We start from the raw sequence: 57671 nt of genomic DNA on the forward strand, positions 1-57671 counted from the left end.
CTTTGGTGATCTCGAATGTTTCACCCCCTCCCCCCTTTTTCGAGTTGTAAGTCGCGGGGGAACAGGCCATCCAAGACGTAGTGTAACGAGAGGTGAGGTAACTAAAATTGGTGTAGAGGTGTTGAGACGCGATAATACACGGAATGAGAACCACGAATGGGATGAAGTCGTCCTCTACATCCCGAGACATCAATCGTCTAGCTGAGCTAGACGATATATTTTCTTATCCCTAGTGCGGTTATGGTAAGGTAACGTGTGATATAAACTTTCGCATATCTAATCGCAAGTTAGAAGATTAGACACTCAGCCTCTCTATCGCGTATATCCACCACAATCGGCTGTTTTGCAGTCCCTCTTGCTGTTCACCCCCTCCCCGGCGTCACGAGTTTACAACTCGAAAAAGGGGGGAGGGGGTTCGTCAGGTCCAGTCCGTGATACCGACTACATGTGTTCCGTTGAGTTCTCGTCGGATGTCGTTCCGATCCCAGTCAAGAGGTGCCAGTATGCTCTCGACCGCTCGAACTAGCTGCGTCTCGTAGTACGAGGCGTCGTAGGTCTCGATCGCTTCGTGGGCGAGGGCGACCCGGTCTCGCGAGAATTTCTCGTCGTCGACGACTACGTACTCGATGTCCTGGCCCGGGTGGACTGCCAGTTCCTGCTCGCGGGCTCGCTTCAAGGCGGCCACGTTCTGGGTATTCTGTGAGTAGCCTTCCAGGGGCTTGGAGACACGGTTCCGCTCGACGAGCCGCTCTACTGCTACGTTGCCCGCCTGCAGTTCGTCGATTGCTCGTTCGAGACGTCCGAGCACTGCGTCCGGTGACCGCGTGGCATCGAGCCGGTCGAGGCAGTCCCGCTGGACGTCCTCGATGAACGGCGGGGTCGAGCGCTGCCGCGCTTCGATGCCTCTGATCTTGAAGTCGTCGTCGCCGGCGACCTTCCCGAAGTACTTCGTCAACGCGCCGGCGTCGCTCTCGCGCTGCGGCACGAACGCCACCCAGTCGTACTGAGCTTCGTGTTCGAGCCGAATCTCGACACGTCCCGTGATCTCCGTCGCGAGCGTCTCGAGGTTCTCGCGGTCCTCGTCGTCGACGTCGGGGTCCGGCGTCACCCAGATGGAGTCGACGATGCCGTGGACGACTCGCCAGCCGCCCGCTTCAAGCCGCTGTTTCGCCGTCAGCAGAATTTCGCGAGCGAACGCGTTGATCGCCTCGTGGCACTCGATGCGGCCGAACTTCGCGTTGCTGAACCCTTGATAGCCGAAGCAGGCGACGAGGATCCACTTCAGCGCTCCCGACCGTCCCTCGAGCTCCGCCAGCCGGTCCTTGTCGGGGTCGTCCCGTTCCTTCTCGCGACGGATGGCCGCCTTGATCTCGTCGCGAGCGTCGATGATCGGCTGTAGCACGTCGACGAGGTAGCCCCGGTCGTCGCAGATCGAGTACCCGAGGCCGGGGACATCGTCGCGGTCGCTGTGGCAGTCACACCGGATGACGTCCGGTGAGATGTTTCTGGTACAGATGATGTTCGGGTACAACGAGGAGAAGTCGAGTTCGTGGACGTTCTCGTGGAGGCCGGCCTCGGGGGCGAAGATGAACCCGCCGCGGTCGGCGTCATGGAGCGTCCCCATCGGCTTGTAGAACTCGTGGCGCCAGGAGTTCCACGGGACGAGGACACCGCGGTCGTGGGCCTCGCAAATCTGGATCGCCGTCAGCACGTTCCCGATCGACGCCCACGCGAGCTCCTGGACGGGCTTGTTCGAGCGCGACACGAGGTCGAGGACGCCGTCGAGGTTCGTCTCCCCGTAGAAGAACGTGTTCGACTCGTCGATGATCGCCCGGCCGGGCACGTTGTACCGCGCCGGCGAGTGGCCGACGCGGCCGTAGCTCGAGTACGTCGACCGGCTCGCGAGCTGCTGGTAGTCGACGTCCGGCCACCGACTCAGCGAGAAGTCGTCGACGCCTGCGTCCGTCGCCATCTCGTACAGAGTCGGGATGATCTCGCTGGTTGAGCAGACCAGGACATCCGGATCGTGCGCTTCGAGTGCCCCTTGGACGGCGGTCAAGATATCCGTCGGCGAGCCGGTGACGGCGTCGCCGGCGACGGACAGTTTCTCGTAGACGTCGTTGCTCGTTTCGGTCACCGGAATACTGAGCCGGAGCGTCGACAGCTCGCTCGCTTTTATCCTCGGCGTCATCCTTTTAGTGGTAGGTACACTATTCCTCTTTACAGTATGACCGACGAAGGAAACTCCGGTGACGGCGGCTCCTCCGGCGACGGTGAAGCCCCCGACCTCGGACAATTCGGATCCCACGAGACATTCAAGGGCGGAGACAGCCCCGACAACACACGGCCCGGCGACACCTCCGACGACGAGTAAGGCCGCTGTAACCCCTCTAGTCTAGATTTTATATCACGGTTAGCAGCAGGTATTCAATACAGCAACGGCTTTGTCAGCTACTTGCTTGCTGTCAGCAGCGGTGTGACCGATATAGAGATTCCATGTAGGACGGAAGCTTTTTTCTTTCGCCTCAGATGCGTTGAAGCAACCGTTCACTGTTTATGCGCAGTGACCAGGCCACCCCGGTTACGATTACGGGTAGGAGGCACGGTCGTTTAACGGGCCTTCCCGGGTCTTACTCGATGTATCACCAACGTCAATAACCCGGCCTACTCTACCGGAACACAACATGAGCATGCCGAACAACCCTTTAGACTCGCTATTCCTGTGCGTCACACCGATCAAACTACCGGGCGGCGGTCACGCAACAGGGACACTATTCCGATACGAGCAGGAAGACGAGAAGACAGACTATCTCGTCACGAACCGGCACGTCTTCGTTGAGGAGAACGATGACGGCGAAGAAGAATTCGTAGCCGAGGAAGCCCGGATTTACCTGCGAGACAACGCGGACGCACCGATGCTCCGTATCAGCCGCCCACTAGATTTAGTGAAGGACGGCGAGCGGCAATGGATGGAACACTCCGCTGAACCGCAACCCGACCTGGCAGTGCTCGAATTGTACGACGATTTGGATGATTACATCAATCAACCGATCGGCCCGCCAAACTTCCTCCCTGATGAACGACCGATAACAGCAGGTGAGGAAGCGATGATTGTTGGGTACCCAGTGATCGAACCGAACGACTACATGCCGATAATCCGGAGTGCCCTGATCTCTAGTCATTACGGCGGCGGATTTATGGGGAATCTCGCGTTCGCAACAGACGCGAACACGCACTCCGGGATGAGCGGAAGCCCAATCTTCACAACACCGTCGATAATCGATCAGATGGATGGCGGGCCCGTCGTGTATAAGCAACCGCAGCGGTACTTCCTCGGAATTCACTCATCGACTCTGCAATCGCCCGCGCATTCGATAGAGGAAGGCCCGCTGAATGTTAATTTCGCGTTCTACCCGGAGCAGATCATTGAGATCATCGAAAACAGTGAAGAGTGAACATGTCGTCAGCCTCACGGCTTGACCTTCCCGTACCAGTTCCACACGATCCGAGCGCGTTCCGGCCGCGCCACTCGACCAGCGACAGGAGAAGTACGACGATTGTCACCAATCACGACCCGATACCGGTGCTGTCGGATCAGACATGTCCCAAGGATACCCATCAAGATAGTGAAAAGCAGGGTATGGACAGCATTGAGGACGTCGTGTGAACAAAAAACGCCTGTTTCGGGTCTGTCGTAGGACCGAGTGGGAGGAATTAGCGCAATAATCACAACCACAATTGACTCTCTGCTGTCTCGGACTACAATAATGTGAAGAGCTGCTCTGTTAAACTCGATGACCGCACGGCGATCATGATCTCTGAAGAGGCGATCAACTCACTCTTCGTCGTCGAGGAGTTGGATCGATCCACCTGGCGATTTCGATCTTCACTTTCTCTTCCAAGAATCCATTTCTGACTTTTCTCGACAGCGCTCCTAAGTCGAGTACAGAGTGACCGATCCCAACTCCTTCTGCGGATTCAACAGAGCAGATTCGAAAATGACTGGGAGAAAGTGGACTTCTGACGCCGATATTTCGGCAGCACATAAATGAATATGTTCAGGGGGAAGCGATTAAGTCCCGACCAGTCAACGTACCTGTTATCCATGCCTGGTCCGGATGAAGTCCGTTCTATCTTAGAGGATTTCGTCGACGATCTAGACGACCACCTTGGCCCTCAAAAGCTGGAAGAGACGCTACAAGGTGATTACAGTCCAAACACCGCAGAGTTAGGAAGTCAGCCCGAGCCTTGGATTCGCCGACACCTCATCCGTCCGCTTCTCGAAGAAGTCGATCTCTACTGGGAGCCAGAGATCCACGGTGGAGGAGAAGGATATCCTGACTTCGGAATTACCAACCTTGATGTCAAGGTAATTGGCGAGGACAAGAAACTCAACGGATCCGAAGACGCTGCCGAAGATATCGAGACCTACCTGAATAACCGGGCAGCAAGCCAAGGAGCCGAATACGGTATCGCCACGGACGGGATCACTTGGACAGTAATCCGCGTCGAACTCGGTGGAGACTACCTTGACTACGATCGAATCGATCCGACACCAATCGACTTCCGCCAGGAACTGCTGAAAATAGCTTCCGAACGTACCTCAATTTCGCACACCGGTGTCTCAGAGGTAGACGTAGATGAAAAAGCTGAACTGTTCTATGAAACATTCAGCCACGACAGCTTCAACCAGTTGTTAACTCAGGAAGCTCCGAAAAGAATCCGTAGAGAGAAACAGGCGGGTATCGAGGAGTTCTACGACCTGTACGTCCAGATCTTATTCGGAGAAGGTTCCAACGACTACGACTACGATACAACTCTTATCGACAATATCCAAGCCCCTGAAACTGCTTCAGAGGGCGACAAACGGAAGTTCGCTATCAAACTGGTGAATAGGCTGCTGTTCGTCAAATTCCTAGAGGACAACGAAGTTCTTCCGGAGCGATTCCTCACAGAGCGGGTGGAGAAGTACCAAGAGGCACAAGATGTTGACCAGCTTACTGGCGGCCTGTACAAGACTCAGCTTCAGCCGATTTTCTACTCCCTGTTTAATACTGAGAAGGACGACCGGATCTCGAAGCATCGCGGTGGCTGGTTTGACGACGTTGAGTACCTGAATGGGAATCTATTCGCACCGGAAGAGCAGGAACGGGAGTACGACGTCGACGACCCGATGCTAATTACCGTGGTTCGGGACCTTATCGAAGGGTCTGAGCTTGAACAGGATAACGGCAGCCTCGATCCCTCTGTTCTAGGCCAAGTGTTCGAGATGACGATTAACCACATCAACAGTGGTCAAAGCCAAAAAGACGAGGGAGCATACTACACCCCGAGCGACGTAATCCAGTTGATTAACAGGGAGACTGTTGATCCAAAGGCGTACGAGATCCTTGTTGACGCCTACAGTACTCGTCTCTCCGAGAGTTCCAATGTGGATGAGGAGACAGCTCAAGAGCTTGTTAGGGACTATGAGCTCGGGGAAATGCTACGGGAAATCGAAGAACGAGAGGGGTACTTCAGCGATCCTAATGCATTAAACGAGGCTTATCAGAGGTTGGGTGAATTGAAAGTTGTTGACCCTGCTTGTGGTTCCGGTCACTTTTTGACAGGTGTAATGGACGAGATACACCGGATTCGGATGTCGCTTCTCCGCGGCCTGTACGGGGATGATCTATCTGATGCCGAGGTCTACCAGTCTAAGAAAGAGCTAGTATTGAACTCGATTTATGGCGTCGACATCAATCCGATCGCTATCGAAATTGCAAAACTCCGAGTATGGCTGAAAATGGTGGAAGAGGGCTGGGAACAGGACTACGGCGAACTGCCAAACATCGACATTAACATCGTTCCGGGTAACTCGCTGATCGGGCTTCCACCTCGCAGCGAAGGACAGACTGCGTTAACTTCATTCGAACTGGATCTTTCCAGCTTCCGTGATATCCGGAATCAGTACCGGCAAGGAAATATCTCTCGTAGAGAACTTGACCGTCGTATCGAGGAGATGAGACCCGAACTAAACGACTACTTCCTCGATCAGATGAACCACTACATCGAAGAAGTGGTGGAGTCTGAATCTGATTGGGAAGATCTAATCGATGGATTAGACAGCCTGTATCCGTCTATTCAGAAGGTCACTCTCCGACGGAGCGACAATCAAGAACTATCTGACGATACAAAACAGGGGCTTGAAGATGCTGGATTCAACGTCGAACCTCGATATGGGAAGAGTGCGAAATTAGAAGAAGGCGATCTGAATACAGCTGATTCAATCTCCAGATTTGTTGGAGATGAGTTCTTTTTTGAGGTAGAGAGGCAGCCGCTCCAAAGCGACATAGATAAACTGGAATCGTTTGCTTCTCAACCTGATAACCCGAATCTGTCGTACGAACCGTTCCACTGGCCTGTCCGGTTCCCAGAGGCAGCACGAGAAAAAGAGAGCGGCAATGGTTACGCTGTCGAGTTTGATCTAGTTGTCGGTAATCCTCCGTACGGTGACGTTCAAAGTGATTTAGAGAAGCGGTTCACTGCCGGATACAAGACTGAGAATGTGAACGACGTTGTTGGTCCGTTCATTGAACGGCAGATCCAGATTATGAATGAAGGCGGCTACTTTGGCAATATTGTGGCCCTGATGTTTGCCTACCAGGGTAATGCTTCCACCATACGTGAAGTAATCAGGGGGAACCTCGCTGAAGGAAAAGTAGCTTGCTTTACTCGACGGCCCTCACAAGTTTTCGCGGGTTCACAAGCCCGTACAGGAATAATTACCGCTGAGAAAACTGATGGAGGAGACGATAAGTCGATCAAAACCAGCAAATTCCTCAGATTTACTGAGGACAACCGGAAGGAAGTTTTCGATAACATCGAGTACGAACCAATTGAGGGTCTTGTGCTAGGCGATAAGATAGGCGGCGGTGGGGACTCCAGTCTACCCAAGATCGGCGACGATGATGTCAAGAATATCCTTACAAAACTGAAAAATAGTTCTGACACCGTTTTCCGGGACAAGATGACTCGGAACGATTCAAACAGCACCTCTCATGTCGTTTGGAGAAGCTACCACCCAGCCTACTTTATCAACCCATTCCTTGAAGATCTCTACCCATCAGGTGAACAATCAAGAGACTTCAAGCCGATGTACTTCAACTCGGCACTTGAACAAAAAACAGCATTCCTCCTCCTCCAATCCTCTCTGTTCTACATGTACTGGATGGTCTATGAGAACGAGCGTGATGTGAACTGGAAGTCTATCGACGCATTCCCATTCCCAGATGATAGTGACTTAGAGGAAGAAAGCGAGAAAATTCACGACATTGCCGACGAACTTTGGGAGGAGATGGAACACCGATTCCTCGGGAACATTCGAGAGACATTCGACACTATCTCGGCTGTTAAACCGATTGCTGACAAGGCTGACGAGCTTCTCGGTCCGATGTACGGACTAGATGAAGACGAAGTTGAGTACGTCAAAGAGTACGACGAGCAGTACCGGCTTAGTGACGTCGATCAAACCCAGCTAGCTGATATCTCGTTCGACTGGGAAGGCGACGAAGAAGGGGACTAACTTGTAGCCATGTTCACCGGCCAGTTGGAATACGCAGGTCAAGTCCATGCTGGTCCATGAGGCGGACTCCAAGACATAGTTTAATTCCGAACTGTGAGCACCGCAGCCTCAAACAGTAGCGTGTTCTCAGCTTACCGGAGATTCCTGTGCGACCTGTCGGTAGACATCTGGATTTGACTGAACGTACTCGCCGTCTTTCTGGATGACTTCCGTTTCTGCCAGCTCGTTGAGCTTGTCGTTGACCACGAAGGGGTCAATGTCCTCACCGTACTGGCGCTGGTAGTTCCGCGTGACCGCGTCTACGTCTAGATGTAGGCTCGGGTCTTGGCGCTGAAGAGCATCGTAATAGTATGAATTACAGAATTTCGGGTAGTGCCGCAGCATCCGCAGTTCCAAGCGATCCTGTAGGACATTATACCCCTCCTTGACGACGTTCCCGATCACCGTCTTGACGTACTGATCGTTATCAAGTTCGAGCAACTGGGTTTCCTGCATCTTCTCGCCTTCAGCTACCATCTCACCATCAAAAGTCAAGAACCCGAGATCGGACAAGACCTGAACGTACTCCTCACTGTTCCCGGAGCCCTGTGCATCCTTGAGCCGAGACAGCGGGATCGATTCCTCTTCATGTACCCACCGCACCAGCTGGATGATCGCGTTCAACTGGTTCTCCACCGGTGTGAGTTCGAAGACGTGTTCGTAGATTGCCTTTGCCATCGACCAGTCAAGCCGGTCGATGATCTGCTGGCGGCGCTGTACGAACCCTTCATGAACATCATCGCGGTCCGGGAGGTTAACGATATACGCACCCTCACCGGTGGCTTCTCCGCGTAGCGTGTAGATATCTCGGATATTGATGAACTGCAGGACGCGGTCCTGCTCAAGTGAATCGGAGACATCCTTCGGGACGGTGTTGCCCAGCGAGATGACCAGATCGTCGTTGGATGTCTCGTGGATCTCGTTGACGTAGATGCCGCGGCCGTACCGGTGCTTTAGCTCGGTCTCCGCCCGGCCGTGCCGGATCTCTTCGAAGCTGTGGAATTTCAGGCGGTTTCCGGGCCCTGCGTTTGTACTGGCCATTACTCCTCGTCCTCCTGTCTAAACTGGGGGTTTGTAAGGACTTGTTGGTCGCTTCGCTGTAGCCACATCGTCCAACGGGAGGATGCTGCTGTCCACCATTCGTAGAACTGGGTTTTGGATCTTTGGGTGGGTGGGGAATCGATACGGGTAGAGCGCTGGAAGATCTCCTCGAACGGATCGTAGAACAACACGGTCTCGTCGTTGACGGTGAACGGGATGACGACGTGGTCCCACTGATACCCGTCGACGCCGCCACGGGGGTCATAGCCGTCGACGCTCTCAAAGTATGTAGAGTCCAGCTCGATGATGGGGAGTGAGCGGTCGTTGTCATCGATGATGGCTTCGAGATCCTCGAATGTCGCGTTGAACATGATCTTGGTTTCGATGCCGTAGTCTTCGATCTCTGGATCGAGTTTCGCGGGGACGTTGCGGGAGGTGGAGGCACCGCCAGCCCGGTAGTCACAGATGTCGTTGATGTCGCTGAGGCTGAGCGGGCTATCGGAATTGTGGCGGTCGGCAAATTCGTCGAGGACGTTTTTCAGTGCTGTGGGAAGGCACATGTCCTCAGTAATTTGCGGGCGGAATTCCTCGACGGTGGTCTGGAAGGTTTCCCGGTCCGCGTCCGTGATCGTCACGTATGTAGCCTCTGTCTGTCGAGTTATAGCCGAGAACAAGGTATAACTTTCGGTCATCTGACCAATTAGAGCAGTAGTCTCAGATGTCGATAAATAAAAAGGGATTTGTTGAAATCCTCATGAGCGATAGATTTCAGCAACTGTGCTGAATTTATCCTCCAAGTCTTGCACTGGTCGACCTACCAACACCTGAGTATTCCTACTGTTTCACTACCTCTCTGTACAGGACACTGATCTCAACTGCGTCGAGAAGGTAGTGGTATAGATAGAACCGCAAAAACACCCACTTGTTTAAGACAGTGGCACGTCCTCGAAAACATGAGCGAAAACGGACCCACGACCGCGGCGATCTACGCCCGGGTCTCGACATCGGATCAGGACGTGTCTCGGCAGCTCGACGAGGCGCGCGAACATCTGGAGCGTCTCGGTGTCAAAGACGTCGAGGAGTATCCGGAGATCGTCTCCGGCGCCGCCGACACCGACACTCGCGAGGTCTACAACCAACTCCTCGACGACGTCGAGAGTGGAGAGTTCGATCTCGTGGTCGTTCACGAGATCAGCCGGCTCTCTCGCCTCGGCTCGACTGAGATTCACGAGTTCATCCAACACTGCTTGGAACACGACACTGGCGTCGAGGCCCTCGACGTTGGCCTGAAGATTCACGTCGACGACGGCGAACTCCAGCAGACGATATACAGCATGGTCGCTCGGTTGATGGGTGACCTCGCCCAGATAGAACACCAGCAAAAACTCCAGCGAATCCGGTCGGGCGTCCGCGCCGCACAGTCCGCCGGAAAGTGGACCGGGAGGCCGCCGGCAGGGTTCGTCGTCGAGGACGGCTACCTCCGCGTGGATCCCACCGAGTTCCTACACGTCCGTGAGGCTCTCGCCCGCGTCGACCGCGGTGATTCGTTCGCGACCGTCGCCGACGACACCGGCATCGCCGAGTCGACGCTCCGGAGCCTCCACCAAGATCGGCGCGACCTCTACCTCGCCGGCGAGGCCGAGAACGAGCGCGTCGACGACGCGCTCACCGATATCCGCCCGCTGGAGGACGCCCGAACCGAGGATCCTGACCTCGAAGAGTTGCGCGAGCGTGTTGAGCGGCTGGAGGAGGCCACCGATATTGACCTCCACTGACACACCCTACCTCCTCAATCCTGAGTCGTGCGTACGTGTCGAATTGGCTCTGTTAAAATCCTCAACCGGTGATATGTCCTCAACGATTTGCTGAATACAGCGCGTAAATTTCACACAGATTTATCCCCAGATACGATCAGACCGGATCGGTCAACACAGGCAAACACTGTAACACACAAGTTGTCTTAATAAGAATCCCCTAGGCAGAGCCTCCATCAGTCAGTAAAACCGGCATTTGTTCGGTTCGGTGATAGGCAACTCAGTGTGTCTAAATTCTCGTAATTTTCGGCTTTGATGAATTGTCGTACAAGAATCCGGCGGAACAACCACAAGGTCGCCTCATAGTCAAGATTCAATTCCTGCGAATCAACCTTTTCATCTCCGTGAAGAACAAAATTTCTTGACTTAGAGTAAAAATACTCGGATATCCTATTCGGATCCGAACCATCCAAAGCATCGTCTGTAAACGTTCCTGAGAACTCCGCCAAATCCTCGAACTCAACCCCCAATTTGTCAATAAGATTTTTTATTTTATGCGCTGTTTTCCCACTCTCCTTATCCCGAGCTCGATGACCTTCAGCCAACTGTTCAATCCCAGATGCAAGTGACGCCATTCGGGCATCTACCGTTCGTCCGTAGATCAACGCATCGATATACCAACTAATCGCACGATTAAATGTCTCCTCATCAAGTTCGTCTAAATACGTTTCATACCCGTCGTTAAACAATACACGAGCTTCACTCCGATTCGGAAATGGATGCCCGGTATGCGCGCAACCGACACTTTGGCGATAATCTGTAATCCATGACTCACATCGCCACGATGGGGATCTCCCATCGATTGTTGTGATGCTCGCACGTATAGGTGCGGGGAGAACGCCTTGTAAAACCGCGAACAACCGTATCAGTGGCTCTATCCGTTCTAACGCGCGCTGTAGATGGATCCTCGGCGGGCAATTATCATGCTGCTCAACGATTAGCTTCGACGTTCGCACCGGTTGCTTGCGTTCTTGAATAAGATCAATACGATTCCTGTGATTATTCACTGGTTCAATATTGACCTGCCAAGAGTCACGTTCTAACATCGGTCGGTCTCGCGGTTCTGATCGAGGTTGAGGAAGATATTCAGCGTTCAACAAATCGATTTCAACCGTGACACTGCTACCAATGAGAGGTTCGTTATTGTGAGAGTCAATTTGTAGGCGTCGGGGATGAAGTTGTGTGATTTGGGTATTTTTCCACTGGAATCCCTGACGTTTCATGCCAATCCGAGCATCAAGAAGAGTTATCTCACCCCCCTCGGCCATTTCTGCGTGAAAATCTTCCTTGGGTATTGGTTTATTATCTTCTACATTCTTCTTGAAATGTTCTCCTGCTTCTGGTGCTTCAAAGGTACCTACTGATTCGCCACCAACGGTGCCGTTTTCATACAAAGTGAACTCCACCTCCCCGCGTGAGTTGTAGGCATCTACAGTAGCAGTGACGCTATCAATACTGTCATCGAACATTTGTTAGTGGCAAATCAACAGGCTAGGTTATATTTCTGAGGTAAACCTAGCTCGAATACCAATAAGGTTGCGTTGAAAAGCAAAGAACCGGTTGCGACATTCGCATTCTTCAGCGACCAGACGTTTCAGTCGATAATGTGTCTGAAGAATAGGATTTCAACAGAGACTCATATGAAGTTATCCGATTAGATCACCTTTCAAATCATAAGGCGTAGAACAACAGAGCAATCAAGATTGAAAACACCAGAATAGTAATTTTCACTTTGTGCCTGTTGAGTACCCGTTTACCTACATTATAACGGCTGTCATCAACCGCATCCCACTCCATCTGTTGAATATTCAGAAGGTAATCGATTTTATATACTATCCAGACAGTCCACGAAAGTATAATAAAAACGAGAACAAGGATTGTCAGCAATGGCGGGGCGTCTACTCCTCTGAGAACAAAGTAGAGTCCAGTAAAGAGTAGCAGACCTGCATATGTCAGACTGTCCTCCTGAATCTTGAAGAGGAATACGTTTAGACCTCCGATAACTTCGAGTACAAATGCCAGCATTAGGAAGCCAGCCGAGATCAGCGTAGTTACTAATGCGAGAGATTCTACGTTGATTATCTCAGAAGTGGGGTCAATAATAAAATTCACAACCACAAGAACAACCGCAAAGATACCAATCGCGCGGGAACCGCGCTGAGCAACCATTTGATTTGCGTTTGGACTTGTCGGTTCCTGAATTGGGGAATATGGGTTAACAAATAGATGTACCGTCGCCTGAAATACAAAGAGGCCTATTGCAGCAGAAGTTATCAAAGACCCGGATAGCATTAACGATGATCAGGACAATACCTGTGTTCTGTTCCGATTCGAGTCTTACAACCCGCTTCTTTACAATGCCTTTCGCCTTTTTGTAATTCTGCCCTCGCCTTGTCGTCATCGGACATATTCACTCACAGTTTTGGGTGTTGGTTAAGTGTTCTGTACATACTCTGTACTGAGCGATTGGGTGAAAAACTATCAGCTGCTGAGGATTTCAACAGAGCCAATTAGGTCACAATTGAGTTGAATAAGATGGGGTGTGGTGCTCTAACTGCAACAGAGCACGCATTCGTAGAACAGTACGTCGAAAAGCGGATGACTTCTCGGCGGATTGGATTTGCAACCTCCTCGAAGCGAATATCGACGAGTTCGACGACCAGCCCGACCCGCAAACAATAGTGCCGGCGATCCGGGAACAGTTGTAGATCGGTTATACTCCCCCGTTTTCCGGCTTCAAGGAGTTAAAAAACCGTTTATGCATGGTGTGGAGGTTCATTCAAGTAGTGTTGAAATCGCTGATTATGCTGATCTGGCAACTTTGTAGAACAAACTCTACCTAGTATCTCGGGGGTTGTGGGTCCCTAACCCCTCTATTTTGGCATGCCTAAAAAATTGTATAAGAATTTTTATCTGCGAAATATTTAAATACACCAACCGCCTTTCTGCAAGTGGAAAGAAAGCAACTAAAGATGATACACAACTGGAAAAGTCAGATGGGTTCGAACCTGTGGCAGCAGGTCCGAACGATCCCTCTTCGGAGCAAGCACTTCGTTGGTGACGACAGTGAGGTGCTATCTCTGTCGATTTATAAATCTTACTGCGGAGAGGCGAAGAAACCCTTCGTCACCTAACAGACATTGAGTTTGCAAGACCTCATCAGCGATCTGCAGAATCGACACCACAATCACCCCAGCCTTGAGGATCAAATCAAGGCACTCACAGCCCATTACTGGGTTGGAACTCGACCCCAAGGGCTCGATCTCTCCAAGTCGGAACTAGAAGAAACCTTGGAGGAGATGGATCTGGCCCTTGACCATAATACCGGTACGGTGGTCAGCAATCTAGAGGATGCCAAAATTATTCACGGCTCCACTGACCCTACCAATCCGGATTGGTGGGTCATCCGTGAACGTGACGGCGAGTTCCCTATGGGCGACGACATGCCGCCGGCTGTCAATGAAGAAATCACCCGGGCAAAAAACCATATCCAGAGCATGGATCCTCCGACGACGGACGGAGGCACACCCGTTCCCCGCACGGAGGAGCCTGAGAAGTTCAACGAGAATGGGGAAACACTCCGGGACGAAGTAGCCGACTACGTCGGAACGGGCCCTGATGACCTCGAAAACTACCTCGATATTGGAACACCCCGAAGTCGGAGACAGAAACTCAACGAGGTAGTGGAAGCAACCGAGGAGTCGGACCACTTCGAGATGCCCGACACATTTGACAAAATCAGCCTAATTCCAGATCCGGTGCGGTATCACCTCACCTCTACAACCGTTCGAAACTACCATCTGGACTAGTGAAGTAGTCCCGGATTGAAGCTAGTGGGGAAACTCCTACTGGCTTATTTTCTAGATGCTTTGGTACTAGTAACTACATTGTGGAAAGATATATCTGTAGCAATTTACATCCAGAGATCATGAATAATGAGACTGACAATCTGGACTACGCAAAAACGCAAGTTAACGAAGCAAGGCGGCGGCTAGACTCGGTCGTTGATAGAGTGACAAACAAGAATGTCGGCCCAGATTTTCTACCAATGGACACCAGAACCGATGAAATTGTAGCAGGTGAGGATTTGGATGAGATCCCCGATGAGCATCTGATTTGGTTGGCAAGTAGAGATGGGGACAAAACGAGAGATATTGGCGGACACATACAAAATATAATTATTGATTGTCAGTTATCTATTGAGATCGCCGTTAAGTCGATGTATAAAGCCGTAGATGAAGAGTTCAAACCAACTCATGACATCTCCTTTAGTTCTCACGAGACAGATAGATTCAATAATTCAGTACCTGTCGATTTTGAGCGGAAAGATGAGATAATCAGGGCAATTTTCCTAACTCAGTTTTGGGAACGGTTCTATGAACTAGCGAAATATGGAGCACCCGCACTTGACGTTGGGCCATCATTCATATTTGACACACCAGATGGTGAGAGAGCGATAAGTGATGCTCAATTCTGCGTGGGTCTCGCTGAGGATTTCATCGATCACGTTGGAGATTGACCCTCCGCTGGTAGACTATCCACATTATGGGGATGAACACGAATGGAACCCGGACCAAGGGATGGGTGGAGCATTCGGACAGGGATGGTTCTCATGTCCAGAATATGGTGAAATACCGGTTGGTGACCCACGAGAGGAGTGATGAATCCCTTAGCTCTAAACAGAGCCAGATCAGTAGTATTTCAAAACTCGAACGAGTAAATTGTGACATGTACGATCTCACTGGCTTTCAGCGCGATCTGCTGTACGTAGTTGCCGGACTTGATGACCCCCACGGACTCGCGATCAAAGACGAGCTCGAGGACTACTACGAAAAGGAAATCCATCATGGTCGGCTCTATCCCAACCTTGACACGCTCGTTGAGAAGGGACTCATCGAAAAAAGTCAGCGCGACCGGCGGACCAACGAGTACAACACTACTCGCCGGGGCACTAGAGAGATCGAAGCTCGGACTGAATGGGAAGCCGGGTATATTGACCACGACGGGTGATCGAACCGCTGTGTCCGAGGACTGTTTGACTCTAGTTTTTCGCGCTCTCAGCATTGAACGCTGAGACAGCGTACTCGCCGACGAGAACGTACTCGTGGCCTTCTTGGATGAGCTCTTCGAGCAGTTCGATGAGCGCGTCACTTCGGTTGTTGAAGCTCATGGCTGGGCCCGTTCGGTCTCTCGATACGTGACGCCGAGGTCGAGGTCCTCGTACATCTGGTCGAGCATCGCCAGCGCCGACTGGAACTGGGCGTAGTTCTCGCGCATGTACTCGATCGCCTCTGCTCTCGGTATCACCGGGTACCCCTCGACGTATTCGATGTCGAGTGATGGGCGGGGCTCGAGGACCATCTGTAGCGGTTCGTTAAGCTCGTCTTGGGGCTGTCGTTCGAATGCGGTCGGGAGGTCGAAGGACTCGAAGAACCCCTCCCAGGCGTCGACGTCCTGCTCACGAACAGCGAGGAACAGTGGATAGTCGTCGGGCTCGCGACCGATCTGGTAGCCGCCCTGAGTCCACACGTAGACGGCGTCGATCCGCGTGAACGCGAACGGCCAGTCACCGAATTGAGGGACGACGTATGTTTCCTCGATGGAGGGTGGACTGACGCCGGCGCTGGCAGCGACGAGCTCGAGTGCTGCGTCGCGTACGCGCTCGTCGACGACTGAGAGGCCGTCGTCATAGGAGACGTAGCCTGCGTCTTCCAGCCGATTGACGGCCTGTCTCACTGTCTCGTACGGTGTGTGGAGGTGTTGGGCGACACGGCGGATGGAGTCACCACTCTCGATAGTGAGGATGACCTGCGCCGCGGTGTCGTCGAGCACCTCATACATCTGGTGGTTACCAATAATCCGGTAACAGTTAAAAGACTTACTAGAGGACTGGGTAGAACGGCTCTGTCTGAGTTCTATCACTCAGGGCTCTCCTATTGAATGACTGAAGAATGTAGATCTCATAGCCAATCCACATAATGTGGATAATGTAGATAATGCAAATTGGGCTTCTTCAATTGGTTCGTGTGGGTGGCAAAGATTGCGATGAATACGTGTGAAATGCTGATAATCTAAATTATGTAGATTGCGTAGAGTCGACGGTGACTATGACAATTGAGATTGCGCCAACAATTTACATAATGTACAAAATGTAAATTATGTAGATAGCGTACGCAATCTGTCTGACACAGAATTAACATGGACGAGCTTCATTGACCGCGTATGACCAGTACAAAACGTACATTATCGACAAAACTCGCGCAACCTTTAACATCTACCCAATGTACATTACCTACAAAATGTACAAAATCCGCTTCTTACGGGGTGCTGAGCTATGAGTGCTGACGAGTTTGAAGGGCTCCCCGGAGCAGCTGTCTCGTTGCTCAAGGGAGGGGTAGGGAAATCCACGATCGCGCTCAACATCGCTGATCGACTCGCTGCTCGTGGCCATGAGACGGTACTATTGGATCTGGATAAGGACGGGCACATGACGACCCAGTTGGGATACGACGATACGTACGACCGAGATGCGAACCTCGGTGACGCCCTTATCGATGGTGAGGACCCCGAAGACCTGCTTATAGAGACGGACTTCGGCGTTCACCTACTCCCGTCGAGTAACGAGCTCGAGAACGTCGAGACGAGGCTGAAGGACGAACGGTTCGCAGACGTGAAGCTTCGACGGAACGTCGTCGATCCGCTCATTCAAAACGGATACGACTACGTGATAATTGATGCCGCAGGCGGCCGTGGAAAACTCTCCGACAACGCCCTCATCGCCGTCCAGCGCGTCATAATCCCGCTAATCCCGCGTGCTGGCTCGATCAACGGCCTCAATAAGATGATTGAACGCCAGATCTCCCCAATCCGGCAGAATATCGGGTTGGATATCCTCGCAGTCACTCCGAATATGATTCGCGAAACAATGGGACAACGCAACGAGCATCGGACTCTCGTTGAAAATCTCAACCGGGAGTTCGGTTCATTCGTCCCCGAGTACGCTCGTGTGGACCCGGAGATCTTCGATGCCCTCGATGATTCGGGACGCACCATCGATAGTATTCCGAAGCCAGGGATTCGCGAACGGACCGCGATTTCTCGCGCGTTCAAGCAAGGAATGCCGGTCTCGGAGTTCGACGAAGATTGCGACCAGATCACGAATTTCGACCACTTAGCGGACCTCGTGGAGGAACACAGCCATGCCTAATGAGGACGACCGTTTCGGGGACGTCGCTGAACAGCTCAAACAAACGGGGGAAGGAGCCGAATCGGATGACGACGAACGTACTGACACCCAGGATGAACCGCAACCGGATGAAGAGATAACTACTGAGGACACAGAGTCGGAGACTGAGTCCATTCCTGAGCAGGATGAGGAGGATGTGGACGAATCCACCGGTGGACCGGCCTTCTCCTTTGATGAGACCGATATGCACGGCTTCTATGTCCGGGAGGACACGTGGGATGGCGTCACCCGGATGCGATCATCGGTAACTGCTGCGTGCTCTATGTTTGATGTTCCCAAATTTGAGGGAAGAGAGTTTCAAGATGCGTGTCTCCGGGTAATTGCGGATCATGGTGATGAGGTCGCCCTCCAGATCCTCCGGGAGCGTGGTATCGAAGCCGATGCGGAACGTGTTCAGGAAGTTGTGGGGATGCTGAGCGAGCAAGCTACGAACGACTAACATTGGATTTGGGTGATTTCCCTCATCATTCAGATTTCGTGCGCATTGTACATTATGCAGATTGTGTAGCAAACCATCTGCTTGCATTCTTGCGATTATTCTCGGAACCGGGTCCGAACGCACAACCTCGGAGGATGGATCTGATGCGTGCCTTCGTTTCGTTATTAAAATATACTATTATTTATGTTTTTGAGTCCTCCTATATATTATACTATCGACAGGATGTACTGTATAGGCGTGGACATCATCGATCGACACGATATTTACTACAGAATGTGTCTGAGTAGGAGAGAGCAACAAAGACATAAACACGACCTGCGTACCGAGGTATAAGCAATTGACACTCTACCACTTAAGCACTTTGGGAAACAAAGAGTGTACCATCATCTCTATTTATATCGATCTGATATCGGACAGATAGACGGACCCACCGATACTGAGATATGACTGGCAACTGTGACTTGTGTGGCCGTGTGATTCAATCTTCCACATTCGAGACTGTTAGTGAGCGGTCATTCTGTTCAAGTGGGTGCCACGATGTGTACACGACGCTTGGAGCTCCCGATTCCCTCGATACCACCCAGACAACTGAGAACAGGATCGATCAAGAGGAAGACGCGGTTCCTACTGATCAGCATCGTTCTCGGACGTTTCTCCGGATCGACGGTATGTACTCCGCGACGTGTGAGGCGTATCTTGAATCTCTCGCCGAGAAACAAGAGGGAGTGACCAGCGCCGAGGCGAGTTACGTCACGGAGACGATCCGAGTTGAACACGATCCAGACACTGCTTCGAAGGAATCGTTGCGCGAGGCGTTGAGCACTCTGGGGTACACGGCGTATCTCCGTGAGGATGCCTCATCAGACGTGGGAGAGGCCGGTGGCACGACACGTCGATCACGGGAGATGGGTGGGATTCGAAAGCGCCGAGACGACCAGCTCTTGGGGATGCGATACTCCGTTGGATTCCTCTTCGGTGTGTTTCTGTTGGTCCCATACGTTGCGATCCTCTATCCAGCGCAGCTCGCGTCGATTTTCGACTGGCAAGTGCTCGAAATATTTGAGGGCGCATTTCGGTTAGACAGCCAAGGGGCATTCGTATTTCTCCGACTGTATTTCGTGATGACTGGTATCATTCTCGTCTTTACCGGTCTGCCAGTGTTGCGTGGCGCGTATATCAGTCTCAAAATGCGACGCCCGAACACCGATCTGTTGGTCGCGCTCACCGCCATCAGCGCGTACACGTACAGTACGGCTGCCGTTATCCTCGGGCAAAACGACATTTTCTTTGATCTCGCGATCATCGTCACGGCCGCGGTTACCGCGATGGTATTCTACGAATCGTCAATCAAACAGCGGGCACTTGATCGTCTCACCGAGCTCACCATATCACAGGTCAAGAGTGCACGAACGTACGACTCGGACGGAGAGACTGAGGAAGTTCGCGTGGAGAATCTCAATACAGGGGATGTCGTGCTCGTTCGACAGGGCGAACGTGTTCCAATAGACGGTGAACTGGTTGAAGACAGCTGTACCGTCGACGAAGCGATCGTGACAGGTGAATCGCTTCCGGTGCTCAAACGCGCCGGAGACGACGTGATCGGGGGGTCGATCGTGACGGACGGTGCAGCGTTGGTCCGTGTCGGCCCAGACGTAACGAGTAGTATCGACCGGATAACGACCGCCGTCTGGGACCTACAGAGCGCGACTCACGCCGTCCAACGCCATGCCGATCAACTCGCGTCGTACGCCGTCTCCCTCGTCGTCGGAGCCGCTGTCTCGGTCGGCGGCGTCGGTGTACTCGCATTTGGGATTGGTCTCCCAGATGCCGTCCTCCTCGCGCTGTTGATCATCCTTGCCGGCTCGCCGTGGGCTCTCGGACTTGCGACGCCCCTGTCGGTCGCGAAGAGTCTCTCCAGTGCGCTCCGGCGCGGGATCATCATCTTCGACGAAACAGTCTTCGAACGGCTCCGCGACGTCGATATCGTCGTCTTCGATAAGACGGGGACACTCACAACTGGGGAGATGGAGGTGATCGAAGCGGACGCGCCCCCCGAGCTGCTCGACGCTGTCGCCGCGCTCGAACAACGGGCGTCACACCCCGCCGCAAACGCTATCACGACGGCATTCGCGGGCAGTAACGGGGGTGACGGCACAAAGGAGCAGTCGGATTCGGTAGATGACGCTATTGGAGCGGAACGCGCCGATCGGATACGCGAGTTCACGAACCACCGGTCCGGTATCGACGGCGTGATCGGCGACACGTCGTTTCTCGTCGGGAACCTCGATCTGTTCGCGGAACAGGGGTGGACCGTCGACGACGACATCCGGTCTCGGGTCGCCGACGCTCAGGGATTCGGTCAGCTACCGGTTGTGATCGGTCGCGACGGGACGGCAGAGGGACTGATCGTCGTCGGGGACGAGCCGCGAGAGGGCTGGGACGACACCGTCTCTCGGCTCGGGGAACGAGGCACGGAGATCGTGGTCCTGACCGGCGACGACGAGGAGGCGACAGACTTCTTCAAGCGACACGACGCCGTGACGCACGTCTTTGCGACGGTTCCGCCGGAGGGGAAGACGGCGACGATCCGGCGGCTCAAATCCAACGGCCAGGTCGCGATGGTCGGTGACGGCACCAACGACGCGCCGGCGCTCGCTGCCGCCGACCTCGGTATCTCGCTGGGCGGCGGGACGGCGTTGGCCGCCGACGCCGCCGATGTTGCGATCGTCGACGACGACATCAGCTCCGTCGAAACCGCCTTCGACCTCGCGGGAGCGGCCCGCCGTCGCGTGAAACAGAACAATCTCCTCGCGTTCTCCTACAACGGCATCGCCCTCACGGCGTTGGCTGTCGGGTTCTTCAATCCGCTGACGGCAGCGGCTGCGGTCATTGCTGGCGGTGGGGTGCTCGCGGTAAACACTCGCCGGAAACTCCTCGGGTAGCGAGGTATATTTCCGAACGAACCTGATTCCGGGTCGTTCTACTGACGAAGTATGGAGAGTGGCTGTCCATCGTTCCCCCCGTCGTTGATCCGATCGTTGTAGTCGCTAACTGGATCCATATCGCTTCTGTTGGTAAAGTACTATTCCTGTCCAGACGCTACTACTACTACTATGGAATTTGATTTCGTGCGCTCAGTGATTCCGCTCGCTGTGATTGTCGCCGTCGCAACGGTCGCGTTGACCATGGTGATGACACCCTCGACCGTCTTCATGATGGTTCTTCCCTCGATGATCGTGTTCTCCGTGGTCGCGTACTTCCTCGGAATGAAACATGGTGAATTCCGCGTTAGCCCGTAGCGGTCCTAATTGGTACTTCCTCGCTAGAGCCACAGTATCCCCCGTCCGAGGCGTCCTAATCCGAGTTACTAGCCCGTTAATCGTCACTTCGCGCTCAATAGGGCTCGCTGGGACCAGTAACCGAGGATCGGCGTGGCCGGAATGTCTATTCTGTGATCCCCGTACTGATCTCAGACGACTCTTGTCGGACAGGTGCTGGGGAGTCAATCGAATACACCAGCGTGCCGGTGAACAGTGCGATGCTCCCTAACAGGAATATTGAACTGAGCGGCGACGCCGAATCGACGAAGATCCAGTATATCGGCGCCGCGATCGTCGGGCCGGCCGCGATGACGGCGACTTGGGAGACGAGTGGGCCACAGCATCCACACGTACACGCACCGACGACCGTCGCTGTCCCGGCCGTGCTCTGCGTCGCCCCCGCCTGCCGATCGAGACGCCACGAGTGAGCGACGGCGGCCGCGTTCAACCCCACGAGGACGCCGAGTAGTCCGAGCACGATGACCACTCCAGGAGAGATTGCGATGAAAAACGGGATATCGGGAAGCAATACCTCAAGGGTTGGCCATCGCACTATCTGATACAGTACGTTCAGAACCGTCACAGTCGTTTCTTGCGGGTCCCCCTCTTCATTGAAGAAAGACAGGTATCCTGTCGTCGCCATAAAGAAGAGGCTCACCATGACTCCGACGCTGAATCCGAACCGACGCGCCACCGGATCCTGAAGGATCGTCGACAGCGCCGCGCCTACGTCCTTCCAGAGAATGTATCCGACGAGCAGCGGTGTCGCGATGACGATCCCGTACCCTATTGGGTTGGTGTAGCCGCTGAAGCCGGGCAGCAGATACGGATACAGTATCCAGCCGCCAAGCAGCATTCCCAGAGCCATATACCGGGGACGTGTCGTCCATCGCACGAGTCCGGTGATGAAACTCGCAACCACGACTAACAGGCCAGTTCCTATCGCGAGCGGCTGATACCACGACCGCGGAAACGGCATTGAATCCGCCTGATACGTCGGATCCGGAGCCAGTCCCTCGAAGAGGATAGCGCCGACGATAGCAACTCCGATGCCGACCGCAATTCCGTACAGTGCGGTTCTCGGTGAGATCTTCCCCCTTCGCTTGAGGAGGACGAGCGCACCGACTGCGAAGGCGCCGATACCTGCGATCGCCAGTCCGTGCGACTGTGAGAGACCCGACGACTCAGCGCCACCGTGGGCCGAAACTGTTGGGATCAGCGAAAGGAGGCTAACCCCGACAGAAATCAGGATGAGCAGTCGGATCGACCTCCGCCGAGGCCCCGGTCCGTCGCCATCTGCATTCTCTCCACGGCCTCTCAGAGCCATTACGAGTGATTTGTGATCCGCACACAATTATCTGTCTCTTCCTCGCTCCTCCGAGACGCATTGCGTGACCTCCCCGGGAGTCTGTATACGCGTGGGACCATTCTGTAGAGTCCCGTTCGGGATGGTTCAGAAAGGTGTCTCTGATCGTGTCAGTTCGGTTCGTAGCCGGCGTACTCCATGAGCTGGCTGAAGATGTCCGAGTCCATGACGGAGCGGTACACCACCCCGGTAAGCATGCCGCCGGGGTAGAACGACCCGTTCATCACGTGGTTGACTTTGTGGCAGTGCATGAGGTAGATCCCGGGATCCGCGTCAGCCGTGAACTCGATCGTGTGCCGTTCCGCGGGGGCGATATTCGTGACGTCGATGTCGTGTCGGGCGGCTTCCGGGACGATCCCGCCGTCCTTTTCAACGCGCTGGAAGCGGTGGTTGTGTATGTGCATTGGGTGGGACATGTACCCACCGTTGACGAGGTGAATGCGGACTAAATCGCCCTTATCGACGATGATCGGAGAGCCCTGTTCGGGGTGGAGCGTCCGGGGCGCGCTCTTCCCGTTAACGGTGAAGACGTCTGGATTGCGTGAGGCCGTGTTGTACGTGAAGTCCGCTTCACCAGCCCACTTCTTCGGGATCCGCGAGTCCCAATCTTTGATCGTCATGAAGTACTCCCGGTCCGCCGGTTCGTAGCCCTCGGGATCGACCCGGAAGATCCCGTACATCCCCATATCGATGTGGCGGTGGGTCTGGAGGTGGCAGTGATACAGGTGCGTCCCCGGAACGTTCGCCGGAATCTCATAGGTGTGCTTCTCGCCCGCGGGAACTTTGATCCCGGTCGACGTCGGGACGCCGTCGTTTTTCCACGTCTTCGTGACACCGTGGAAGTGGATCGTGTGCGGTCTACGCCCGTTCGTGTTGTCGAGCGTCACTTCCATGTCGTTACCTTCGGTCGTACGGAGGATCGGGCCTGGAACGCTCGGATCGTTGTCGTCGGCCTGCCACGCCCAGACACGCGGCAACTCAACTGGACCACCCATTGAATCGAGCGGGTGGACGGCGTGTCGTGCCGGCTGCGTCCCCATCGTCACAGAGCCTCCCTGCTCGTCGACGTTGACCACCGTCGGAGGACTGGTGTAGGGAAGGTCAGACGATGTCGTCTGGGCTTCACTCGGTGTGCCTGTAGCTGCTGTCGGGGCGTTAATTGTTTTTGATGAACAGCCCGCCAACGCCGATACGCCCGTCACGCCGGTCGCAGCAAGAAATTCTCGCCGGGACAGTCCGGTTCCGGGGGCGCCGAAAGGTGTCGTCATGGTTCATTCGACACATTGGGCTGTCGCGACAAACGAGGACTGCAAAATTCCTGTTTTTGAGAAGGCAAGCGAATATGTTCGGCAACAGTCGGACGGGCTTCACAAGCAAACTGAGGGTTTGCTGTCGAAAGAACTGAGATCTGAGACCCACAGATAGCAGACAGTTACATTCCACTTGTTGCCGTCAGATACGCGCTCGTGAATTGAATCGCATTGTACGCACCGTGAATCAGAGCCGGAACAACGAGGTTATCGGTGTACTCGTAGGTCGTACCGAGTACCAGAGCTAGAACGAATGCGATACCGACGTACACGAGCTTCCCTTCTCCACTCAACGAGAAGAGATGGATCGATGCGAAGAGGGCGCTCGCAAGAACGATTGCACGGGTTGGATGTAGCGTTTCTCGGAGTGTCCCCTGAACCAGTCCTCGGTATAACAGCTCTTCGCCCGGACCGACTAGCAGAAATGATAGAGGAATGAGAATTAGAAAAGCTGTCGGATTTTGCTGACCAACTGTTACTACTTGGTTTTCTGCTGATTCCAGTCCGAGCGAGGAGATAACGCGTGATGAGACAATGAGCAATCCGAGAAGTGTACCTATCCCCCCGATGATTACAGCAACATCTCGCCTGTCCGGAATCGAAAGCGAAACGAATTCGAAGTCGAGATCTCGGAATCTGAGATAGAGGATTGAGAGCCCTCCGAATGTCACCCCCTGTAACAAGATCGTGCTCATTACGAGGCGCAACGATGGACGAGCGGTTACATCGACCCCGAATGCGCCCAGCAGTGCGGCAACGATGGTGACAATTATCGACCCAATAACCGTTGAGCCGTACGTGAGCCCAACTGCACTCCCGACAGACTGAATCCGTGTCGTTATTTCTGTCATTTGAAAATTAGTGGTTGTGACTCGTGTTGTCGGCAATCTCCGGGTCCATCTCAATCTCACCCACTAGTTCGACGGTTGCGTGATCGATTTCATGGTCGGAAAGAAGCTGATGGACGCGAGAGCGGATCGCCTGATGTTGGTCTAGTGATGTGGGCTCATACTGAAGACGCACTGTTGCTACGGTCAACTGACTACATACTTGCCAGACGTGTATGTCGTCGACGTCTTCAACGCCATCGACAGTTGTCAGTTTATTTCGAAGTTTATCCGGTGAGATAGGGCTCCGTTCTAAGAGAATTGAGGTGCTTCCGCGGAGTACCTTTCCTGCCGAAACGAGCACTAACACGCCGATGAAGATGGCAGCCACCGGGTCGGCGACAGGTAAATCGAACGTGACGACGGCGAGTGTCGAAATGATCACCGCGACTGATCCACCGGCATCGCCGAGAAGGTGATAGAATGCGCCGCGCTCGTTGAGGCTCATCTCGCCCCCTTGTACGATATAGACCGATCCCAAGTTGACAAGCAAGCCGCCGCCGGCGATGATCAGCGTCATTGTCGGATCGATCTCAACCGGGTCCAGGAACCGTTGATATGATTCCCACAGGATGTACCCGACCATCGGAACGAGCAGTATCCCGTTGAGAAACGCAGCAACCGGCTCCAGTCGATGGAGTCCGTACGACCACTCAGCACCGCCTTCGAATCGTTCCGCGGTGTAGCTCGCGCCGAACGCCATCGCGTATGCAAGCATGTCGAATAGCATGTGGAGTGCATCGCTGATGAGAGCAACCGAACCGAAGAGGAGTCCACCAGCCAATTCGGCAAGAAAGCCAAGGAAATTGACGACCGCTACGAGGGCAAGTCGGCGCGTACTGCTGCCTGTTTCGGTTGTTAGTTCATATTCTTCCGTCTCTTCGTGAGCATGCCCGTGTTGACTCATACGTTTTGATCTGATAAATTCGTAATGTCCGGTATTACGACTCTCAAGCGTCAGTTGTTCTCTGTCTCCGGTTCGACGTGAGAGAGTCGCATCGCGTTCCCGGTCACGGCCATCGTCATTCCCGCGTCGCCGGCGAGGACGGCGAGCCAGATGGGAACGTACCCGAACGGGACCGCAAGTGCGAGTCCGGCCTTGACACCGAGGCTGGCCCAGATGTTTTGCCGGATGACGCCGTTTGCGTCGTTCGCAAGCTCGTAGAGGTACGGGAGCTTCGCGAGGTCGTCACCCATTAGTGCGATGTCGGCCGTCTCCAACGCGGTGTCCGTTCCGGCTGCGCCCATCGCAATACCCACCGTTGCCGTCGCGAGCGCTGGAGCGTCGTTGATGCCATCACCGACCATCGCGACGCCCTCGTGTTCCTCAATGAGCTCCTTGACGGCAGCCACTTTCTCGTCTGGGAGCAGTTCTGCCCGGTACTCGTCGACTCCGACTTGATCAGCGATCGCGCGAGCAGTTCGCTCGTTGTCGCCGGTCAGCATGACCGTCCGTGAGACGCCGAGATCCCTGAGCCGAGCGATCGTTCGCGCTGCTTCGGGACGGATCTCGTCGGCCACGGCGACGATACCCTCAAGTTCGTCTTCTGTGCCGACGAGGACGACCGTCTTCCCTTCCGACTGAAGCTTCGGAACTGTCTCTTCGAGCAGATCGAGGCAGTTGTTCCGATCACAGATCTGCCGGGCAGTCTGCCTGACGACACCCCCGTCGGTCGTCGCATGGACGTGTGAGAGATCGAAGCCTAACTCCTCGAACAGACCCGGCTTCCCGGCGAAGTGCGGCGTGCCGCCGAGATCGGCACGCACTCCCTTTCCGGTGATGCTTTCGAAGTCATCGATATTGCGCTTTTCGACCCCCATACTACCGGCTTCAGCGACGATTGCCTCGCCGATGGGATGTTCGCTCCGCTGTTCGAGCCCACGCGCACATCGGAGGACATCTTCTTCGGAATTTTCGTTCAGTGGAACGACGTCAGTGACAGTTAGTTCACCTTTCGTGAGCGTCCCCGTCTTGTCGAAGGCGACGACGTCGACGGCGCCCATCGCTTCGAGATGGTTACCGCCCTTGATCAGGACCCCATTCTTCGCGGCGCTCGTGATACCAGATACCACAGAGACGGGCGTTGAGATGACAAACGCACACGGACAGGCCAGTACCAGTAACGTCAGCCCGTAGACGACGGCCGTGGGCCACGTGGTTCCAAGGACGTACGGGCTCCCCACTGTCGTCAGGATGGCGAAAGCGACGACGACCGGCGTGTAGTACGTCGAGAAGCGCTCGACGAACTGCTCGCGCTCGGTCTTGTTCGATTGAGCGTCTTCGACCATCTCCACGATACGCGAGAGCGTGTTATCGCCGGCTTCGGAGGTAACCTCCACTTCGAGATACCCCTCTTCGTTGATCGTGCCGGCGTACACCTCGTCTCCCATCGTCTTGTCGACGGGCACGCTTTCCCCCGTGATGGGCGCCTGATTGACCGCGCTTTCACCGTCGACGACGGTCCCGTCTAGCGGGATCTTCTCGCCCGGCTTCACGACGACGACGTCACCGACAGCGACCTCGTCGACGGGAACCGTCTCCGTACTACTGTCTCGCTTGACGGTCGCTTCGTCCGGCGAGAGGTCCATCAACTCCCGGAGCGAATTCCGGGCGCGATCCATCGAGTACCGTTCCAGCAGCTCGGCGATGCTGAACAGGAACGCGAGAGTGGCGGCTTCGAAGTAAAGCGCTTCACCGAATGCGAGGCTCGCGATCAACGCCCCGAGGATAGCTACCGACATCAGGAAGTCGATATCGAGGTTCAAATTCCGCGCTGAGTAGTATCCGTTGCGAAGGATCTCTTGGCCCCCGAAGGCGACGGCGACAAGGAACAGTCCGTCAGCAATCAAAAGCTCCGTGCCGAGAAGGCTCGCAATCTGTACGTTCTGCCCAGTGAGGAAGAATTCAAGGAGCAGACCGAGGGCAACGAATCCACCGCTGATCCACGTCTTGAGTGCCCGCGGACTCACCCAGATGCTCTCGCGTTCCTCGGTCGCGTTCTGACCTTCGGACTCGTCGCTCGAACTGTCTGTAACCTCGTATCCAGCACGTTCGATAGCACAGATTATCTCGGCTTCTCTGGTTTCCGAAGAATCGTACGTGACAACGACGGTTCCGGTCGTTGGCTGGGTCTCATATGCTGTGACTCCAGCTTTGCCGAGTGACTTTTCGATCTTCCCCGCACACGAGGGGCAGTCCATCTCGGGCACCGTGAATTTCGTCGTTATTTCGTCGACGTCTTCGACGGTGTATCCAGCTTTTTCGACCCGATCCGCTATCTCGGTAGCGCTGGTTTGCTCGCGGTCGTATGAGACTGTCAACGTTCCCGTCGTCACTTGCGGGTCGAGACTGTTGATCCCGTCCAGTTTTTCGACGCTGTTCTCAACTTTCCCTGCACACGAGGGACAGTCCATCTCCGGAACTGAGAACTGTGTAACATCCCCTTGTCCGTGTGGTGGTGGGGTGTCATCGACACCCTTTGTATGCTGAATAGACTCGTGACGATGCTGAGATCCCTCTTCGTGCGTGTGGGTTCGGTTCGGTGGTTCGCCACGTTTGTCGTGGGAATCGTCGTCAGGTGAGGTCATTACTCACCGCTTGCCGCTACAGATTTATTAACTCTACTGCGATATCTGGTCCATATTATGTTAAATATTAATAAATACTATGGATTAGATTATTAACATTCCTGTCAGATCATCTCACTCGAACTGTCCCGACCATTCCAGAACTTTCATGCGGAATACAACAGTACCCGTACGTTCCGGGTTGATCAAACGTGTGCTCGTAGTTCTCTCCCGGGGCGATGAGTCCCTCAGTAACCCGGTTCCTCGCAGCACGCTCTGACTCGAAGCCACCACTTGCGAAGTATACGGCCTCGGCAGGAATTTCGTCTTCATACGCTGTGACCGTGTGCTGGACGTCGCTCTCGTTCGTCCACGTCACTGTCCCTCCGGTTTCGATCGTCGCAGTCTTCGGCTCGAACGTGTGATCGTCGGGCATCGTGACGGTCAGGGTCGACGGTGACTGTCCGTTCAAACATCCGGCGGTGCTGAGCGTCGCCAAGGCGGCAGTACTGAGTCGCAATACCGTCCGTCGATTGTAGGATTTGAGTGCCATTGGAACAGAGATGGATGGTACCTCTCAGAGCGCCACGAAGAAGTCGGTCACGTACATCACGCCGAGGCCGAGCAGGAACGCGAGCAGGTTCGTGGCGCTAGCCACGCGACCGCCTGCATCCCGAACCATTCCCGCGATCTCCCAGTTGACCTGTAGGATCGCACCAACCCCGATCGCGAGGAAGAAGGCTCCGATCGTCGGAGAGTACGCGAGACTACCGATCCACCCGCCGAGGATGACGGGGGCACCGGCGATGACGCCGAGCGCGGCGAAGTGCTTGAACGACGGACGCTCTCCGCGGGCGACCGGTGCAACGACGGCCGGGCCTTCCGTCACGTTGTGGAGCATGAACCCGATCACGAGGAACGCGCCGAGCGACACACGCCCGAGTGCGAACGAACTCCCGATCGCCAGCCCTTCCGCGAGGTTGTGTAGGCCGATTCCGATCGCAACCAGATATGCGATCCAGAGACCGTTACTCGCCCGACTGTCACCGGCGGCGACACGGCCTTTGCGCCACGCGCTGATTGCCTGAACGAGAGTGAGCGCGCCGAGGATCCCGAAGACGACCAAAAGGTCGCCCTCGTACGCGCCCGGAACTCGTTGAGCGAGTTCGAACGCCTCGAACCCGGCGTCGAACGCCAAGAAACCGAGGACGCCGGCCGCGAACAAGAGCACGGCGTGCAGCCACCGATCGCTCATCGTCTTGATGTAGGGGAACCACAGCATTCCTAATGCGACTGGGATCACACCGACGAACAGCCCGATGACTGCAAGCGTCCAGAGCAGGCTGAGGCTGAATCCGGGTGCCTGACTCGGAGCGACGATCGTATTCTCGAATGTCGCCCCGTCAGAGAGTACGAGGGCGACGTTGAGATCCCATCCCGGATTCCAGTGATACGGGATCACGATCTGTGCGCTTTCCATCGGAGCGAGCGTTTGGTCGCCACCAGCTCCTTCGACCTGAAAATTCCAGTAGGCCTCATCGACGAGGACCTGTGCTATCGTCACGGAATCGGGCCCGTTGTTCGTTACGTGTAACACGACCGTTTCGTCGCTCGGAAGCGTCGTGTGCGTGATCGTCACGTCGGGAAGCGGTTCACCACTCTGGCTCTGAATACTCGCGAGTGGTGACGTAAACGCGAACACACCCAAGACGAGTACGAGCAACACGACCGGGAGTATCGCGCTGACCCATCGCGGTAGTCCGAGCGGCTGTGTGACCTCGTTTTCAGTAGATACACCACCGTCTGGCGTCGGGTTTTGTGTCTTATTCGCCATATTAGACCACCTCAAAGAAGCTCATCCAGCCGAGTTCGGCGAACTCGGACTGATGGGCGTGGAACATGTACAGCCCGGGTTCGTGATCTGAGTAGTCGAGTTCGATGATACCGCGTTGCGCCTGCGTCTGCATGATCGTGTCCACGGTCTTGCGCGTCGGTGTCAGCGTAGTCCCGTGGTCATAGTAATCGAAGAACTGCGAGTGCGTGTGGAACGAGTTGATGAGGTCGAACTCAGTCGCATTGGAGAGATACACGCGTTGCCGTTCGTTCTTGTCGATCTGGATGGGACGCTTCGTCTCGCCCGCCGTCCAGTTGCCGGTGCCGTCGGTACTACCGACCCCGTATGCGAACGCCCGTGTGTTCGCCGCGTAGACCTCGTTCCCGCCGTCGAAGTTGGTGTCGAACGAGTTCATCACCATGACCATCTCGTTGACGGCGCCGTTTTCGGCGTACTCGTGGTTCCGGCTCTTCGCCTCTTCGACGAACCGCGTCCGCATGTCGTCGGTAATCGGGCCGGGGTAATTGACGTAGTCGCGTGGATTCTCCCTGACCCGTTCGGGGTCTGGATCGACGATGATCGTGCCGTAGAGTCCCCGGTGGATGTGTTCTTTCAGCGGGAGCGAGTGGCAGTGATAGAAGTGCGTACCGGCGGGCTGGGCGATCCACTCGTAGGTGAATGATTCACCCGTTTCAAGGACACCAGGCCCGTTTTGGGGGATTCCGTCCATTCGCGGGTTGAGATTCTTCAGATGCGGATGAATCGTATGTGCGTGCCGACCCAGGTTCGTGAATTTAACGCGGATTAGGTCGCCCTCAACGGCACGGATCGTGGGCCCCGGAACCTGACCGTTGAACGCCCACGCTTGGAACTCGACGCCCGGAGCGATGGTGATCGTTGTGTCGACCGCGGTGAATTCGAACTCCCGTACGGTTCGACCATCCTCCTCGTAGACTTGCTGCGGCACGTTATCCTGCCCGCTGTCTCCGGTATTGAACGCGGCGAGAAACTCGTGCGGATCGAAGTCCAAATCTCGGTATTCGCCCACCGCACCGAAGTTACCGTGTGTATCATCGCCCTCGTGGTCGAGTGACGCACTTGCACGTGAACTCCCGAGTCCAACGGCAGCACTTCCCGCGACACCAAGACTGCCGAGTACCGTGCGACGACTGACGCTCGTTTCACCAGAGAGTGATTCAACCAAACGCTGTTCGAGTCGTTTGGTGACATCTGCCGCACTCTCGTAATCTATCGAGGGCATGATCTCCTCGACGGGTTGACTATTCGGATACCCATATGTGATAGTGGATTAGCCCAATATATAAATTAGATCTATCTAAACTTTGAGCAAGTCTAAACTAAAAATATACTAGCAAACTTCCGAGCTTCTCAGTGAGAACTCTGTGTGAGAGATTGGGTGGATATGGAACATGCGACTTCTTCGGGTAGCGCAACCGGATCATCTCCGCTATCAGGGTCAAGTGTGACCATTCCGAATGGCGCAATCTCGACAACATCTACGACAGTTCCGGGGAGAATCCCATGTTTGGACAGGTACCGGAGGAGATCTGGATCGGTGTCCGGAACCCGTACGATCTGAACGCTGTCACCCACTTGATGATCAACAAGACGTTCACCATCCTTTGCTCCCGATATATCCAGATCCGCGGTGGGAATTGGGTCGCCATGCGGGTCAACCGCTGGTTGTCCTAGCTGCTCTGCAATCCGGTCGGCAAACTTACTGCTGATGTGGTGTTCGAGGCGATCTGCTTCGTCGTGTACCTCTGCCCAATCATACTCGAGGTGGTCCGTCAGATATCGTTCTAACAGTCGGTGATGGCGAATAATTTCGAGAGCAATGGGAACTCCAGTATCAGTGAGCTCAACTCCCTTGTAGGGTTCGTACAGCACGAAATCACGCTCTGATAACTTTTTCATCATACTGGTAACCGTCGGTTGCTCTACATCCATATACTCAGCGAGCACCGAGGTTCGTACCCGGTCGTCCGCTTCGTTCTGGAGATAATAGATCGCTTTAAGATAGTCTTCCATGATCGCGCTCAGCATTGAGAAATAATTAGATAATGCTAACTTTATAATTTACTGCGTCCGTCTTACTTGAAGTGATAATTATTGATTGTGTCCAGCCAGCAACCACAGCCAAAATTGAGGTAGATGTCGGCGGAGTAATCGGTTGATCGCCCTATTGAATTCCGTGGTTCTGTTGAAATCCTCTTCTTCAGATAAGTTCTCGTCTGAAACAACCGATCGATAAGAGTTGCTAGTAGCACGGGCAACTTTGGGTGTCTGCTGGTGGATCAAAGTGGATTGTAGTACTGAGAGCGATTATGAGACCTGAACGCCCTCGGCCCGCTCGGCGGGATCTGTGGCGGATATCCTCGTTCCACTCGGATAGGGCCGCCGCAGATCCCGCGAGGCGCGCCTCGCCCGTTCAGCCCACCAGGTCAGACCGCCGCAGCACTACAGCCACACCCCTCCCCAACCGATTCCTTCGTTCGTTCCACTCACTCAGTCATCCCTCGCACAGTGTCGTCGCGCCACGAGGGCGCGACAGCGCGCGCCACTGCAGTTTGTTACGTAGGTGGACTGTACGTAACGTTTCTCGAAATTCCGTTCGTTCGGTTCCGGCGGGCGTTTCTTAGCGGCCGCGCTCGGGATGAACTTCCTCGTTGTTCCCGTCATCGTGTGGGGACTCACTCGGTTTCTCCCGACCGATCCGGTCGCTCTCGTCGGTGTGTTAATGGTTCTCTTGACGCCGTGTATCGACTATGTCATCACCTTCACCGATCTTGCCGGCGGCAACGCCGAGCAGGTAACGGCGGCGACGCCAGCCTTGATGCTGGTACAACTCCTGTTACTTCCGGTGTATCTCTGGCTGTTTATGGGAACAGAGGTTGCGGAGGTTATCGAAGCCGGCCCCTTCATCGAGGCGTTCCTGATAATCATCGCACTTCCACTTGCGCTCGCGTGGCTCACCGAAGTATGGGCGGAACGGTCTCCAAGCGGCGAGTCGTGGCAAGCGACGATGGGCTGGTTGCCCGTCCCGATGATGGGTGTAACGTTGTTCGTCGTCATCGCCTCGCAGCTCCCCCGCGTACAGGATTCAATCGGTCAGATTGTGGTAGCCGTTCCGATATATGTCGCGTTTCTCGTCATTATGCCGTTACTCGGGCGGCTGGCTGCCGGGCTGTTCCGGATGGACGTTGGCGAGGGTCGCGCGCTCGTTTTCACCTCAGTCACCCGGAACTCGTTGGTTGTTCTCCCTTTAGCGCTGGCGCTCCCGGCAGGCTATGAGTTGGCTCCGGCCGTTGTCGTGACGCAGACGCTTATCGAACTGACCGGAATGGTCGTTCTTACAAGAGTGGTTCCGTCTTGGCTTCTACCGGAGCGCCCTACGCCTATTGTGCTTTCTGACAGAATACAAGGCGATTAAGCCCTCATACTCTTGCCGCTACGACTGTAACATAGGAGTCTGAAACTCGCATTCGTCTGTGTAGGGAACGCTGGACGGAGCCAGATGGCAACGGAATTCGTAGAACGTGAACGAGATGAGCGAGGGATGGATGTTGAAATTGTAACGGGGGGCGTCAATCCATTCGACAGCGTCCATGACGAGGTTGTCAAAGTGATGAAAGAATCTGACATCGACATCAGCGACCGAATACCGCGAGAAATCACGCCAGCCGATATTGAGGACGCCGACTATGTTGTCACGATAGGGTGCTCTCTCGAACAGTTCCGTCCGGATGGGTGGGATGGAGAAGTGCATCAATGGGAGTCAGAGGCATCTGCTGGCGAGACTCTATCTTCCTATCGAGCATTTTGTGATAAAATCCGAGCCGTGTTGAGGCGTTCTTCGATGAGATAGAACAGACGACTCAATCGTGAGTGATACTTCACCTGTATTGACTGCTCAGAGTGATCGGTCTACATTATGAATGAGACAGGCGATGGTAAGTTCCCGGAACTGTTTCCACCAGTATCGTGAGCGGACGAACGCACCATATTTTTACTTGAGCGTAGAGTTGACCGTCTCGGATTGACCTCGCTAGCCGTAGAGTTCAGCGTCTAACCGCGCGTTCCATGCCTTATGGAGCGATGTGTACTCACGATGCTTGATCAGTGGCCGAACCTCGCGTTGACGGGCAAGTCGTCTGATTTTCTGGTCGTCGTAGCCTTTGTCACCGAGCAGAACGTCAATACTCTCGGGGTTGCGCTTGATCAACGACGGGGCGATCTGGCTATCGTGTTTCCGTGTCGTCGTCACGTGGAGATTGAGGATTGCGTTCACTTTCGTATCGACCAGCAGTGTTACTTTGAGCTGCTGAATCGTGAGTTCTGCCTCGTTTCGTGTAGTGTTTCGAAGCGTGACTGCGGTCGAATCCTGACGCATCAATTCCGATGACGCTTGCCGGAAGTAGGGTCGCTGAGAGAATCAATATGATACGCCATACGGTCATATCAAGTCGATTGAATGCCTTACAGAGCGTAGATGGAGTAGGAAGTTCGGCTACCCCGAGAACACGACGAATACGTGGCATCCCGATCAGTTCGTCAAGCAGGCCACGATAAGTTGTGTTCTTCCGAACTTTGAGACACAACAGAACAACGTGTTAAGAGGGTGTATAGCGGTGTTTGGAGAGCTTCGAGGAGTATCGAGAGACTGCTCGCCGGGCCAGATGGATCGCTTTCTCAGTAAACCGGAGAATCTGCGACTTCGGGAGAGCCTTCATTTCGTGGAATTACAGGACGAAAATGTAAATCTCAGAGGATTTCAACAGAGCCAATTCCGTTGTTCTGGCTCTCTTTGTGCTTTACCTGGGTGCTCTTCTCAGGTAACACTGTAAGGTATTGACCACAATCAAGCCAGCATATATCACTTGAATGGTATTTCAATCTAGCTGCAAATTCGTGTTCTACTCAACGTTTCCACTCAAAGCGTTGATTTGTAACCTTCCTCAGTATATTGTATGAGCACCTCTGACGATTCACCTTCTAGTGAAAATTTTTGAATGCACTCTGTGCGAAGCGTACCAGCTAGGGATCACCATCCGTGACGAGTTCAAAGAAACCGATCTCGTCACTGCGTTCGAGAACCTCGATCACTCGATAGACGCGATCGAAGACGAGTATCCAGCGTGGCATCCTGCGTCACTCTCGTTTCGCGCGATGGTGCTCTCGTTCGTGTTCATGGAGATAACGGGTGACTCATACGCCAACTTCACTCGACTACTCACCCGCCAACCGGAAGTAGCGACTATCCTCGGCTTCAGCCGAGTGCCCGACGAATCGGCGTTCTCGTGGGCATGGCGGAACCGATTCGACGACGCGATCCACGAATACGTCCACGCTGCCGCCCAATTCGTTGTCAAAGAGGTCCACGATCGTAACATCTCAGCGCCCGAGGTTCGGCCAAAGGCAGAGATCGTCGAGGATACTGAGGAAGCCGCAGAATCAGTAGAAGACGAATCCTTCTCACAGGAGAAGATCATCCAGACGACGCGCCTCGCACGTGATCACGCCTATAGACACTTCGACTCGGATCGGGCGTCGAACGCCTCGTACGAGGACACACAATTTTTCGAGCTACAGACGTTCATGGGGATGGTTCGGTGCGGAACCTCACAGGGGGCGACTCGCTTCCAATATCGTCGTGGCGAAGAGTACGGACCGCATGGCGACACCCACCTCCGCACCGTCAAGCAGTTCGAACCTGACGAGCTCATAAACGGCTTCAATGAGACAACGGACCGCTTGCTCTCCGTGATCGCCTCAGAAGCATCGTTCCGCCGGTCAGTCACTGCCGCGATCGATATCACCGCCATTCCCTACTACGGGGATACCGAGGAGATGCCGATGGTCAGCGGGACCAAAGACAGAGACAGTCGAGCCTTCAAATTCGCAACGCTCTCGATCATCGGACAGAATATCCCGCTCGTTCTCGCCGTGGAACCGGTTCGAGAGAGCTCTGAGTGGGATGAGAACCCGTCGAATCAGATCCATCGGACTGTGCGACGGCTCGTTCGACGAGCGAAAGAGTATGTTCCAATCGAGACAGTGCTGTGTGATCGGGAGTTCGACTCGATACAGGTGTTCCAGACACTCTCAAACCTCGATGTGAACTACCTCATACCCAAGCGGGTCTCCACCTCCGAACGGGATGTACTCGAACAAATGGAGGGAGACGACCAAGAGGTGGCTGTTGAGTCGGCTTCTATCCATGTGGAATCCGGATCGCATCCAATGCGGCTCCTGTACGTGCCGTCGACGAGTGGGGAGGGGACAGCCGTCTTCGCGACGAATCTCCGAGTGGGGCCCGATGAGGCCGAGGCGTTCTGTCGGCGCTACAGCCGTCGGTGGCAGATCGAGAGCGAGTACAGATCGATCAAAGGTGACTTTCTCGCGAAGACCTCCTCGAAAGACTACCGCGTTCGCTTGTTCTACTTCGTGTTCGCGGTCCTCTTGTACAATATCTGGCGGCTCACCGACTTCCTGCTGAAAGCAGGCGTCGACGGTGAGATGGACTACGCACCCGTGTTGACTGCGGGTGAGTGTGTTGAGCTCGTTGCCTCAGCATTGATTCCACACGACTAACCCGCTGAGCTCTCGCTGAGTCTGCCGTTCGGAAGTGGCAACTCTATTCAGGAGCGCTAAAATCCATACAATTTCGTACGCTTGTCCGGTAGTTCAAACTCAGAGATTCAAAAACGGCCCTTGAGTGGTGAGAATGACCATGGATAGATGGCGATTCAACCCAAAACCAGCTCATCCTCCGAGACTGTGGGTGGATGCACAGGAAAATTCTGTATAGCATAATACGGTATATGCCTGTTCTATCGTGTGAGAATCGGCTCTCTGGGGCTCGTATTCCCTGAATTCCATCGATCGATCTATTTTGCACATTGGTCTTGATTATGCCCGTAATCACGACCACTTTGAAGTACCCCGACGCCGTCGGTGAAGCACGAATGCTGCAACCGCCTCACGACGGCGCTTCCTCCGGGGTAGCGCCACTGAGACCGGGTTCGAGTTTGCTCTGGCTCTCCTCAGCTGAGGTCGAAGCGATAGGCGAAGGAGTACTTTCGGTATAGAACGAATGACCTCAACCTATATTAAGACAAAGCCCGAACGATGTTGTATGACCGAAGACGAATCGAACTCCGAGGGCCTGATGGAACGCCAGACCACGGGTGAAGACCGCGTGCGGATGACCGCCCGGCAGTTGTCGGAGCCGCGGACAGCCAACTGGATCGCTTCCGAAGCGGGCTGGTCACACGAGCCGACGAAACGCGTCCTCGAACGGCTCGTTGACGATGGCATCCTCCATCGCGACGACAGCGGTACTCACACCACGTACTACCCCGATTACCGTCGTCAGGCGATGCAAGAGGCGATGCGCCTCCGGGACAGCGGACACACTGTCGAGGAACTCACGGATCGTCTCGCCGATATGAAGACGCAGATCCGCGACTGGGAGGACGAATTCGGCGTCGAGTCACCGAACCAGCTTCGCGGGACGCTCGCTGACGAGGCTCTGGACGCTGATGAGGAAGATCGGCGCCGTGAAATCGCCCGCGAGTGGGAGCACCTTCAACGGCGTATCCAGATCGTCGGCTTCGCCATCCGCGAATGGGACTTTCTCGCGCCGACGACAGAGCCTGCTGAGGCCAGCAGCTAACGGATGTCGGTCCCGCATCCAGGTGGTGATCCGAACGCGAACCTCTACGCCCAGCTGAAGCGAGACGTCCTTGACCGTGTGCCACAGATTTCGGCGGTCGAGTTCGTACCTGACGATATCGAGGCCAAGCAGCTGCGGGCGGTTTTTGATCCAGCCCGCCTTGATCCCCCAACGGGCCCTGATTCGCCGGAACTGACCGTCAAGTGGTATCGACAGGACCCACACGATTGGTTCCGTATCAACTACACCGACCCGAACACGGGCTTTCACGCCGGCTGGCACCAGGACGAAGACCATCCCGATCTCGGACAGGCGCATTTCCAGTACTCAGCTGCTGATACGGAGGACCGCTGGGGGATCACATTTGAACACGAGACTCCTTCCCTGATCCTCTGGAAAATCGTCGAAGCACTCCTCGAGGATGCTCGTCCGACTTACCAGTACGCGAACGAGGAACCATGACACCCCGAGAACGCACCGATCAGTCACTCGCGAGTTCCTTCGAGCGCTACCTCCAGGACAAGGGGAAAGGCCGCGGTGGCGACGGCGGGAACTATCGGCGTAACGCTGCACGCGAGCTCGAGCGGTTCGCCGAGTGGGCCGCCGGCCACCGCGGCGCCGACGGCTGGACCGGGATCGTCCCCGACGACCTCGACCGCGAGCCGACCTTCGTCGATCTCGACGAACGCGTCTTCCGGGAGTACGCCCGGCATCTCGGTGGAGATCGAGGACTCAAACAGAATACGGTACAAACCTATTACCGCTATATCTCTGCGTGGTGCGGGTGGTGTGTCAACGAGGGATATCTCGAAGCGCACTACGCGCAGCGGGCGAGTGCGATGGCGCCGCTGCCGGAGGACGACGGCCGCAAGCCCGGTGACCAGCAGGCTTGGACGTCCGAGCAGCGCCACGCGCTTACCCAGAACGTCGACGAACGTGCCCGCGACGCCGTTGAGGCGTACACGACACTCCCGGAGGATACTGATCCCGTCGACAAGCAGCGAGCGCACTACGCGGCGTTGAAGGCGGCTCGTGACCGGGCTCTGGTGTTCGTCCTCGCGTACACAGCTGTCCGCGTCGGGGAACTCCTTCGGGATCCGAACGATCCGCGCCGGCGCGGCGTCCGCTGGGAGGACCTCTCGCTCGACGACGGGAGTATGGACGTTTACCGGAAGAAACAGCAGTGGGATGCCGCGAGTCTCCCTGACCCGGTGATCTCGCCGCTGCGGAGCTATCGAAGGCTGATGGACCCACCGACGGAGCGCTGGCCGGTGTTTCCGACGTTCGACCAACGGACGCTCGCAGGGCTCGTGCGGGACGAGCTGGCTGACCAAGGGGAACACCCGGATGCAATCGATGAGCGACGTGAGGAGTACGCTCGCGACCTATTGTTGGCTCTCGACGAGGACGTTCGGCCGCCGTCGATCACAACGGATGGAGCACGGTCGATTCTTCAGCGACTCTCGGAGACCGCAGAGATCGACATCGACCATCCAAAACACGAATATCTTGCCCCCCACGGTGGTCGCCGCGGGATGGGTGAGGTTCTTGTTCGTGCGTTTGGTTACACCGTCGCTGCCCGGTATTTAGACAACTCTGAGGAGATGGTGAGAGAGCGGTACTCACATATTGAAGCTGGTGAACTCGGCGACGTCGCAACTGAAGCACTAGAAGAGATTGATAGTCTTACATAATTGTAGGCGCGCTCTCAACACAATACGTTTTCAAGAAGACAGGGTAGATGACCAATTGAGGACTATTCGTTTTTGAGCATCTGCCGGATCAACGGAGTCAGAACCGCGGCAGCGTACCCTGCAGCACCCCACTTCGACGTCATCGAGTAAGCAATATACCCCGCTATCCCTCCAATAACTGCCCGCTGGTAATTTGTAGGTTGCTCATTAAACCACTCTCTGGTCTCAGAACCTGCTAAAATGAAATACGTAATCTGAGTCGGTACCTCCAACGCCAACTCAAAAGAGAAACTACCTGCATCCGGCAGAGTAGCATCCACAGTAGTCTCAGCAGGGCCCGCCTCCGGAACCACCTCGGCAGTAGCCTCCAACGGCTCGGCGTCTACACTTGTCGTCGACGTCGGATCAACAACCGACCTCTCAAACTGGGAAGACGGATAGCCACTGGCCGCAGCTGCCGCACTTACGGACGGTTGAATTGCCGCTAAATCAGCCAATACAGACTGAGGAACCCGGATATCTGCAATCACATCAGATAGCATCAAAGCAGCTGATCGAGCAATCATATTTTGCTGTTCCTCAATGACCGCAGTCAATGGAGCCAAACTCCGTGCGAGTGCCATCTCCTGCTGAGCAATAATCGGCTGGAGGGCACTTGCCACCATTTTTTCCGTTCGAAACAGATCTGAACCCACCACGCCAGCTAAAAGAGAAGTCTGATTCTGAAGAACCGTATCGTGGATGTCCGGAATATTAGCCACCGCAGCAATCGTGGAAGCCGGGATTTCAACACTCGGAACTAGCTCACTCATATCCAGATTCAATCCTTCCCAGTCAAAGGGTAGCGGCGGCGTCTCCTCCTCTGGTGGCTCACCTACTGACAAATCCTCAATATCGTGGTCCAAGTACAGCGCACCGACATACTCTCGAAGCAGATCTTCAACTGGCTCATCGTCATTCCCCTCGTCGAACTCCTCCTTCAACTCTTGTTCCAGAGAAAAGTACGCTCGTGATGGCCTCGACGCCTTCGTCGCCACATCCGAGGGATCCTCGAAGATCAATCGGTAAACCGTGAGTGCCTCCTTCGTCGTCTCCACAGACAAGTCAGTCTCCTCAGCAACCGTTTCTATATCTCCTACATTACGCCATAATTCGCCGGCCTCACGAACCGTCTCTACCCACTCAAACGATACCTGCTCCTGACGCTCCTGGCGCTCCTCCTGAATCGCCTCCATCAACTCCTCAAAATCAGCTTCACTACTCGGTTCCTCGTCTTCTTCCTCACTCATTACCAGAAGGATAAGTCGTACGGCGTAAAAAGACACTTCTCCTGATCAGCTATTTGGCTGCTCCAGCACTAGGTTTATACTGCTTGACGGACTTCTTTTCGGTATGAGCCTCGAAGAGACGGTCGACTACCTCGCTGAAGAACTTGATCTTGAGCGAAGTGAACACGTCCGTGAGGTCGGTCAGTCGGTCGCCGAGCTTCGCGACTGATCAGAACATTTCTCTGAAGTCACGTTCGACGAGTCCGTCCTCCAGATACGTGATGAACTCTTGTTTCGTGGGTCGTTGACGGTCGAGCAGATCGTCCCGTTCTGCACGTTCGAGAACTGCCTGCGCGAAGTCCGTACAGTGGGATTCATGCTGCTCAGCGTACTTCGAAAGGGCTTCTCGCCAGTGCATATCCAGCTCGAACTCGGCTAATCGGATTTGGATTCCGTCTTTCCGTTCGACGAGGTCGACGTTCAGGTCTTCGAGTTGCTTGAAACGGAGGTTGTTCCGTCGGACCGTGATGAGCCGCTTGGAATCGACGATGTAGGGATTGACCCACTCTCGCCAGGTATCGTCGTCGACGTGTGTTCGTGACATCTCAAAATCCGGATCCACACTCTCAATACAGAACTGAAGCATCGCGATGCCAGTTCGATGATTCGCATTCGGGAGGGAATGTCGGAGAATCAAATTCGACATCACCTCTCCAGCGACGGTCGGGAGTGGTGCTCCCCAGGATACGTGATCAAGTCCCTGCTGGATCTTTTGTGGTTCGAACTCCTTGTAGAGTCGAAACTCATCCTCTTCGCGAGCATCGACAGCGGCTTCGAGCAATTCCACTAATCGGAATGCGACAACTTGTCCAGCACGGGGGAGGTCACGAATACGGTCGCTCAGCCATTCCTGATCGAAGTTGATGTCTTGGGCTAATTCGATCTCTGAATCGCCTTCGTAGAGCACATAGACCGGTGTTTCGAAGGGATACCCGATGAGCTTTGTCGACTCGTCGGATCGCTCCCGCTGAGAACGAATTTCTGCTACCGATGCCGAGCTATATTTGAGTGAGAAATTCTCGGCCTGTGGGTGGTGATAGAAAACGAGCCGAGCCATCTAACTGTGTATTCGTGGGAAGTGGGTAAAGCAGTCCCGCTTTTATACTGAGTTCTACTTGCCTGGTTCTACGACGTCGTGGGTGCGTTCACGTCCTCTAAATATTGGCTTTCCCACTCACGTCGCGCCTTGATTTCCCGCACCCCGCGTTGTGTGACCGTGTACACGTTCGTTCGTTTGTCGAGTTCACCCTTCTCGAGCAGTCCTTTGTCGACGAGGTCGTCGAGGTTCGGATAGAGCCGCCCATGATTGATCTCCTGTTCGTAGTAGTCGTCGAGTTCGGCCTTGATTGCGAGCCCGTGTGGTTCCTCGAGCCCAGCAGTTACGTACAAGATGTCCCGCTGAAACCCAGTCAGATCGTGCATCCGTCTGTTTCCAATTTTTGAGGGGTGGCATATGTTCTCTCTGGTCCTCAAAGGCGGAGATTCGGACCAAGGGTATCTACGAGTATACTCGTCACCGAATAGCGTTTAATATCGAGGCATCTGTATCTCCGGTAATGTCCTTTCGGCTGAGGTCGCCGTTGAGGCTCCGTGTCTGTGATCGGCCCGCTGTCAGCAGGTGGTAATCAATTGTGTCTTCATCTCAATCACTATCTCCCCCGTGCGCGCTTTGTGGTAGGGCTGTCCCCGACGATCGAGTCGTGGCTGAGGACGACATCGTCTTCTGCTGTGATGGTTGTCGAAACGTCCATCGGGGGCTCGGTAGCGATGGGGTTCACAGTCAGATGGCCCCGACAGACGGCACTATACATGAATCCGGAATTAGAGCGGGCGAACGCGAGGCAGATCCGCGTCCAACGGGGACTGAGGAACGAGCCTTCTTCCAGGTCGACGGAATGCACTGTGCGACGTGTGAAGCGTTTCTGGAATCGGTTGCTGAAGGCTGCGAGGGCGTCACTGACGCCGCGGCGAGTTACGTCACCGAGACGATCCGTATCACATACGACCCTGACCGCGTCTCGAAGGAGACTCTCTGTGATACCCTGAGTACACTCGGCTATTCGGCAACCCTCCGTGCTGGAGGGAGCGATGACGCACCGACTATAATCGGGCAGTCGCGCCGGTCGGACGAGCAGAATGAACGAGGGATTGACGAGGTGCTGGGATTTCGTTACGCTGCTGGTGTCATTTTCGGGACGTTCATGCTCCTCCCGTATGCGGTCCTCCTCTATCCGGCGCAGCTCTCGTCGTTCTTTGGTGAGGGGACGCTCGATATGTACGCGAGTGCGTCCGGGATCGGCGGTGGAGATGGCCTGTTGATCCTGCCGCTCTTTCTCGTTCTGACGGGTGTCGTCCTCGTGTTCACCGGCCTGCCGCTGTTACAGGGTGCATATGTCAGTCTGAAGATGCGACAGCCGAACACGGACCTGCTTGTCGCACTCCCCATCGTGAGTGCCTACGTGTACAGTACGATCGCCTTTCTCCTCGGTCGGATCGACGTTTTCTACGATCTCACGATCGTGGTTGCCGCGAGTGTGGTGGCTGCCATCTTCTACGAATCACTGAGCAAGCAGCGAGCGATGGATCGCCTGACTAATCTCACTATCTCCCACGTCACCGAAGCCAGGCGGTATGGCGCCGATGGGACGACGACGATGGTCGACGTACACGGTCTTGAACCCGGGGAACGGGTTCTCGTCCGTGAGGGCGAACGCATCCCAGTCGATGGTGTTCTCGCTGAGGGTGAGTGCACGGTCGATGAAGCGATCGTGACGGGCGAGTCGCTACCGGTATCGAAACAAGCTGGGGACGAGGTCGTCGGCGGGGCGATCGTCACAAATGGGGCTGCTGTCCTCACGGTGAGCGATGAGACAACCAGTAGTATCGATCGCCTCATCACCTCTGTCTGGAATCTCCAGAGTGGGGATCACGGTGTCCAGCGGCAGGCCGATAGGCTCGCGTCAGTCATCATCCCGGTCGTTGTCGGTGGGGCGGTACTCGCTGGATTGGGGTCGCTTCTGGTGGGGGCTGGCATTCCCGTCGCCGTCCTGACGGCGCTGATAGTTCTCTTGGTGGGGTGTCCGTGGGCACTTGGCCTGGCAACCCCGCTCTCGGTGGCAACCAGTATCGAACAAGCGGTAGAGCGGGGCATCGTCATCTTCGACGAGACCGTCTTCGAGCGCCTTCGGGACGTCGACGTCGTCGTCTTCGACAAGACGGGGACGCTCACGACCGGCCAGATGGATGTCCTCGAGGCGGATGCACCGTCGGATCTGCTTGCAATCGTCGCGGCCCTCGAACAGCGAGCATCCCACCCAGCGGCCGACGCAATCGTGAATACGTTTGCACAAAGGAATCAGGAGGGCGATCGCTCAAGAGCCGATGGGGGGGTTGCCGATGGCAGTGACCACGAGTACGCAGCGGACATCACTGAATTCACGAGCCACGCGACCGGCGTCGAAGGAGTCGTCGAGGACACGCGCGTTCTCGTCGGGAATCTCGATCTCTTCGCGGAACTGGGGTGGTCGGTTAGCGAGCGGATCGAGACGCGTGCCGCAGAGGCACGAACGGCCGGTCACCTTCCGGTCGTCGTCGGTCGTGACGGTCATGCAGAGGGCGTCATCGTCGTGGGCGACGAACCACGGGTGGGTTGGGATGACACACTCACGCATCTGAATGACCGTGATATCGAGATCGTCGTTCTGACCGGTGATGACGAGGCTGCCACTGACTTTCTCGACAGTCATCCTGCCGTCGATCACGTTTTTGCGGGGGTCCCGCCGGCAGGCAAGACCGCGACGATCCGGCGGTTACAGTCCCGGGGACAGGTTACGATGGTTGGTGATGGAACGAACGATGCACCGGCTCTTGCGACCGCAGACCTGGGAATCTCGCTCGGTGGTGGAACGGCACTCGCGTCCGATGCCGCGGATATTTCTATCGTCGATGACGATCTCGCAGCGGTGGGGACGACGTTCGACCTCGCAGATGCAGCTCGTCGGCGTGTCAAACAGAACAACGGGCTAGCGCTGCTCTACAATAGGATCACGATGCCCCTTGCGGCGACGGGGTTGCTGAATCCGGTGTTTGCGATGGGAGCGGTCGTGGCGACCGGCGGTCTCCTCGCGGCGAATTCGTTTCGAGACCTGCTTACCGAGTAGCGGCTCTAACCCCGCGAAGCGGCAGATACCTGCTGTAACCGGGTGGAGTCGGTTCCTATCGCTTCAGTTGAGAAGTTCGAAGACACTGAGGCCCGCGTACCCGACCGCAAAGCCCGCGACGATGATAGCTCCAGAGAAGATCTGGTAGAACGGGGTCGACAGGAGGAAGCCGGTCGCGAGGGTACCGACAACGATCAGTACCGCTGCCAGTACCAAAAACACGTACTGACGACGTTTCCCCTTCATATATTGAGACATTTGTCCCCCTTGGTACCGTGAGATCACGGTAGATACCTTACCTCAGTCGGCCGGGATGATGGCAGCCGATTGATCGGGCTGTCGGGCTGCTTGGACCGAGTAGATCAGACTTCCGGTGAAGAGGACGAAGCTTCCAACGATGAATACTGCACTGAGCGGCGAGGCCGAATCGACGAAGACCCAGTAGAGAGGGGCGGCAATCGATGGCCCGGCAGCAAGTACCGCGATCTTCGCAACGAGTGGCCCACAGCACCCACAGGTACACGTCCCGACGATTGCAGCACTTCCGGCGGTCCCTTCGGTCATGCCGGCTCGTTCCTCGACGCGCCAGTGCCGGGCGATGAGCGCGGCGTTCAATCCGATGAGTGCGCTCAGCATCCCGACGACGATGACCTGGCCGGGTGACAGGGCTAGGAAGAACGGGATATGTATGAACGGGAGATGCGGAATCGCGATTTCGAGCGTCGGCCACGATACTAGCTGATAGATTGCGGGTAGAACGACGACCGTCACCTCTTCGGGGAAGCCCTCCTCGGGGAAAAACGAGAGGTATCCTGTTATAGAGACGAAAAAGAGTGCTAACACGACACCGACGCCGATGCCGAAGCGACGCGCAACTGGATCACGCATGACTGCGCGGATGACACTCCCTGCGTCCTTCCAGACGACATAACCGACCAGGATTGGCGTGCCGAGGACGATTGCGTACCCGAGTGGATGCGTATCGCTTGCCAGTCCTGGAAGGAGGTAGGGGTACGAGATCCACAATCCCATGAGGATGCCGAGGAACGTGTACCGTGGTCGGGATGGCCAGCGGAGCCACCCAACGACGAAGCTCGCGACCATGATGCCCAAGCCACTCAGCAGCGCCAGTGGCTGATACCACGCTCGGGGGAACGGCATCGAACTCGCAGTATATGTCGGATCTGGGGAGAGCCCTTCGAAGAGTACAGCTCCGAGTGCAGTGATAGCGATACCGGCGAACACGCCGTACAGAGCGGTTGTCTCCGTGATCCGATCTGTCCGTTTGAGAAGGATGAATCCACCGAGAATAACGGCACCAACGAAAGCAATAATTACACCGTGTCCTTGCGAGAGTCCACCGCTTCCGGTTGTACCGTGGGCGGACGCGACGGGAACCTGAGTGAGCGTAACAATCGCTGCGAGAAGTACAGAGAGTGGCCGAATAGATCCGATTCGAGAGGTCTGTCCACGGGAGGGGGCCCCACGTGGTTGACGCTCTTCTGGTGACATTATTCTGTCTTGGACAGGGAGCCACTTCTACCTGACTGATTCACCCCTGATATCCTGGGTTTGACTGTCGTTGGATCATGCTGGGTGTGGAAATATCCTCCTCCGAAAGTATGACCGGCACGGTGAATTCACTCGCTGTCCAGAAATACGAGGAACTGTATATGCTTGAGGAACCAGACCGGAAGAACGGCTCCAACCACTGCAGCGAGTAGGAGACTATTCGCTGCTGTCCACACGATTTGCCCGAGGACGGTGCTAATAATCAAGACGCCGTTGTACGCGATGGCATTCACCGCTAAATCGCCTCTCGACTCAGGCCGGGGCCACTTGACGAGACTGGGCTTGATTGCTGATGTCCGACCGGAAGCTACGGCGACAAGAAGTCCGAGTAAGCCGGATACAAACCATCCGAGAACAGCCGGTGGCCAGCTGTATACGACCGTGGCGGTGGCAAGAACAATCAGACACGGGCTGGTGATTGCACAGATCTCTACAGAGACATAACGGGTTAAAATGTGTTCCTCGGTTTCTTCTTGTGCGGTGGCCATCTGTGAGGGTTCTGAGTAGAGCAATGGAACGAATGGGGAATGCTCCGTCGAGGATTTGAACCTCGGTCCGCGACGTGAGATGCCGAGATGATTGGCCGAGCTACACTAACGGAGCATCTCGAACTTGTGGCCCCAGTACTTCAAATTCAGGCGGTGTCCTATTCACTGGGAATCCGCCGTTTCCCCTTATGCTGAGGGCTTTGATATCCCGGTATGGAACGTCGACAAGTTCTCAAGACAGCTGGAATCCTAGCAACAGGTGGCGTAACTGGTCTCGCAGGATGTAGCAGTTCGGGGAACGGGGACGGTGGCGACGAGCCGACCACGACCGCAACGCAGGAGACGGCTGGTGGGTCGGGCGACTCGAATACTGTCATGATGGTCACCGAAGGGAGCGAGTATTATTTCGATCCAATCGGGCTGTTCGTCGAATCAGGTGAGACAGTCACGTTCGAAATCCAGAGTGGGAGCCACTCAGCAACCGCTTACAAAGAGGGCACGAGTTCGGCCTCAGTAACTCGGATCCCCGAGGGAGCGGAGGCGTTCAATAGTGAAACGCTGAGCCAAAAGGGTGCGACCTACGAGCATACGTTCGAGACTACGGGGACGTACGATTATTTCTGTATCCCGCACAAGTCCCTGGAGATGGTTGGTCGGATTGTCGTTGGCGAACCCGGCGGTCCCGCGGAGGGGAGTATGCCGCCGGACGGCGACGTTCCTGAAAGCCAGACCATCGTCGATCAAGGCAGCGTCTCGTACAGCTCGTTCTCCGGGTAGGCGGTCGCGTACCCTGCGAGCTGTGCGCTCCAGAATCACTTGTACACCATATGGTCGACACTGACAGTGCTTCGGACCGTCAGTACGGAGACACACGCTGTCGATGACGCTCGCACAAGGCTCGTGGCCGACATACACGGATGCTGCCCTCGATAGTGTTCGGCGAGAACGACGCGAGGTCGAACGCGAATGTCGAGCATTCCAACGGTTTCACCAGCGTATTCAGACCGTTGACACACAGACTCCTCGGTTCGAACGGTCCGTTGTTGGAGTGGATCAGAACCTTACATCCGAAGAGAAGTCGATTCGTGATACCATCGAGCCGTGGTATCATGATACTGTGATGGCGGTCGGCCACTACAGCGACGTGTACGGTGATTCGTTCGAGGAGAGCCTCAGTGCCGAATTCGGTGTCGACGTGCTGGTTCTAATTTCGGAAGCGACTACGTTCTCACCGCTCATCAAACAACAACTCCTCGAGGCCGCACAGCAGTGTATTGACAACCGCCGGGTCTTTCTGGAGGCGCTCAAGGCTGAATTCACTACGCTCAAAGACGCACAATCTACAGGTCAAGAGATCCGAGAGGCGATAGTAGAACTTGATTCTACGGAATCACAGGGAATCTCAGATACTGAACTGACCGATCGATACGACACGCTTCACATGTTGAACGATGAATGTAAGAGTTGGATCCAGCAACGGCAGGAGGAAATCCACGCTCATCGAATCGATCAGTCGGCAGACGTGGATGCCTACACTGACCTCTGTTCGTACCTCTATGAGGGTCTGGAGGTTGACTATCCGGTATTGGCGACGTTTGTCGATATCTTGGAGATCATCTCCCAATATGAGTAGTTCTCTCTTTCACCTTCTACTCAGTCTTGATGTCCTCCCATGGCTGAACAGTAGTTGCTGATTTGGCTGCGATTAGTGCTGGCAAATTCGGCGATGGAATCGAAAGACCCCGTGGACCGGGTGCACGACTCTCAGAATCGGCGTGATTGGGCGTCAAACACATCAAATAATCCACTTCATCAACTACTGTGAAGGGGTGGGCTTCCGCTCGCCCCGTGTCAGTGCCGGTTTCCAGCAAATCTACTTTGTTAACGGTTTTGTCTATCCGGTCACAACAGTACATATGGAATTCGACTTTGTGCGCTCGGTGGCTCCCCTCGTCGTAATTGTCGCTGTCGCGGCGATTGCGCTCACGACCGTGATGACCTCCTCGACGGTCTTTATGATGGTTCTACCCTCGATGATTGTCTTCTCGGTCATCGCGTTCTTCTTGGGAATGAAACATGGCGAGTTCCGCGCCAGTCCATAATAGGCCGACTCAGTAGCCGAAGTCCGCTGGGTTGCGGTCCATGCTAGCCCCCAGCTGTGTTGATTCAGATTTATTCCGATACATGCAACAGGAATCCACCAGAGCCGGGTAACCCCTATCGTTCAGTTGGACCCAGTCCTGGTCGTCGTGTAGAGAGTCTCTACGTGGAGTAACCGGCGTACTCCATAAGCTGGTTGAAGATGTCCGTATCCATGACGGACCGATAGACCACGCCGGTAAGCATCCCGCCGGGATAGAACGTGCCGTTCATGACGTGGTTGACCTTGTGGCAGTGCATCAAATAGATACCGGGGTCTGCATCGGCAGTAAATTCGATCGTGTGTCGTTCAGCAGGGGCAATGTTCGTGACGTCCATGTCGTGGCGGGCAGCCTCCGGAATCGTCCCGCCGTCCTTTTCGACACGCTGGAAGCGGTGGTTATGGATGTGCATCGGGTGCGACATGTACCCACCGTTAACGAGGTGGATACGAACTGAGTCGCCCTCGTCGACGATGATCGGTGACCCTTCTTCGGGGTGTAGCGTCCGGGGTGCGCTCTTCCCGTTGACGGTGAATACGTCCGGATTGCGACTGGCCGAATTGTATGTGAAGTCCGCCTCACCGGCCCACTTCCGCGGAACCCGCGAATCCCAGTCCTTGATCGTCATGAAGTATTCGCGGTCCGCCGGTTCGTAGCCTTCGGGATCGACTCGGTAGATCCCGTACATGCCCATGTCGATATGTCGGTGGGTCTGGAAGTGACAATGGTAGAAATGCGTTCCAGGGACGTTAGCGGGAATCTCATAGGTGTGTGTCTCCCCTGGCGGGACCTGAATCCCGGTCGTCGTCGGGACGCCGTCGTTCTCCCACGTCTTGCGAACTCCGTGGAAGTGAATCGTGTGGGGGCGTCGGCCATCGGTGTTATCGAGTGTCACCTCCATCGCGTTACCCTCGGTCGTTCTGAGAATTGGGCCTGGGACGCTGGGGTCGTTGTCGTCGGCCTGGAACGCCCAGACGCGCGGGAATTCGACGGGCCCACCCATTGTATCGAGCGGGTGGACCGCGTGGCGGGCCTGCTGAGTCCGCATCGTCACTTCGCCACCCTGCTCGTCGACGTTGACGATTGTTGGAGGGCTGGTGTAGGGGAGATTAGGCGAGTCAGTTTGTGCCTGCGTGGGCGTATCGCTCGTTGCTGCTGGCTCGTTGGCTCCGCCCGCAGAACAGCCTGCTAACGAAGCGATGCCGGTCGCGCCAGTTGCCGCGAGAAACTCACGCCGAGACAGTCCGGTTCCGGGTGCGCCGAAACGTGTGGTCATAATACACTCGGTATTTTGGGTGGCCTAAACATAGGGCGACTGCGGTGTCCCAATTCACGGGACAGCGCGTGGATATGTTCGGCACAAGGCGAATGGAGATGGCGGCTTCTCATCTATACTTGGTCGCCGTTAGGAGTCAAAAATTGAGGCGACAAAGTGGTCAGTTTTTCAGAATCCGCCCGTCGCCGTCAGATAAGCCCCTGCGAACTGCACCGCGTTATACGTCCCGTGAATCACAGCCGGTACTGCGATATTGTCCGTGTACTCGTATGCTGCTCCCAGTACGAGGGCCAGAACGAATGCGATACCGATGTACACCAGTTTGCCTTCCCCTGACAACGAGAAGAGATGGATCGATGCGAACAGAGCGCTTGCGAGGATGATTGCCCGAGCCGGATGGAGACTTTCACGTAGGGTGCCCTGTACGAGGCCCCGGAACAACAGTTCTTCTCCCGGGCCGACCAACAGGAACTGGAGGGGGATCAGAAGAAGAAATACACTCGGATTTTGCCGCCCGACCTCGACGATCTGATTCTGAGCCGAGTTCAGACCGAGGGCTGTGATTACTGAGGACGCCACAAAGAGCAACCCCAAAATCGCTATACTCCCGCCAACAATCACCGCCCCATCACGTTTGCCAGGGAGACGAACTGGAACGAATCCCAATCCGAGATCACGGCCTTTGAGATAGAGAATGGCGATGCCCCCAAACGTCACTCCTTGAAGGAAGAACGTACTCACAACCAGTCTGAGGGCTGGGCGCGATGCGAGGTCGACTCCGAACAACCCGACGACTGTCGCGACGGCAAGGATTACGATAGCCCCCGCGACGTATGACCCATACGTGAGACCAATCGCCGAGGCGACAGACCGGAAGCGAGATATCGACGACATTAATCAGATGTGAGCGTAGGGCTCCACCCTACAAGCTGGCTTCGATAGGTCGATTGCGGCGCTATTCATTCCAAGACATCCCGCGGTAGTGATTTTGTTCATAGCTGACGTTCAGGTTCGACGAGGTTGGATCCAGCGAGGACTGTAATCGTAACGAACACGAACGCGATGAGTGAGAGATTCGGAATCGTGAGTCCGAGTACTGGTGCCTGCCACTGGACGACTGCACAGGGGCCAGCAAAGGTGCATGAGGCCGTTGTTGCTTGGAGTACGGAGTGATATCCCGCGATTGAAGCTCCTATCACGGTCAGTGGAACGACCGTTCGCCAGATTGTGTTGTGGCTCTCGAGAACGGCAACGCCGAGAACGACGACGAGCGGATACATGAGGATACGTTGGTACCAGCAGAGGGTACACGGAACGAGACCGAGGCCGAGACTGAACCAGAGGCTTCCGAAGGTTGCAATCGCCGCGACGCCTGCCCCGCCTGCAAGCCAGAATCGTCCGTCGGACATCCATGACTCAGTTTGATCCAGCTGCATCTTCGATCAACTGTCTTGCTCGCTCTTCGTTTCCGAGTGGGTTGACCGTCGTGCCATTGATGAGGAGCGTGGGTGTGGCGTCGACACCGGAATCGCTCGCAGCCCTGTCAGTCGCCCGAAGCGCGTCGTCGTACTGGTTTTCTTGGATCGCCCTGCGGATCGACGCTGTCTCGGAGACGCCTGCTGCCTGAGCAAACTCAACCAGCCTATCGGCGGTCGCCCACTGGTCGCTTTCGGGCGGCTGATTCCGGAACACGTATTCGTGAAACGGCCAGTACGAGGCTGGGTCGGTGTTCCAGACGGCTAATCCGGCCTGACCGGCTGCCGGTGCATCGGGGCCCAAAAACGGGTCGCCACCGATATATGCGAGATTGCGGAACTCGAGCGCGACTGTTCCTGGTTCCACGTAGTCCGTCACGAGTTGTGAAAGCATCTCCGTACTGAACTGGGCGCAGTACGGACACTTCCAGCTCCCGAAGTATGTGACCGTGACATCGGCATCAGCAGACCCCATCGTCGCATAGCGGAAGTCTCCAGGCGAGTCGGGAATCGGGGCAGTGGTAACGGCACCCGTATCACCTCCAGCAGTCGCGTCGTCATCCGGCTCAGTACTCGTATTGTTAGAGAGAGCGGTGGCGCCGATCACGAGACCGGCAGTGGCGGCACCACCACCGCCGAGGAGAAGCTGTCGGCGGGTTAGTCCTCCGACAGCAGCCCCGACACCTCCCTCGGAGAGCCGCTCTGAGAACGTGAGTGAATCAACGACTGTCTCAGCCCGTTTGTAATCCACACGTGAGAGGTCGTCGGGGTGCGCGACGAGCCAGTGTCTATAGAGCTGCTCGTCAGTTTCGTCACCGAATTGTTCACCACAATAGTGGTATGCGCTGTGAGCGTTCCATGTGTGGTCGCGCGCTGCTCCCGCTGTTTCGAATTGATCTGTACAGATCGGGCAGGTATGGGCAGTCATTCGTGATCACTACTCCAAGTGTAGATTTCATAGGCTCCGTGTTCTGCTCTCATAGTGAGCTGAATCGTCGGTATCTGTGGCATTGTGTTATACGCAAGGGGCATCAGCGGCGGAGATATGCGACGAGGCAGGTCGTCAGGAGACAGAGGAGAATAAGAATTGCCACGCCAAGATGAGTCGTCACGATGATCGGTTGGAGATCTTCCGTGACGGTCAATCCTCCGAGGATAACCTGTAACGGAAGGAGGGCGAGAGCGGCCGTGGCCGACCATTTGACAATCGGGGTATTCCGGTGTGTCACCCACGCTCCAAGGGTCGTGCCGACGATCAGAACCCCGGCCGTCATCGCCAGTCCACGGTGAGCCCACTCAGCGAAGATTTGGAGTGCAGAGTATGGCGAGTTAGCAATGATCTCGGGTTGAAGGAAGGGAACCCACGTCCCGTAGCAGGTTGGCCAATCAGGACAGGAAAGTCCAGCACCGATTGCACTAGTGTAGGCTCCGAGAAGCATCACGATATACGTCACTAGTAGCGTGAAACCGGCGATATGCCTGTACTCGACCGGAATCTGTGAAATTGTGGTTCGCAAATCGTGCCAGCGGAGTCGGGCTTGAGACATAATAGTGGGTAGGGACGTTGACTTGCGGTGTGAGGAGTTGATGTCTTGGAGACAAAGTGTTAGGCCGGATTCCCAGCGAGTGGGACACCGCCAGCGATTCATTGAGGAGCCGTCCCACGGGACTGTTAAGAAAACCCACGGTTTGTAGGGAAAACCCCTATAGGCCGAGATTATGATGTCTCAAGAACATACCCAGGAACGGTCAATAGATGAACGCGACCGTGAGGTGAAGTCTGCTAACGACAACACCTGTCCCGAGTGTCAGGGCCATATCACCCAGAATGGCGATAGCGGTGAGGCGACCTGTGAAAGCTGTGGATTGGTTTTTGAAGATAATCCAATCGACCACGGTCCTGAGTGGCGTGCGTTCACGTCAGATGAACGCGATGAAATGAGTCGGGTCGGGGCTCCGACGACGCAGCTGATGCACGACAAGGGACTCAGCACGACTATCGGCTGGCAGGACAAGGACGCCTATGGACAGGCGGTCTCGGGTCGCAAACGTGCTCAATTACAGCGCCTTCGGACGTGGGACGAGCGGTTCCGGACGAAGGATGCCCACGAGCGGAATCTCAAGCAAGCGCTTGGGGAGATCAGTCGTATGGCGTCCGCCCTGGGACTTCCGGAATCGGTTCGGGAAACTGCAGGCGTCCTGTACCGACGTGCTGTAGAGCAGAACCTGCTCCCGGGTCGCTCGATCGAAGGAATGTCGACGGCGTCGTTGTACGCGGCTGCCCGACAACACGGAATGCCACGGCCGCTGACTGAATTCGCCGACGTCAGCCGTGTCGAGAAAATCCGGATCCAGCGAGCGTACCGATATCTGTCCCGAGAACTCGGGCTGGAGATCAAGCCCGAGGACCCCACGCAATATATCCCACAATTCGCGTCATCGCTTGACGTGAGCGACGAAGCAGAACGGCGCTCGCGGGAACTGCTTGAGGTAGCTACAGATAATGCCGTCCACAGTGGGAAAAGTCCAGCCGGGTTGGCGGCTGCCGCGCTGTATGCTGCGACCCACCTCACGAACGAGCAGCTCACACAGGAGACGGTGAGTGAGGTCGCCCACGTGAGTCGAGTCACGATCCGGAATCGATACCAAGAGCTTCTCGAGGTGTACGCGCAGCATGACTGACCGGCCGGCCTTTGCGGGCGAAATACAGCTACGGATATACCAATGACACGTTATTTACTATGACCGTGTTCTCAATACAGACCGAGATCGAAGTATTGGAGGTGCTCGTTGACGAGTCACCTTGCCATGTGATGGAGATCACTAATATCGTCGATGGGCACCCGATCACTATCAACCAAGCGTGTACTCATCTCCACAGTGAGGGCTGTATTGTTCCGCGCGGGAGGGGTCTCTACGAGATTACCGACGCCGGCGAACAACGACTCGAAACTCAACAGGAATCATAACGTTTCATAACTGTGTCACTATGTTTGCCCTCATTGGATGGATCAGCCATCAACACTCCCCAGCCCGGATCCGTAATGAATACGGGGTGCCGATGGAGCCTCTCGTCCATAATCGGACTCCATTTCCCGACGAACACGTATTCTCGAATAATGGGAGATAATTCAGTGTCTTCCGAGGACCCTTCGGAGCTGCAGGATGTCCTCGATGCGCTGGATGATCCCGCGTGTCGGACTATTCTCCGGGAAACTATCGAACCAATGACTGCGAACGCACTCCTCGACGCATGTGACATCCCCAAGTCGACGCTGTATCGAAAATTAGAACTCCTCAGTTCCGCTTCCCTCGTTCGAGAACAAGAGACGATCAACCCTGGAGGTGGACGGGTTACCTACTACGAACGGTCGTTCGAGGACGTCACGATCTCTATGGACGACACAGGTACGTTTTCAGTGAATGTCGATCGGCCGCCGCAATCTACCGACGAACGGCTTGCAGATATCTGGTCGATGATGGGGGACGAAGTATGAACGGCGTCATCACGGCGATTGCAGTCGTCAAGTTCGTAATCCTGCTTCTCGGTGGCGGGATCACCTACATTGCATTTAAAGCCTATCGACGTACGGGTGAGGACTCGCTCCGCGTCCTTGGTGTCGGGTTCGGTATCATCACACTCGGGGCAATCCTGACTGGAGTGGCCAATCAGTTCTTTTCTGTCGGATTGGCCCTCGGCGTACTCATCAATAGCCTGTTCGTCGCCCTTGGCCTCGCGGTCATCATGTACTCGCTGTATATCCAGAAATGAACTCCGTTCCGAATGGTGCCGTTCCTGATCTCCGTCGGGGTAGCTACCTAATCCTTTTCGGCGTGGTTCTGTTCGTTCTCACGCTTGTTAGCAGTGCAATGCTCGCCCCTGCGATTGGGACGGCTTCGGAGACAGATCAGACGTCCCGAACCTTGGTCGGGTCTCAGGGGGGTGGCCCAGGCTGGCACGAATACGGCAGCGTCTACCTCCTCAACGGTACGAACACTACCTGGCGTGAATCGAGTGCTGATACCTATTTCGACGTCACGCAAACAGAGAACGGAACAGTGTTAGCTGGGTTTATGGACAGCGGGTACGCTTCGTGCGGACCGTACGAGTCTCCCTGTACCGAACGGGATTCCGAGTCATCGACCCCGGTCAAGACACTCGGGTGCTTTCGGAGTATAGCTTCCCGGTGCGAACGAACAAGAACAGCGAAGTCCACGATGTCGAACGACTTCAGACGGGAGAATACCTTGTGACGGATATGGAGTACGAGCGTATCTTTACTGTCAAGAACGGCGAAGTTACGTGGCAGTGGAATGCGAGTTCGTTCTACGACGCCCCACAAGATCCGACGACGACCGACTGGCTGCACATCAACGACGTGGACGTCATCGGCCCTGGGCGCTATCTCGTCTCAGTACGGAATGCCAACCAGCTTCTCGTTATCGAGCGCGGCGAGGGCGTCGTTGAGGTTATCAATGAGGATACGACCGATTCGAACGATGCCAATTGCCGGAAATCCGGCCAGTTGAACGACTATGACAATGATGGCGATATTCGATGTGGTGACCCCGACGTGCTCAACCACCAGCACAACCCCCAGTGGCTCGGGGATGGTGCCGTCCTCGTCGCTGATAACGAGAACGACCGAGTCGTGGAACTGCATCGAACGGAGGCCGGTAAATGGGAGCCAGCGTGGGCTCTTGATCGGGCAGCGGGTGTCGAGCTCGATTGGCCCCGGGATGCGGATCGACTCCCGAACGGAAACACGCTCATCACCGACACGCTCAACCGGCGACTCGTAGAGGTCGACGAATCCGGGACTGTCGTCTGGAGCGTTCGAACAGAGCGTATTCCATACGAAGCCGACCGACTGCCCTACGGTGAGTCTGTCGGAGCCCCGAAGTACACGACTAAGGGAAGCAGCGTCGACAGCCCTGACGCCGGCGTGCCGGGCCTCTCACTACTGCTGGTCGGGCTTCGGGCAGTCGTTCCGTCAACGCCATTCTGGTTCCGGGAACCACAACTCGGCCTGACGCTTGTCTCTGCGCTCCTCATCGTCGTCGGCGGCGTCGACCGTATTCGTAACTAAACCTTTTCCCGAAGCCAGTCGAGAGCTCGCCCGCGTTCCGTAACGTCGAAATATCGCATCTTGTCGGGCGAAACTGGCCAGATCGGTCGGATCGCACGCCACCAGTCGAAGAGGAGTTTCGCCCATCTCGAGTCTCCGACTGCGGCGTACCGGGCGATATCGAAGTCAGAACCGTACCGGAGATCGGGAACCACTCCGTGGAGATGTGTGAGAAACGTCCTGAACGTCCAGTTCGGAACTTCCTCATACACGTGGATATGCTCGTACTGGTCGCTCTTTTCGACGAGGAGCGAGTACAGCTCTTGGTATCCTGCTCGCGTG

The 57671-nt window shown here is 55.4% G+C and carries 51 protein-coding genes, 1 tRNA gene and 3 pseudogenes (1 of these 55 running past the window's edge); 25 read left to right on the top strand and 30 right to left on the bottom strand.

Features of this window, described 5'->3' with window-relative positions:
- Window positions 1-418: 418 nt before the first annotated feature.
- On the bottom strand, window positions 419-2191 hold the full coding sequence (locus ACZ5YD_RS00005; RefSeq protein WP_379739660.1) for a type B DNA-directed DNA polymerase: 1773 nt from the start codon (window positions 2189-2191) through the stop codon (window positions 419-421).
- A 36-nt stretch (window positions 2192-2227) separates the two neighbouring features.
- Here ACZ5YD_RS00005 and ACZ5YD_RS00010 point away from each other — a divergent pair, with 36 nt between their 5' ends.
- From ACZ5YD_RS00010 to ACZ5YD_RS00020, 3 genes are all read left to right on the top strand, one after another.
- Window positions 2228-2374, top strand: a complete 147-nt coding sequence (locus ACZ5YD_RS00010; RefSeq protein ID WP_006629034.1) for a hypothetical protein — start codon at window positions 2228-2230, stop codon at window positions 2372-2374.
- 310 nt (window positions 2375-2684) lie between these two features.
- Window positions 2685-3455, top strand: a complete 771-nt coding sequence (locus ACZ5YD_RS00015; RefSeq protein ID WP_379739656.1) for a S1 family peptidase — start codon at window positions 2685-2687, stop codon at window positions 3453-3455.
- 650 nt (window positions 3456-4105) lie between these two features.
- Window positions 4106-7564 (top strand): Eco57I restriction-modification methylase domain-containing protein, encoded by a 3459-nt coding sequence (locus tag ACZ5YD_RS00020; protein ID WP_379739653.1) that lies wholly within the window; start codon window positions 4106-4108, stop codon window positions 7562-7564.
- A gap of 126 nt (window positions 7565-7690) precedes the next feature.
- Here the strand turns inward: ACZ5YD_RS00020 and ACZ5YD_RS00025 are convergent, their stop codons facing one another.
- Together ACZ5YD_RS00025 and ACZ5YD_RS00030 are read right to left on the bottom strand one after the other, a co-directional pair.
- Window positions 7691-8644, bottom strand: a complete 954-nt coding sequence (locus ACZ5YD_RS00025; protein ID WP_379739650.1) for a hypothetical protein — start codon at window positions 8642-8644, stop codon at window positions 7691-7693.
- Entirely contained in the window at window positions 8644-9279 is a 636-nt protein-coding gene (locus ACZ5YD_RS00030; RefSeq protein ID WP_379739647.1) for a hypothetical protein, read from the bottom strand. Before ACZ5YD_RS00030 ends, ACZ5YD_RS00025 begins: the two co-directional genes overlap by 1 nt.
- 318 nt (window positions 9280-9597) lie before the next feature.
- On the opposite strand from ACZ5YD_RS00030, the gene ACZ5YD_RS00035 reads away from it, so the two are divergent.
- The gene (locus tag ACZ5YD_RS00035; protein WP_379739644.1) at window positions 9598-10419 is read left to right on the top strand and encodes a recombinase family protein; all 822 of its coding nucleotides are present in this window, start codon (window positions 9598-9600) and stop codon (window positions 10417-10419) included.
- 215 nt (window positions 10420-10634) lie between these two features.
- On the opposite strand, the gene ACZ5YD_RS00040 is transcribed toward ACZ5YD_RS00035, so the two are convergent.
- Window positions 10635-11927 (bottom strand): hypothetical protein, encoded by a 1293-nt coding sequence (locus tag ACZ5YD_RS00040; RefSeq protein ID WP_379739639.1) that lies wholly within the window; start codon window positions 11925-11927, stop codon window positions 10635-10637.
- A gap of 202 nt (window positions 11928-12129) precedes the next feature.
- A complete protein-coding gene (locus tag ACZ5YD_RS00045) occupies window positions 12130-12627 on the bottom strand; it encodes a hypothetical protein (protein WP_379739636.1) in 498 nt (165 codons plus the stop codon).
- A 977-nt stretch (window positions 12628-13604) separates the two neighbouring features.
- Between ACZ5YD_RS00045 and ACZ5YD_RS00050 the strand changes: the two genes are divergently transcribed.
- From ACZ5YD_RS00050 to ACZ5YD_RS00060, 3 genes are all read left to right on the top strand, one after another.
- A complete protein-coding gene (locus ACZ5YD_RS00050; RefSeq protein ID WP_379739633.1) occupies window positions 13605-14267 on the top strand; it encodes a hypothetical protein in 663 nt (220 codons plus the stop codon).
- Between the two features lie 119 nt (window positions 14268-14386).
- Window positions 14387-14977 (top strand): HEPN domain-containing protein, encoded by a 591-nt coding sequence (locus tag ACZ5YD_RS00055; RefSeq protein ID WP_379739630.1) that lies wholly within the window; start codon window positions 14387-14389, stop codon window positions 14975-14977.
- A gap of 209 nt (window positions 14978-15186) precedes the next feature.
- Window positions 15187-15468 (top strand): helix-turn-helix transcriptional regulator, encoded by a 282-nt coding sequence (locus tag ACZ5YD_RS00060; RefSeq protein WP_379739628.1) that lies wholly within the window; start codon window positions 15187-15189, stop codon window positions 15466-15468.
- 31 nt (window positions 15469-15499) lie between these two features.
- Here ACZ5YD_RS00060 and ACZ5YD_RS00065 read toward each other — a convergent pair whose 3' ends face one another.
- Together ACZ5YD_RS00065 and ACZ5YD_RS00070 are read right to left on the bottom strand one after the other, a co-directional pair.
- Complete coding sequence (locus ACZ5YD_RS00065) at window positions 15500-15628, bottom strand: hypothetical protein (RefSeq protein ID WP_379739968.1); 129 nt, start codon at window positions 15626-15628, stop codon at window positions 15500-15502.
- Window positions 15625-16299, bottom strand: coding sequence for a helix-turn-helix domain-containing protein (locus ACZ5YD_RS00070; protein WP_379739944.1), 675 nt, complete (start codon window positions 16297-16299; stop codon window positions 15625-15627). Before ACZ5YD_RS00070 ends, ACZ5YD_RS00065 begins: the two co-directional genes overlap by 4 nt.
- A gap of 493 nt (window positions 16300-16792) precedes the next feature.
- Here ACZ5YD_RS00070 and ACZ5YD_RS00075 point away from each other — a divergent pair, with 493 nt between their 5' ends.
- The 4 genes from ACZ5YD_RS00075 to ACZ5YD_RS00090 all read left to right on the top strand — a co-directional run bounded on the left by ACZ5YD_RS00075 (window position 16793) and on the right by ACZ5YD_RS00090 (window position 21442).
- The gene (locus tag ACZ5YD_RS00075) at window positions 16793-17665 is read left to right on the top strand and encodes a ParA family protein (RefSeq protein ID WP_379739626.1); all 873 of its coding nucleotides are present in this window, start codon (window positions 16793-16795) and stop codon (window positions 17663-17665) included.
- Window positions 17658-18143 (top strand): DUF7970 domain-containing protein, encoded by a 486-nt coding sequence (locus ACZ5YD_RS00080; protein WP_379739624.1) that lies wholly within the window; start codon window positions 17658-17660, stop codon window positions 18141-18143. The genes ACZ5YD_RS00075 and ACZ5YD_RS00080 overlap by 8 nt, the downstream gene beginning before the upstream one ends.
- Before the next feature lie 443 nt (window positions 18144-18586).
- A complete protein-coding gene (locus ACZ5YD_RS00085; RefSeq protein WP_379739622.1) occupies window positions 18587-21085 on the top strand; it encodes a heavy metal translocating P-type ATPase in 2499 nt (832 codons plus the stop codon).
- A gap of 171 nt (window positions 21086-21256) precedes the next feature.
- On the top strand, window positions 21257-21442 hold the full coding sequence (locus ACZ5YD_RS00090) for a DUF7333 family protein (protein WP_379739619.1): 186 nt from the start codon (window positions 21257-21259) through the stop codon (window positions 21440-21442).
- Between the two features lie 145 nt (window positions 21443-21587).
- On the opposite strand, the gene ACZ5YD_RS00095 is transcribed toward ACZ5YD_RS00090, so the two are convergent.
- From ACZ5YD_RS00095 to ACZ5YD_RS00135, 9 genes are all read right to left on the bottom strand, one after another.
- Window positions 21588-22790, bottom strand: a complete 1203-nt coding sequence (locus tag ACZ5YD_RS00095; protein WP_379739616.1) for a hypothetical protein — start codon at window positions 22788-22790, stop codon at window positions 21588-21590.
- Between the two features lie 149 nt (window positions 22791-22939).
- On the bottom strand, window positions 22940-24097 hold the full coding sequence (locus tag ACZ5YD_RS00100) for a multicopper oxidase domain-containing protein (protein WP_379739613.1): 1158 nt from the start codon (window positions 24095-24097) through the stop codon (window positions 22940-22942).
- A 164-nt stretch (window positions 24098-24261) separates the two neighbouring features.
- Window positions 24262-24834: a CPBP family intramembrane glutamic endopeptidase gene (locus ACZ5YD_RS00105; RefSeq protein ID WP_379739610.1), complete on the bottom strand. Its 573-nt coding sequence runs from the start codon at window positions 24832-24834 to the stop codon at window positions 24262-24264.
- A gap of 163 nt (window positions 24835-24997) precedes the next feature.
- Window positions 24998-25933, bottom strand: a complete 936-nt coding sequence (locus ACZ5YD_RS00110; RefSeq protein ID WP_379739607.1) for a cation diffusion facilitator family transporter — start codon at window positions 25931-25933, stop codon at window positions 24998-25000.
- A gap of 50 nt (window positions 25934-25983) precedes the next feature.
- Complete coding sequence (locus ACZ5YD_RS00115) at window positions 25984-28614, bottom strand: heavy metal translocating P-type ATPase (RefSeq protein WP_379739604.1); 2631 nt, start codon at window positions 28612-28614, stop codon at window positions 25984-25986.
- A gap of 109 nt (window positions 28615-28723) precedes the next feature.
- Window positions 28724-29029 carry a cupredoxin domain-containing protein gene (locus ACZ5YD_RS00120; RefSeq protein ID WP_379739601.1) on the bottom strand — a complete coding sequence of 102 codons (306 nt, stop codon included), beginning with the start codon at window positions 29027-29029 and terminating at the stop codon, window positions 28724-28726.
- Window positions 29030-29170: 141 nt separating this feature from the next.
- Window positions 29171-30427 carry a ZIP family metal transporter gene (locus ACZ5YD_RS00125; protein WP_379739598.1) on the bottom strand — a complete coding sequence of 419 codons (1257 nt, stop codon included), beginning with the start codon at window positions 30425-30427 and terminating at the stop codon, window positions 29171-29173.
- Window position 30428: 1 nt separating this feature from the next.
- A complete protein-coding gene (locus ACZ5YD_RS00130) occupies window positions 30429-31688 on the bottom strand; it encodes a multicopper oxidase domain-containing protein (protein ID WP_379739595.1) in 1260 nt (419 codons plus the stop codon).
- Window positions 31689-31816: 128 nt separating this feature from the next.
- Window positions 31817-32494 (bottom strand): metal-dependent transcriptional regulator, encoded by a 678-nt coding sequence (locus ACZ5YD_RS00135; protein WP_379739592.1) that lies wholly within the window; start codon window positions 32492-32494, stop codon window positions 31817-31819.
- Window positions 32495-33034: 540 nt separating this feature from the next.
- Here ACZ5YD_RS00135 and ACZ5YD_RS00140 point away from each other — a divergent pair.
- Both ACZ5YD_RS00140 and ACZ5YD_RS00145 read left to right on the top strand, forming a co-directional pair.
- A pseudogene (locus ACZ5YD_RS00140) lies at window positions 33035-33881 on the top strand (arsenic resistance protein); the annotation flags it as partial.
- Between the two features lie 84 nt (window positions 33882-33965).
- Window positions 33966-34316: an arsenate reductase/protein-tyrosine-phosphatase family protein gene (locus ACZ5YD_RS00145; RefSeq protein WP_379739589.1), complete on the top strand. Its 351-nt coding sequence runs from the start codon at window positions 33966-33968 to the stop codon at window positions 34314-34316.
- 45 nt (window positions 34317-34361) lie between these two features.
- Here the strand turns inward: ACZ5YD_RS00145 and ACZ5YD_RS00150 are convergent.
- Window positions 34362-35181, bottom strand: a pseudogene (locus ACZ5YD_RS00150) (IS5 family transposase).
- Window positions 35182-35446: 265 nt separating this feature from the next.
- Between ACZ5YD_RS00150 and ACZ5YD_RS00155 the strand changes: the two are divergent.
- The 4 genes from ACZ5YD_RS00155 to ACZ5YD_RS00170 all read left to right on the top strand — a co-directional run bounded on the left by ACZ5YD_RS00155 (window position 35447) and on the right by ACZ5YD_RS00170 (window position 39820).
- Window positions 35447-37042: a transposase gene (locus ACZ5YD_RS00155; RefSeq protein ID WP_464384445.1), complete on the top strand. Its 1596-nt coding sequence runs from the start codon at window positions 35447-35449 to the stop codon at window positions 37040-37042.
- A 502-nt stretch (window positions 37043-37544) separates the two neighbouring features.
- A complete protein-coding gene (locus ACZ5YD_RS00160; protein ID WP_379739586.1) occupies window positions 37545-38126 on the top strand; it encodes a DUF7342 family protein in 582 nt (193 codons plus the stop codon).
- A gap of 3 nt (window positions 38127-38129) precedes the next feature.
- Complete coding sequence (locus ACZ5YD_RS00165) at window positions 38130-38588, top strand: hypothetical protein (RefSeq protein ID WP_379739583.1); 459 nt, start codon at window positions 38130-38132, stop codon at window positions 38586-38588.
- Entirely contained in the window at window positions 38585-39820 is a 1236-nt protein-coding gene (locus ACZ5YD_RS00170) for a phage integrase SAM-like domain-containing protein (protein WP_379739580.1), read from the top strand. The genes ACZ5YD_RS00165 and ACZ5YD_RS00170 overlap by 4 nt, the downstream gene beginning before the upstream one ends.
- Before the next feature lie 62 nt (window positions 39821-39882).
- Here the strand turns inward: ACZ5YD_RS00170 and ACZ5YD_RS00175 are convergent, their stop codons facing one another.
- From ACZ5YD_RS00175 to ACZ5YD_RS00185, 3 genes are all read right to left on the bottom strand, one after another.
- Window positions 39883-41109 carry a hypothetical protein gene (locus ACZ5YD_RS00175; protein WP_379739577.1) on the bottom strand — a complete coding sequence of 409 codons (1227 nt, stop codon included), beginning with the start codon at window positions 41107-41109 and terminating at the stop codon, window positions 39883-39885.
- A 208-nt stretch (window positions 41110-41317) separates the two neighbouring features.
- Entirely contained in the window at window positions 41318-42205 is an 888-nt protein-coding gene (locus ACZ5YD_RS00180; protein WP_379739574.1) for a DUF8172 family protein, read from the bottom strand.
- A gap of 68 nt (window positions 42206-42273) precedes the next feature.
- The gene (locus tag ACZ5YD_RS00185; protein ID WP_379739572.1) at window positions 42274-42570 is read right to left on the bottom strand and encodes a PadR family transcriptional regulator; all 297 of its coding nucleotides are present in this window, start codon (window positions 42568-42570) and stop codon (window positions 42274-42276) included.
- A 362-nt stretch (window positions 42571-42932) separates the two neighbouring features.
- Here ACZ5YD_RS00185 and ACZ5YD_RS00190 point away from each other — a divergent pair, with 362 nt between their 5' ends.
- The gene (locus ACZ5YD_RS00190; protein ID WP_379739938.1) at window positions 42933-45308 is read left to right on the top strand and encodes a heavy metal translocating P-type ATPase; all 2376 of its coding nucleotides are present in this window, start codon (window positions 42933-42935) and stop codon (window positions 45306-45308) included.
- Between the two features lie 63 nt (window positions 45309-45371).
- Here ACZ5YD_RS00190 and ACZ5YD_RS00195 read toward each other — a convergent pair whose 3' ends face one another.
- The 4 genes from ACZ5YD_RS00195 to ACZ5YD_RS00210 form a co-directional block, all read right to left on the bottom strand.
- On the bottom strand, window positions 45372-45554 hold the full coding sequence (locus ACZ5YD_RS00195; protein ID WP_201289634.1) for a hypothetical protein: 183 nt from the start codon (window positions 45552-45554) through the stop codon (window positions 45372-45374).
- 54 nt (window positions 45555-45608) lie between these two features.
- Window positions 45609-46820 carry a hypothetical protein gene (locus ACZ5YD_RS00200; protein WP_379739570.1) on the bottom strand — a complete coding sequence of 404 codons (1212 nt, stop codon included), beginning with the start codon at window positions 46818-46820 and terminating at the stop codon, window positions 45609-45611.
- A gap of 128 nt (window positions 46821-46948) precedes the next feature.
- Entirely contained in the window at window positions 46949-47368 is a 420-nt protein-coding gene (locus ACZ5YD_RS00205) for a hypothetical protein (protein ID WP_379739567.1), read from the bottom strand.
- A 40-nt stretch (window positions 47369-47408) separates the two neighbouring features.
- A tRNA-Glu gene (locus ACZ5YD_RS00210) sits at window positions 47409-47483 on the bottom strand.
- 98 nt (window positions 47484-47581) lie between these two features.
- Between ACZ5YD_RS00210 and ACZ5YD_RS00215 the strand changes: the two genes are divergently transcribed.
- From ACZ5YD_RS00215 to ACZ5YD_RS00225, 3 genes are all read left to right on the top strand, one after another.
- Window positions 47582-48145 carry a plastocyanin/azurin family copper-binding protein gene (locus ACZ5YD_RS00215; protein WP_379739564.1) on the top strand — a complete coding sequence of 188 codons (564 nt, stop codon included), beginning with the start codon at window positions 47582-47584 and terminating at the stop codon, window positions 48143-48145.
- A gap of 103 nt (window positions 48146-48248) precedes the next feature.
- Window positions 48249-49001, top strand: a complete 753-nt coding sequence (locus ACZ5YD_RS00220; RefSeq protein WP_379739561.1) for a DUF7260 family protein — start codon at window positions 48249-48251, stop codon at window positions 48999-49001.
- A 283-nt stretch (window positions 49002-49284) separates the two neighbouring features.
- Window positions 49285-49470, top strand: coding sequence for a DUF7333 family protein (locus tag ACZ5YD_RS00225; protein ID WP_159670581.1), 186 nt, complete (start codon window positions 49285-49287; stop codon window positions 49468-49470).
- A gap of 160 nt (window positions 49471-49630) precedes the next feature.
- Here the strand turns inward: ACZ5YD_RS00225 and ACZ5YD_RS00230 are convergent, their stop codons facing one another.
- The 5 genes from ACZ5YD_RS00230 to ACZ5YD_RS00250 all read right to left on the bottom strand — a co-directional run bounded on the left by ACZ5YD_RS00230 (window position 49631) and on the right by ACZ5YD_RS00250 (window position 53909).
- Window positions 49631-50785 carry a multicopper oxidase domain-containing protein gene (locus ACZ5YD_RS00230; protein ID WP_379739557.1) on the bottom strand — a complete coding sequence of 385 codons (1155 nt, stop codon included), beginning with the start codon at window positions 50783-50785 and terminating at the stop codon, window positions 49631-49633.
- A gap of 168 nt (window positions 50786-50953) precedes the next feature.
- A complete protein-coding gene (locus ACZ5YD_RS00235) occupies window positions 50954-51679 on the bottom strand; it encodes a CPBP family intramembrane glutamic endopeptidase (RefSeq protein ID WP_379739553.1) in 726 nt (241 codons plus the stop codon).
- 98 nt (window positions 51680-51777) lie between these two features.
- Entirely contained in the window at window positions 51778-52194 is a 417-nt protein-coding gene (locus ACZ5YD_RS00240) for a disulfide bond formation protein B (protein WP_379739550.1), read from the bottom strand.
- 7 nt (window positions 52195-52201) lie between these two features.
- On the bottom strand, window positions 52202-53188 hold the full coding sequence (locus ACZ5YD_RS00245) for a DsbA family protein (RefSeq protein ID WP_379739547.1): 987 nt from the start codon (window positions 53186-53188) through the stop codon (window positions 52202-52204).
- A gap of 103 nt (window positions 53189-53291) precedes the next feature.
- Entirely contained in the window at window positions 53292-53909 is a 618-nt protein-coding gene (locus ACZ5YD_RS00250) for a COX15/CtaA family protein (RefSeq protein ID WP_464384446.1), read from the bottom strand.
- Between the two features lie 70 nt (window positions 53910-53979).
- On the opposite strand from ACZ5YD_RS00250, the gene ACZ5YD_RS00255 reads away from it, so the two are divergent.
- From ACZ5YD_RS00255 to ACZ5YD_RS00270, 4 genes and pseudogenes are all read left to right on the top strand, one after another.
- Window positions 53980-54942 carry a transcription initiation factor IIB gene (locus ACZ5YD_RS00255; RefSeq protein WP_379739542.1) on the top strand — a complete coding sequence of 321 codons (963 nt, stop codon included), beginning with the start codon at window positions 53980-53982 and terminating at the stop codon, window positions 54940-54942.
- A gap of 437 nt (window positions 54943-55379) precedes the next feature.
- On the top strand, window positions 55380-55757 hold the full coding sequence (locus ACZ5YD_RS00260) for a helix-turn-helix domain-containing protein (RefSeq protein ID WP_379739539.1): 378 nt from the start codon (window positions 55380-55382) through the stop codon (window positions 55755-55757).
- Complete coding sequence (locus ACZ5YD_RS00265) at window positions 55754-56032, top strand: DUF7521 family protein (RefSeq protein WP_379739536.1); 279 nt, start codon at window positions 55754-55756, stop codon at window positions 56030-56032. Before ACZ5YD_RS00260 ends, ACZ5YD_RS00265 begins: the two co-directional genes overlap by 4 nt.
- Window positions 56029-57350 (top strand): annotated as a pseudogene (locus ACZ5YD_RS00270) (arylsulfotransferase family protein). Before ACZ5YD_RS00265 ends, ACZ5YD_RS00270 begins: the two are co-directional and overlap by 4 nt.
- Here ACZ5YD_RS00270 and ACZ5YD_RS00275 read toward each other — a convergent pair.
- Window positions 57347-57671: the 3' portion of a SpoIIAA family protein gene (locus ACZ5YD_RS00275; RefSeq protein ID WP_379739533.1), read on the bottom strand. Its footprint extends 59 nt past the window's final position; only the last 325 of its 384 coding nucleotides appear in the window; the start codon falls outside the window, past its right edge; the stop codon is at window positions 57347-57349. The pseudogene ACZ5YD_RS00270 and the gene ACZ5YD_RS00275 overlap by 4 nt on opposite strands.

The sequence above is a fragment of the Halopenitus salinus genome (assembly GCF_055397165.1).

Bases quoted from the DNA above. Each gene is read 5' to 3' on its own strand.
- ACZ5YD_RS00005 (WP_379739660.1), bottom strand. From the start codon at position 2,191: ATGACGCCGAGGATAAAAGCGAGCGAGCTGTCGACGCTCCGGCTCAGT.
- ACZ5YD_RS00010 (WP_006629034.1), top strand. From the start codon at position 2,228: ATGACCGACGAAGGAAACTCCGGTGACGGCGGCTCCTCCGGCGACGGT.
- ACZ5YD_RS00015 (WP_379739656.1), top strand. From the start codon at position 2,685: ATGAGCATGCCGAACAACCCTTTAGACTCGCTATTCCTGTGCGTCACA.
- ACZ5YD_RS00020 (WP_379739653.1), top strand. From the start codon at position 4,106: ATGCCTGGTCCGGATGAAGTCCGTTCTATCTTAGAGGATTTCGTCGAC.
- ACZ5YD_RS00025 (WP_379739650.1), bottom strand. From the start codon at position 8,644: ATGGCCAGTACAAACGCAGGGCCCGGAAACCGCCTGAAATTCCACAGC.
- ACZ5YD_RS00035 (WP_379739644.1), top strand. From the start codon at position 9,598: ATGAGCGAAAACGGACCCACGACCGCGGCGATCTACGCCCGGGTCTCG.
- ACZ5YD_RS00040 (WP_379739639.1), bottom strand. From the start codon at position 11,927: ATGTTCGATGACAGTATTGATAGCGTCACTGCTACTGTAGATGCCTAC.
- ACZ5YD_RS00045 (WP_379739636.1), bottom strand. From the start codon at position 12,627: ATGGTTGCTCAGCGCGGTTCCCGCGCGATTGGTATCTTTGCGGTTGTT.
- ACZ5YD_RS00055 (WP_379739630.1), top strand. From the start codon at position 14,387: ATGAATAATGAGACTGACAATCTGGACTACGCAAAAACGCAAGTTAAC.
- ACZ5YD_RS00060 (WP_379739628.1), top strand. From the start codon at position 15,187: ATGTACGATCTCACTGGCTTTCAGCGCGATCTGCTGTACGTAGTTGCC.
- ACZ5YD_RS00065 (WP_379739968.1), bottom strand. From the start codon at position 15,628: ATGAGCTTCAACAACCGAAGTGACGCGCTCATCGAACTGCTCGAAGAG.
- ACZ5YD_RS00070 (WP_379739944.1), bottom strand. From the start codon at position 16,299: ATGTATGAGGTGCTCGACGACACCGCGGCGCAGGTCATCCTCACTATC.
- ACZ5YD_RS00075 (WP_379739626.1), top strand. From the start codon at position 16,793: ATGAGTGCTGACGAGTTTGAAGGGCTCCCCGGAGCAGCTGTCTCGTTG.
- ACZ5YD_RS00080 (WP_379739624.1), top strand. From the start codon at position 17,658: ATGCCTAATGAGGACGACCGTTTCGGGGACGTCGCTGAACAGCTCAAA.
- ACZ5YD_RS00085 (WP_379739622.1), top strand. From the start codon at position 18,587: ATGACTGGCAACTGTGACTTGTGTGGCCGTGTGATTCAATCTTCCACA.
- ACZ5YD_RS00090 (WP_379739619.1), top strand. From the start codon at position 21,257: ATGGAATTTGATTTCGTGCGCTCAGTGATTCCGCTCGCTGTGATTGTC.
- ACZ5YD_RS00095 (WP_379739616.1), bottom strand. From the start codon at position 22,790: ATGGCTCTGAGAGGCCGTGGAGAGAATGCAGATGGCGACGGACCGGGG.
- ACZ5YD_RS00100 (WP_379739613.1), bottom strand. From the start codon at position 24,097: ATGACGACACCTTTCGGCGCCCCCGGAACCGGACTGTCCCGGCGAGAA.
- ACZ5YD_RS00105 (WP_379739610.1), bottom strand. From the start codon at position 24,834: ATGAGCACGATCTTGTTACAGGGGGTGACATTCGGAGGGCTCTCAATC.
- ACZ5YD_RS00110 (WP_379739607.1), bottom strand. From the start codon at position 25,933: ATGAGTCAACACGGGCATGCTCACGAAGAGACGGAAGAATATGAACTA.
- ACZ5YD_RS00115 (WP_379739604.1), bottom strand. From the start codon at position 28,614: ATGACCTCACCTGACGACGATTCCCACGACAAACGTGGCGAACCACCG.
- ACZ5YD_RS00120 (WP_379739601.1), bottom strand. From the start codon at position 29,029: ATGCCCGACGATCACACGTTCGAGCCGAAGACTGCGACGATCGAAACC.
- ACZ5YD_RS00125 (WP_379739598.1), bottom strand. From the start codon at position 30,427: ATGGCGAATAAGACACAAAACCCGACGCCAGACGGTGGTGTATCTACT.
- ACZ5YD_RS00130 (WP_379739595.1), bottom strand. From the start codon at position 31,688: ATGCCCTCGATAGATTACGAGAGTGCGGCAGATGTCACCAAACGACTC.
- ACZ5YD_RS00135 (WP_379739592.1), bottom strand. From the start codon at position 32,494: ATGCTGAGCGCGATCATGGAAGACTATCTTAAAGCGATCTATTATCTC.
- ACZ5YD_RS00145 (WP_379739589.1), top strand. From the start codon at position 33,966: ATGGCAACGGAATTCGTAGAACGTGAACGAGATGAGCGAGGGATGGAT.
- ACZ5YD_RS00160 (WP_379739586.1), top strand. From the start codon at position 37,545: ATGACCTCAACCTATATTAAGACAAAGCCCGAACGATGTTGTATGACC.
- ACZ5YD_RS00165 (WP_379739583.1), top strand. From the start codon at position 38,130: ATGTCGGTCCCGCATCCAGGTGGTGATCCGAACGCGAACCTCTACGCC.
- ACZ5YD_RS00170 (WP_379739580.1), top strand. From the start codon at position 38,585: ATGACACCCCGAGAACGCACCGATCAGTCACTCGCGAGTTCCTTCGAG.
- ACZ5YD_RS00175 (WP_379739577.1), bottom strand. From the start codon at position 41,109: ATGAGTGAGGAAGAAGACGAGGAACCGAGTAGTGAAGCTGATTTTGAG.
- ACZ5YD_RS00180 (WP_379739574.1), bottom strand. From the start codon at position 42,205: ATGGCTCGGCTCGTTTTCTATCACCACCCACAGGCCGAGAATTTCTCA.
- ACZ5YD_RS00185 (WP_379739572.1), bottom strand. From the start codon at position 42,570: ATGCACGATCTGACTGGGTTTCAGCGGGACATCTTGTACGTAACTGCT.
- ACZ5YD_RS00190 (WP_379739938.1), top strand. From the start codon at position 42,933: ATGGCCCCGACAGACGGCACTATACATGAATCCGGAATTAGAGCGGGC.
- ACZ5YD_RS00195 (WP_201289634.1), bottom strand. From the start codon at position 45,554: ATGAAGGGGAAACGTCGTCAGTACGTGTTTTTGGTACTGGCAGCGGTA.
- ACZ5YD_RS00200 (WP_379739570.1), bottom strand. From the start codon at position 46,820: ATGTCACCAGAAGAGCGTCAACCACGTGGGGCCCCCTCCCGTGGACAG.
- ACZ5YD_RS00205 (WP_379739567.1), bottom strand. From the start codon at position 47,368: ATGGCCACCGCACAAGAAGAAACCGAGGAACACATTTTAACCCGTTAT.
- ACZ5YD_RS00215 (WP_379739564.1), top strand. From the start codon at position 47,582: ATGGAACGTCGACAAGTTCTCAAGACAGCTGGAATCCTAGCAACAGGT.
- ACZ5YD_RS00220 (WP_379739561.1), top strand. From the start codon at position 48,249: ATGACGCTCGCACAAGGCTCGTGGCCGACATACACGGATGCTGCCCTC.
- ACZ5YD_RS00225 (WP_159670581.1), top strand. From the start codon at position 49,285: ATGGAATTCGACTTTGTGCGCTCGGTGGCTCCCCTCGTCGTAATTGTC.
- ACZ5YD_RS00230 (WP_379739557.1), bottom strand. From the start codon at position 50,785: ATGACCACACGTTTCGGCGCACCCGGAACCGGACTGTCTCGGCGTGAG.
- ACZ5YD_RS00235 (WP_379739553.1), bottom strand. From the start codon at position 51,679: ATGTCGTCGATATCTCGCTTCCGGTCTGTCGCCTCGGCGATTGGTCTC.
- ACZ5YD_RS00240 (WP_379739550.1), bottom strand. From the start codon at position 52,194: ATGTCCGACGGACGATTCTGGCTTGCAGGCGGGGCAGGCGTCGCGGCG.
- ACZ5YD_RS00245 (WP_379739547.1), bottom strand. From the start codon at position 53,188: ATGACTGCCCATACCTGCCCGATCTGTACAGATCAATTCGAAACAGCG.
- ACZ5YD_RS00250 (WP_464384446.1), bottom strand. From the start codon at position 53,909: ATGAATCGCTGGCGGTGTCCCACTCGCTGGGAATCCGGCCTAACACTT.
- ACZ5YD_RS00255 (WP_379739542.1), top strand. From the start codon at position 53,980: ATGATGTCTCAAGAACATACCCAGGAACGGTCAATAGATGAACGCGAC.
- ACZ5YD_RS00260 (WP_379739539.1), top strand. From the start codon at position 55,380: ATGGGAGATAATTCAGTGTCTTCCGAGGACCCTTCGGAGCTGCAGGAT.
- ACZ5YD_RS00265 (WP_379739536.1), top strand. From the start codon at position 55,754: ATGAACGGCGTCATCACGGCGATTGCAGTCGTCAAGTTCGTAATCCTG.